At 73.7% G+C, this 56,237-nt stretch carries 51 protein-coding genes and 1 riboswitch; of the genes, 24 read left to right on the forward strand and 27 right to left on the reverse strand.

Translation table 11 applies throughout. The annotated features are described in order from the left end of the window. Positions 1–161: 161 nt before the first annotated feature. The gene (locus ACIRQY_RS07825) at positions 162–1,802 is read right to left on the reverse strand and encodes a cation acetate symporter (RefSeq protein WP_351794972.1); all 1,641 of its coding nucleotides are present in this window, start codon (positions 1,800–1,802) and stop codon (positions 162–164) included. Further along, positions 1,799–2,170, reverse strand: coding sequence for a DUF485 domain-containing protein (locus ACIRQY_RS07830; protein WP_351794975.1), 372 nt, complete (start codon positions 2,168–2,170; stop codon positions 1,799–1,801). Before ACIRQY_RS07830 ends, ACIRQY_RS07825 begins: the two co-directional genes overlap by 4 nt. Before the next feature lie 273 nt (positions 2,171–2,443). On the opposite strand from ACIRQY_RS07830, the gene ACIRQY_RS07835 reads away from it, so the two are divergent. Together ACIRQY_RS07835 and ACIRQY_RS07840 are read left to right on the forward strand one after the other, a co-directional pair. Next, positions 2,444–3,985: a S8 family peptidase gene (locus tag ACIRQY_RS07835; RefSeq protein WP_403922890.1), complete on the forward strand. Its 1,542-nt coding sequence runs from the start codon at positions 2,444–2,446 to the stop codon at positions 3,983–3,985. 215 nt (positions 3,986–4,200) lie between these two features. Then, positions 4,201–5,562, forward strand: coding sequence for a CoA transferase (locus ACIRQY_RS07840; RefSeq protein ID WP_403922892.1), 1,362 nt, complete (start codon positions 4,201–4,203; stop codon positions 5,560–5,562). On the opposite strand, the gene ACIRQY_RS07845 is transcribed toward ACIRQY_RS07840, so the two are convergent. The 8 genes from ACIRQY_RS07845 to ACIRQY_RS07880 all read right to left on the reverse strand — a co-directional run bounded on the left by ACIRQY_RS07845 (position 5,552) and on the right by ACIRQY_RS07880 (position 13,525). Continuing rightward, positions 5,552–6,595: a zinc-dependent alcohol dehydrogenase family protein gene (locus ACIRQY_RS07845; protein ID WP_351794984.1), complete on the reverse strand. Its 1,044-nt coding sequence runs from the start codon at positions 6,593–6,595 to the stop codon at positions 5,552–5,554. The two genes, ACIRQY_RS07840 and ACIRQY_RS07845, sit on opposite strands and share 11 nt — an antisense overlap. 18 nt (positions 6,596–6,613) lie before the next feature. Next, positions 6,614–7,285 carry a lysoplasmalogenase gene (locus ACIRQY_RS07850; protein ID WP_403922894.1) on the reverse strand — a complete coding sequence of 224 codons (672 nt, stop codon included), beginning with the start codon at positions 7,283–7,285 and terminating at the stop codon, positions 6,614–6,616. Beyond that, on the reverse strand, positions 7,282–8,169 hold the full coding sequence (locus tag ACIRQY_RS07855) for a sterol desaturase family protein (protein WP_403922896.1): 888 nt from the start codon (positions 8,167–8,169) through the stop codon (positions 7,282–7,284). The genes ACIRQY_RS07850 and ACIRQY_RS07855 overlap by 4 nt, the downstream gene beginning before the upstream one ends. A 288-nt stretch (positions 8,170–8,457) precedes the next feature. Next, positions 8,458–9,177 carry a VIT family protein gene (locus tag ACIRQY_RS07860; RefSeq protein ID WP_351794993.1) on the reverse strand — a complete coding sequence of 240 codons (720 nt, stop codon included), beginning with the start codon at positions 9,175–9,177 and terminating at the stop codon, positions 8,458–8,460. A gap of 24 nt (positions 9,178–9,201) precedes the next feature. After that, positions 9,202–10,431, reverse strand: a complete 1,230-nt coding sequence (locus ACIRQY_RS07865) for an amidohydrolase family protein (protein ID WP_403922898.1) — start codon at positions 10,429–10,431, stop codon at positions 9,202–9,204. Further along, positions 10,428–11,729 (reverse strand): amidohydrolase family protein, encoded by a 1,302-nt coding sequence (locus tag ACIRQY_RS07870; protein WP_403922900.1) that lies wholly within the window; start codon positions 11,727–11,729, stop codon positions 10,428–10,430. The genes ACIRQY_RS07865 and ACIRQY_RS07870 overlap by 4 nt, the downstream gene beginning before the upstream one ends. Positions 11,730–11,819: 90 nt before the next feature. Then, positions 11,820–12,728: an SDR family NAD(P)-dependent oxidoreductase gene (locus ACIRQY_RS07875; protein ID WP_403922902.1), complete on the reverse strand. Its 909-nt coding sequence runs from the start codon at positions 12,726–12,728 to the stop codon at positions 11,820–11,822. Next, positions 12,728–13,525 carry an acetoacetate decarboxylase family protein gene (locus tag ACIRQY_RS07880; RefSeq protein WP_351795005.1) on the reverse strand — a complete coding sequence of 266 codons (798 nt, stop codon included), beginning with the start codon at positions 13,523–13,525 and terminating at the stop codon, positions 12,728–12,730. Before ACIRQY_RS07880 ends, ACIRQY_RS07875 begins: the two co-directional genes overlap by 1 nt. 97 nt (positions 13,526–13,622) lie before the next feature. Between ACIRQY_RS07880 and ACIRQY_RS07885 the strand changes: the two genes are divergently transcribed. The 6 genes from ACIRQY_RS07885 (at position 13,623) to ACIRQY_RS07910 (ending at position 19,347) form a co-directional block, all read left to right on the forward strand. Beyond that, complete coding sequence (locus ACIRQY_RS07885; protein ID WP_351795008.1) at positions 13,623–14,327, forward strand: TetR family transcriptional regulator; 705 nt, start codon at positions 13,623–13,625, stop codon at positions 14,325–14,327. Continuing rightward, positions 14,324–15,316, forward strand: coding sequence for a DEDDh family exonuclease (locus tag ACIRQY_RS07890; RefSeq protein ID WP_351795009.1), 993 nt, complete (start codon positions 14,324–14,326; stop codon positions 15,314–15,316). Before ACIRQY_RS07885 ends, ACIRQY_RS07890 begins: the two co-directional genes overlap by 4 nt. 63 nt (positions 15,317–15,379) lie before the next feature. Then, positions 15,380–15,613, forward strand: a complete 234-nt coding sequence (locus ACIRQY_RS07895) for a hypothetical protein (RefSeq protein WP_351795012.1) — start codon at positions 15,380–15,382, stop codon at positions 15,611–15,613. Positions 15,614–15,948: 335 nt separating this feature from the next. After that, on the forward strand, positions 15,949–16,764 hold the full coding sequence (locus ACIRQY_RS07900; RefSeq protein ID WP_351795015.1) for an SURF1 family protein: 816 nt from the start codon (positions 15,949–15,951) through the stop codon (positions 16,762–16,764). Positions 16,765–16,798: 34 nt separating this feature from the next. Then, the gene (locus ACIRQY_RS07905; protein WP_351795017.1) at positions 16,799–18,586 is read left to right on the forward strand and encodes a glycoside hydrolase family 15 protein; all 1,788 of its coding nucleotides are present in this window, start codon (positions 16,799–16,801) and stop codon (positions 18,584–18,586) included. Between the two features lie 5 nt (positions 18,587–18,591). After that, positions 18,592–19,347: an SDR family oxidoreductase gene (locus ACIRQY_RS07910; RefSeq protein WP_366443097.1), complete on the forward strand. Its 756-nt coding sequence runs from the start codon at positions 18,592–18,594 to the stop codon at positions 19,345–19,347. 278 nt (positions 19,348–19,625) lie between these two features. Here ACIRQY_RS07910 and amaP read toward each other — a convergent pair whose 3' ends face one another. The 5 genes from amaP to ACIRQY_RS07935 are packed head-to-tail and all read right to left on the reverse strand — an operon-like array spanning position 19,626 to position 22,010. Next, complete coding sequence (amaP, locus tag ACIRQY_RS07915; RefSeq protein ID WP_403922906.1) at positions 19,626–20,213, reverse strand: alkaline shock response membrane anchor protein AmaP; 588 nt, start codon at positions 20,211–20,213, stop codon at positions 19,626–19,628. A gap of 4 nt (positions 20,214–20,217) precedes the next feature. Next, positions 20,218–20,931, reverse strand: coding sequence for a DUF6286 domain-containing protein (locus ACIRQY_RS07920; RefSeq protein WP_403922908.1), 714 nt, complete (start codon positions 20,929–20,931; stop codon positions 20,218–20,220). Continuing rightward, positions 20,928–21,284: an Asp23/Gls24 family envelope stress response protein gene (locus ACIRQY_RS07925; protein ID WP_351795029.1), complete on the reverse strand. Its 357-nt coding sequence runs from the start codon at positions 21,282–21,284 to the stop codon at positions 20,928–20,930. Before ACIRQY_RS07925 ends, ACIRQY_RS07920 begins: the two co-directional genes overlap by 4 nt. 7 nt (positions 21,285–21,291) lie before the next feature. Then, positions 21,292–21,483, reverse strand: a complete 192-nt coding sequence (locus tag ACIRQY_RS07930) for a hypothetical protein (RefSeq protein WP_351795032.1) — start codon at positions 21,481–21,483, stop codon at positions 21,292–21,294. 50 nt (positions 21,484–21,533) lie between these two features. Then, on the reverse strand, positions 21,534–22,010 hold the full coding sequence (locus ACIRQY_RS07935) for an Asp23/Gls24 family envelope stress response protein (protein WP_351795035.1): 477 nt from the start codon (positions 22,008–22,010) through the stop codon (positions 21,534–21,536). A 93-nt stretch (positions 22,011–22,103) separates the two neighbouring features. Between ACIRQY_RS07935 and ACIRQY_RS07940 the strand changes: the two genes are divergently transcribed. Further along, positions 22,104–22,742 (forward strand): hypothetical protein, encoded by a 639-nt coding sequence (locus tag ACIRQY_RS07940; RefSeq protein WP_351795038.1) that lies wholly within the window; start codon positions 22,104–22,106, stop codon positions 22,740–22,742. Positions 22,743–23,159: 417 nt separating this feature from the next. Here the strand turns inward: ACIRQY_RS07940 and ACIRQY_RS07945 are convergent, their stop codons facing one another. The 3 genes from ACIRQY_RS07945 to ACIRQY_RS07955 all read right to left on the reverse strand — a co-directional run bounded on the left by ACIRQY_RS07945 (position 23,160) and on the right by ACIRQY_RS07955 (position 26,343). Continuing rightward, positions 23,160–23,960: an enoyl-CoA hydratase/isomerase family protein gene (locus ACIRQY_RS07945; protein ID WP_403922911.1), complete on the reverse strand. Its 801-nt coding sequence runs from the start codon at positions 23,958–23,960 to the stop codon at positions 23,160–23,162. Between the two features lie 129 nt (positions 23,961–24,089). Next, entirely contained in the window at positions 24,090–24,311 is a 222-nt protein-coding gene (locus tag ACIRQY_RS07950; RefSeq protein WP_006123601.1) for a helix-turn-helix domain-containing protein, read from the reverse strand. A gap of 433 nt (positions 24,312–24,744) precedes the next feature. Continuing rightward, complete coding sequence (locus ACIRQY_RS07955; protein ID WP_351795044.1) at positions 24,745–26,343, reverse strand: ABC-F family ATP-binding cassette domain-containing protein; 1,599 nt, start codon at positions 26,341–26,343, stop codon at positions 24,745–24,747. Positions 26,344–26,624: 281 nt separating this feature from the next. Here ACIRQY_RS07955 and ACIRQY_RS07960 point away from each other — a divergent pair, with 281 nt between their 5' ends. Both ACIRQY_RS07960 and ACIRQY_RS07965 read left to right on the forward strand, forming a co-directional pair. Further along, positions 26,625–27,515, forward strand: a complete 891-nt coding sequence (locus ACIRQY_RS07960; RefSeq protein WP_351795047.1) for a neutral zinc metallopeptidase — start codon at positions 26,625–26,627, stop codon at positions 27,513–27,515. A 68-nt stretch (positions 27,516–27,583) separates the two neighbouring features. Further along, a complete protein-coding gene (locus ACIRQY_RS07965) occupies positions 27,584–27,985 on the forward strand; it encodes a VOC family protein (RefSeq protein WP_403922914.1) in 402 nt (133 codons plus the stop codon). Between the two features lie 43 nt (positions 27,986–28,028). Here ACIRQY_RS07965 and ACIRQY_RS07970 read toward each other — a convergent pair whose 3' ends face one another. Continuing rightward, positions 28,029–29,399, reverse strand: coding sequence for a hypothetical protein (locus tag ACIRQY_RS07970; protein ID WP_403923841.1), 1,371 nt, complete (start codon positions 29,397–29,399; stop codon positions 28,029–28,031). A gap of 142 nt (positions 29,400–29,541) precedes the next feature. Then, a complete protein-coding gene (locus ACIRQY_RS07975; protein WP_403922916.1) occupies positions 29,542–30,669 on the reverse strand; it encodes an alpha/beta hydrolase in 1,128 nt (375 codons plus the stop codon). Positions 30,670–31,042: 373 nt separating this feature from the next. Here ACIRQY_RS07975 and ACIRQY_RS07980 point away from each other — a divergent pair, with 373 nt between their 5' ends. The 7 genes from ACIRQY_RS07980 to ACIRQY_RS08010 all read left to right on the forward strand — a co-directional run bounded on the left by ACIRQY_RS07980 (position 31,043) and on the right by ACIRQY_RS08010 (position 39,715). Further along, positions 31,043–32,317, forward strand: a complete 1,275-nt coding sequence (locus tag ACIRQY_RS07980; protein WP_403922918.1) for an anion permease — start codon at positions 31,043–31,045, stop codon at positions 32,315–32,317. A gap of 12 nt (positions 32,318–32,329) precedes the next feature. Next, on the forward strand, positions 32,330–32,551 hold the full coding sequence (locus tag ACIRQY_RS07985) for a hypothetical protein (protein WP_351795060.1): 222 nt from the start codon (positions 32,330–32,332) through the stop codon (positions 32,549–32,551). A 127-nt stretch (positions 32,552–32,678) separates the two neighbouring features. Next, positions 32,679–32,822: riboswitch (cobalamin riboswitch) on the forward strand. A 31-nt stretch (positions 32,823–32,853) separates the two neighbouring features. Next, complete coding sequence (locus tag ACIRQY_RS07990; RefSeq protein ID WP_403922920.1) at positions 32,854–33,816, forward strand: cobalamin biosynthesis protein; 963 nt, start codon at positions 32,854–32,856, stop codon at positions 33,814–33,816. Next, on the forward strand, positions 33,813–35,321 hold the full coding sequence (locus tag ACIRQY_RS07995; protein WP_403922922.1) for a cobyric acid synthase: 1,509 nt from the start codon (positions 33,813–33,815) through the stop codon (positions 35,319–35,321). Before ACIRQY_RS07990 ends, ACIRQY_RS07995 begins: the two co-directional genes overlap by 4 nt. Positions 35,322–35,433: 112 nt before the next feature. Continuing rightward, entirely contained in the window at positions 35,434–37,593 is a 2,160-nt protein-coding gene (locus ACIRQY_RS08000) for a putative cobaltochelatase (protein ID WP_403922924.1), read from the forward strand. Next, entirely contained in the window at positions 37,593–38,201 is a 609-nt protein-coding gene (cobO, locus tag ACIRQY_RS08005; protein WP_351795072.1) for a cob(I)yrinic acid a,c-diamide adenosyltransferase, read from the forward strand. Before ACIRQY_RS08000 ends, cobO begins: the two co-directional genes overlap by 1 nt. Further along, the gene (locus tag ACIRQY_RS08010) at positions 38,195–39,715 is read left to right on the forward strand and encodes a cobyrinate a,c-diamide synthase (RefSeq protein WP_403922927.1); all 1,521 of its coding nucleotides are present in this window, start codon (positions 38,195–38,197) and stop codon (positions 39,713–39,715) included. Before cobO ends, ACIRQY_RS08010 begins: the two co-directional genes overlap by 7 nt. Positions 39,716–39,717: 2 nt before the next feature. Here the strand turns inward: ACIRQY_RS08010 and ACIRQY_RS08015 are convergent, their stop codons facing one another. Then, on the reverse strand, positions 39,718–40,479 hold the full coding sequence (locus tag ACIRQY_RS08015) for a ZIP family metal transporter (RefSeq protein ID WP_403922929.1): 762 nt from the start codon (positions 40,477–40,479) through the stop codon (positions 39,718–39,720). Here ACIRQY_RS08015 and cobC point away from each other — a divergent pair. Then, entirely contained in the window at positions 40,396–42,291 is a 1,896-nt protein-coding gene (cobC, locus tag ACIRQY_RS08020) for an Rv2231c family pyridoxal phosphate-dependent protein CobC (RefSeq protein WP_403922931.1), read from the forward strand. The two genes, ACIRQY_RS08015 and cobC, sit on opposite strands and share 84 nt — an antisense overlap. An 87-nt stretch (positions 42,292–42,378) precedes the next feature. Here the strand turns inward: cobC and ACIRQY_RS08025 are convergent, their stop codons facing one another. Next, positions 42,379–43,452: an SCO1860 family LAETG-anchored protein gene (locus ACIRQY_RS08025; protein WP_403922933.1), complete on the reverse strand. Its 1,074-nt coding sequence runs from the start codon at positions 43,450–43,452 to the stop codon at positions 42,379–42,381. 328 nt (positions 43,453–43,780) lie between these two features. Next, a complete protein-coding gene (locus tag ACIRQY_RS08030; RefSeq protein ID WP_403922935.1) occupies positions 43,781–44,500 on the reverse strand; it encodes a siderophore-interacting protein in 720 nt (239 codons plus the stop codon). A 113-nt stretch (positions 44,501–44,613) separates the two neighbouring features. On the opposite strand from ACIRQY_RS08030, the gene ACIRQY_RS08035 reads away from it, so the two are divergent. Both ACIRQY_RS08035 and ACIRQY_RS08040 read left to right on the forward strand, forming a co-directional pair. Then, positions 44,614–46,776, forward strand: coding sequence for a penicillin acylase family protein (locus ACIRQY_RS08035; protein ID WP_403922937.1), 2,163 nt, complete (start codon positions 44,614–44,616; stop codon positions 46,774–46,776). Beyond that, positions 46,773–47,336: a GNAT family N-acetyltransferase gene (locus ACIRQY_RS08040; RefSeq protein ID WP_403922939.1), complete on the forward strand. Its 564-nt coding sequence runs from the start codon at positions 46,773–46,775 to the stop codon at positions 47,334–47,336. Before ACIRQY_RS08035 ends, ACIRQY_RS08040 begins: the two co-directional genes overlap by 4 nt. 487 nt (positions 47,337–47,823) lie before the next feature. Here the strand turns inward: ACIRQY_RS08040 and ACIRQY_RS08045 are convergent, their stop codons facing one another. Then, positions 47,824–48,909 (reverse strand): amidohydrolase family protein, encoded by a 1,086-nt coding sequence (locus tag ACIRQY_RS08045; protein ID WP_403922941.1) that lies wholly within the window; start codon positions 48,907–48,909, stop codon positions 47,824–47,826. 222 nt (positions 48,910–49,131) lie between these two features. Between ACIRQY_RS08045 and ACIRQY_RS08050 the strand changes: the two genes are divergently transcribed. Beyond that, on the forward strand, positions 49,132–50,229 hold the full coding sequence (locus ACIRQY_RS08050) for a pyridoxal-phosphate-dependent aminotransferase family protein (RefSeq protein WP_403923844.1): 1,098 nt from the start codon (positions 49,132–49,134) through the stop codon (positions 50,227–50,229). Positions 50,230–50,321: 92 nt separating this feature from the next. Here the strand turns inward: ACIRQY_RS08050 and ACIRQY_RS08055 are convergent, their stop codons facing one another. Continuing rightward, positions 50,322–51,389, reverse strand: a complete 1,068-nt coding sequence (locus tag ACIRQY_RS08055; protein ID WP_403922943.1) for an alkene reductase — start codon at positions 51,387–51,389, stop codon at positions 50,322–50,324. Between the two features lie 114 nt (positions 51,390–51,503). On the opposite strand from ACIRQY_RS08055, the gene ACIRQY_RS08060 reads away from it, so the two are divergent. Beyond that, positions 51,504–52,013: a MarR family winged helix-turn-helix transcriptional regulator gene (locus ACIRQY_RS08060; RefSeq protein WP_403922945.1), complete on the forward strand. Its 510-nt coding sequence runs from the start codon at positions 51,504–51,506 to the stop codon at positions 52,011–52,013. Positions 52,014–52,166: 153 nt separating this feature from the next. Here the strand turns inward: ACIRQY_RS08060 and ACIRQY_RS08065 are convergent, their stop codons facing one another. Together ACIRQY_RS08065 and ACIRQY_RS08070 are read right to left on the reverse strand one after the other, a co-directional pair. Further along, the gene (locus ACIRQY_RS08065) at positions 52,167–53,225 is read right to left on the reverse strand and encodes an aminotransferase class V-fold PLP-dependent enzyme (RefSeq protein ID WP_403922947.1); all 1,059 of its coding nucleotides are present in this window, start codon (positions 53,223–53,225) and stop codon (positions 52,167–52,169) included. Positions 53,226–53,398: 173 nt separating this feature from the next. Next, positions 53,399–54,088 (reverse strand): DsbA family oxidoreductase, encoded by a 690-nt coding sequence (locus ACIRQY_RS08070; protein WP_403922949.1) that lies wholly within the window; start codon positions 54,086–54,088, stop codon positions 53,399–53,401. Between the two features lie 99 nt (positions 54,089–54,187). Here ACIRQY_RS08070 and ACIRQY_RS08075 point away from each other — a divergent pair, with 99 nt between their 5' ends. Then, on the forward strand, positions 54,188–55,867 hold the full coding sequence (locus ACIRQY_RS08075) for a recombinase family protein (RefSeq protein WP_403922951.1): 1,680 nt from the start codon (positions 54,188–54,190) through the stop codon (positions 55,865–55,867). Positions 55,868–56,237 lie beyond the last annotated feature (370 nt).

The following is a 56,237-nucleotide window of genomic DNA, read 5'->3' on the forward strand; positions in this document are numbered from 1 at the left end:
GGCCCCCTGCCCGGTGGTGGGATTGGGTGTGTTGTTCCACTCGGGGCCCCCCCGGCCCGGGTGGGGGCCAGTTGCCCCGGGCCCGGGGGCGGCGGCGGGTGCCCCCCCCCCCCCCCGCCCTCCCCGTGGTCGCGGACCGTGTGCGGACCGTCGCGCTCCGGTCAGTGCTTCACCGCCTCGCCGACCCCGACGCCGGTGAGGGACTTGACCTCCAGTTCGGCGTACTTGCCCGCGTCCGGCTCCTCCTTGGAGAGGAGCGAGCCGAGCCAGCCGAGGAGGAAGCCGAGCGGGATCGAGACGAGGCCGGGGTTCTCCAGCGGGAACCAGTGGAAGTCCACGCCCTTGAACATCGAGGCCGGGCCGCCGGAGACGACCGGGGAGAAGAGGACGAGGACGACGGAGGAGACGAGGCCGCCGTAGATCGACCAGAGCGCGCCCTGGGTGGTGAAGCGCTTCCAGAACAGCGAGTAGAGGATCGTCGGCAGGTTGGCGGAGGCGGCGACGGCGAAGGCCAGGGCCACCAGACCGGCGACGTTGAGGTCGCGGGCGAGGGCGCCGAGCGCGATGGAGACGACGCCGATGAGGACGGTCGCCCAGCGGGCGGCCCGCATCTCCTCCTTCTCGGTGGCCTGTCCGCGCCGGATCACATTGGCGTAGATGTCGTGGGCGAACGACGAGGAGGAGGCCAGGGTCAGTCCGGCGACGACCGCGAGGATGGTCGCGAAGGCGACGGCCGAGATGACGGCCAGCAGGATCGCGCCGCCGGTCGAGCCCGCGCCGCCGCCGACCTCCAGGGCGGTGAGCGGGGCGGCGGTGTTGCCCGCCTTGTTGGAGGCGATGATGTCGCTGTTCTTCAGCAGGGCGGCGGCGCCGAAGCCGAGGACGATCGTCATCAGGTAGAACCCGCCGATGATGCCGATGGCCCAGTTGACCGACTTACGGGCGGCCTTGGCGGTCGGCACCGTGTAGAAGCGGATCAGGATGTGCGGCAGGCCGGCGGTGCCGAGGACCAGCGCGATGCCGAGCGAGAGGAAGTCCAGCTTCGACAGGGCGCTGGCGCCGTACTTGAGGCCGGGCTCCAGGAAGGCGTCGCCCTTGCCGCTGTTGGTGGCGGCGGCGCCGAGCAGCTGGGAGAGGTTGAAGTCGAACTTGAGGAGGATGAGGAAGGTGATGAGGAGCGTGCCCGCGATGAGCAGGACGGCCTTCACCATCTGCACCCAGGTGGTGCCCTTCATGCCGCCGATGGTCACGTAGACGATCATCAGGATGCCGACCAGGGCGACGATCGCGATCTTGCCGCCGTCGCTGGTGATGCCGAGCAGCAGTGAGACGAGGACGCCGGCGCCGGCCATCTGGGCGAGCAGGTAGAAGATCGAGACGACGATGGTGGAGGTGCCCGCGGCGGTGCGGACCGGGCGCTGGCGCATCCGGTAGGCGAGGACGTCGCCCATGGTGAAGCGGCCGGAGTTGCGCAGGGGTTCGGCGACCAGGAGCAGGGCGACGAGCCAGGCGACGAGGAAGCCGATGGAGTAGAGGAAGCCGTCGTAGCCGTAGAGGGCGATGGCGCCGCTGATGCCGAGGAAGGACGCGGCGGACATGTAGTCGCCGGAGATGGCGAGGCCGTTCTGGAAGCCGGTGAACTGGCCGCCGCCCGCGTAGAAGTCGGCGGCGCTGCGGGTCTGGCGGCCCGCCCGGACGGTGATGATCAGGGTCGCGATGACGAAGGCCCCGAAGAGGGCGATGATCAGCGGCCGGTGCTCGCTGGTGGCGTTGCCCGCCGCGAGCAGGACGGGGGTGCTCATGCGTCGCCCTCCATACGGGTTCTGATGGCCTCGGCCTTGGGGTCGAGGCGGCGTGCCGCGTGCCGCGAGTAGAGCCAGGCGATGAGGAAGGTCGTGGCGAACTGGCCGAGGCCCATCAGGAGGGCCACGTTGATGTTGCCGAAGACCTTGGTGCCCATGAAGCCGCCCGCGTAGTTGGAGAGCAGCACGTACAGCAGGTACCAGGCGATGAAGGCCAGGGTCAGCGGGAAGGCGAACGAGCGGTAGGTGGCCCGCAGTTCGCCGAACTCCGCGCTCCGCTGCACCTCGACGAACTCCTCCGTCGTGGGCTGTGCGGGACCGGCTGCGGTCTCCGTGCCGCTTCTGGGCGGCGGTGCTTCGGTAGCCACGGAATCTCCTCGTGACGCGGGAACGGACGGCGTGGTCAAGGGGGCCTCACCCGAAGTGCGGACGACGGGGTTCCGGTCGGAACCCCTCCCCTGCACAACGGCACGGAGCGGGAAGCGAAGCGGTTCACCGGGAGATTTTCTTGCGCAGATCTTCATGAAGTCTTCTCAACTCATTGAAGGCTGAGGAAGATCAGCGATAGCTTCACTCGTCATACACCTGTTCGTGCGTAAACCCGCGCGCGGACGGACACGTACGGATGATGTGGAGAACCCATGGCTCATCTGGGATCGAGGCGCGGCCGAGCTCTCGCTCTGCCGGTTGGTCTCGCGCTCACGGCCTCGCTCGGCTTCCTTCCCTCCGGCGCCGCCTCCGCCGCGGAACTGAGTGACGCTCCGGCGGCCGCGGTCGCGGCGACGAACGGCCCGAAGCTGTCGTACGTCGTGAACGTCGGGGACGGCCGCAAGACCGCCGCCTCCGTGAAGAAGGCCATAGCCGCCGCGGGTGGCGAGGTGGTCATCTCGTACGACCAGATAGGTGTCATAGTCGTCCACTCGCAGAACCCCGAGTTCGCGAAGACGATCCGCAAGGCCCGTGGTGTGGTGTCGGCCGGTTCGACCCGTACCGCTCCGCTCTCCGTGCAGAGCGACAACGCGATCGGCGGCGGCACGCAGGTCCTGACCGAGGCCGAGGCCAAGGCCGCCGCGGCCCGCGCCACGGACGAGCAGGACGCGCTGGAGCCCCTGCAGTGGGACCTCCCCGCGATCAAGGCCGACAAGGCCCACAAGAAGACCCTGGGCAGCAAGCGTGTCACCGTCGGTGTCATCGACACCGGTGTCGACGACACCCACCCGGACCTGGCCCCGAACTTCAACGCCAAGGCCTCGGCCAACTGCGTGTCCGGCAAGCCCGACACCACGGCCGGATCCTGGCGTCCGCAGACGGGCGAGAGCGACCACGGCACCCACGTCGCCGGTACGATCGCCGCCGCGAAGAACGGCATCGGCATCACCGGTGTCGCCCCCGGCGTGAAGGTCGCGGGCATCAAGGTGTCCACGCCGGACGGCTTCTTCTACACCGAGGCAGTGGTCTGCGGCTTCGTCTGGGCGGCCGAGAACGGCATCGCCATCACGAACAACAGCTACTACACCGACCCGTGGATGTTCGCGTGCAAGAACGACGCGGACCAGGGGGCCCTCATCGAGGCCGTCACCCGCGCCTCCCGCTACGCGGAGCGCAAGGGCACGGTCAACGTCGCCGCGGCCGGCAACTCGAACTTCGACCTGGCCGCCGACTCGATCGTCGACAACAGCAGCCCGAACGACAGCACCCCGGGCGGCCGTGTCATCGACCCGAAGGAGTGCCTGGACTACCCGGCGATGCTCCCGGGCGTCGTCACGGTCTCCGCGACCGGAGCGAAGGGCCTGAAGGCCTCGTACTCCAACTACGGCAAGGGCGTCATCGACATCGCCGCCCCCGGTGGTGACCGCACCGCGTACCAGACCCCGGACGCCCCGGCGACCAACGGTCTGATCCTGTCGACCACGGTCAACGGCGGCTACAACTACAAGGCCGGTACGTCGATGGCCTCGCCGCACGCGGCGGGCGTCCTCGCGCTCCTGAAGTCGACGTTCCCGAAGGCGGGCCCGGCGACCCTGAAGGCGCTGCTGTACGCGCAGGCCGACAAGCGCGCGTGCACCAACCCGTACGACATCAACGGTGACGGCAAGATCGACGCCGTCTGCGAGGGTGGCAAGAACAAGAACGGCTTCTACGGAGTCGGTCTGATCGACGCGCTGGACGCCGTCCGCCCCTGATGGCGGTAGCTCCACAGGTCACCGCACTCCGGTGACCACCGGGCGCCTGTGGACGCCGACCCGTCGGTGACGGCGGGCCGGTGGACGAAGCCCGTCGGCCACGGCGGGTGTGTGAACGAGAACCCGTCGGCCACGGCGGGGGCTCGAAGAAGGGCCCTGGTGCGGCAGTTTCGCGCCAGGGCCCTTCGCATGGCACCCGGTGCCACACTGGCCCCATGAACAACACGGTACGCGGGGGTACGGAGTCGCTGTGGTCGGCCCTGGGCGGCGATCCCGCCCTGCTCGACCGGGTGGAGTACGGCGGGCCCGCCGGGGTGCTGCCCGCCCGGCTGCCGGTGCGGGACCTGGCCCGCGCCACGGTCGCGGTGGCCGGGCTCGCCGCCGTCGAACGGGCCGGACTGCCGGGCCCGGTGCGGGTGGACGAGGGGGCCGTCGCCACCGCCTTCGTCAGCGAGCGTCATCTGCGGATCGACGGACGGGCCCCGGTGAGCTTCGCCCCGCTGTCCCGGTTCTGGCGGGCCCGCGACGGCTGGGTCCGCACCCATGCCAACTACCCGCACCACCGGGCGGCGCTGCTGTCCGCGCTCGGCGTGCGCGACGAGACGGCGGGGGTCACGGAGACCGTGGCGGCGGTGGCGGCGGCGATCGGTGAGCGCACGGCCGTCGGGACCGAGACGGCGGTGTACGCGGCCGGGGGCCTGGCCGTGGCCCTGCGCACGCCCGGGGAGTGGGCGGCGCACGAACAGGGCCGGGAGGTGGCGGCGCGCCCGGTGCTGACCCGGGAGCGGCTCGACGAGGCGCCGCCCCGGCGGCGCCAAGGACCCCTGCGGGTGCTCGACCTGACCCGGGTGATCGCCGGACCGGTGGCGACCAGGACGCTCGCGCTGCTCGGCGCGGACGTGCTGAGGATCGACCCGCCGGGCAATCCGGAGCTTCCCGACCAGCACGCGGACACCGACGTCGGCAAGCGGACCTCGGCGCTCGACCTGAACCGCCGGTCCGACCTGCGCGCCTTCGGGGAACTCCTCGACGCCGCCGACGTGCTCGTCACCGGCTACCGGCCGGGCGCCCTCGACCGTTTCCTCACCGGCACCGGCCGCCCGGGCCTGGTCACCGCGCGGCTCTCCGCCTGGGGCGACTTCGGGCCGTGGGGCGGGCGGCGGGGTTTCGACAGCCTGGTGCAGGCGGCGACCGGGATCGCGGTCACGGAGGGGTCGGCGGACGCGCCGGGCGCACTGCCCGCGCAGGCCCTGGACCACGGCACCGGCTACCTCCTGGCGGCGGCGGTGCTGCGCTCGCTGACCGAGCAGGACCGGGACGGCGGGAGCAGGCTGGTCCGGCTGGGTCTGGCGCGGACGGGCCACTGGCTGACGCACGCGCTGCCCCTCCCCCGTGTCCCCGGTGACACGGGCGGGGAGGACCCCGTCCGGCCCGAGCGCCACCTCGCGGAGTCGGACGGGCCGCTCGGCAGGCTGCGGTACGCGCGGTCGCCGGTGGCGTACGAGGGCGGACCGGCGGACTGGTCGCGTCCGCCGGGGGTCGCGGGGGCCGACGCCCCCCGCTGGCTCACGGCCTGACGAGCACCTTGAGCGCGGTCCTCTCGTCCATGGCCCGGTAGCCGCCGGGGACGCCGTCGAGGCCGACGGTCAGGTCGAAGACCGGGGAGGGGTCGATCGTGCCGTCGAGGACGTCCGGGAGCAGCTCCGGGATGTAGGCGCGGACGGGGGCGACGCCGCCGCGCAGGGCGATGTTCCGGTCGAACATGACGGAGAGGTCGAGGCCGGTGCCGCTGCCGTGCGGGACGCCGACGTAGCCGACGGAGCCGCCGTCGCGGGCGATGGCGACGGCGGTGCGCATGGACTGTTCGGTGCCGACGGCCTCGATGACGCCGTGGGCGCCTTGGCCGCCGGTGAGTTCGCGGACGGCGGCCTCGGCGGCCTCGCCGCGTTCGGCGACGACGTCGGTGGCGCCGAAGAGGCGGGCGATGTCGGTGCGGGCGGTGTGGCGGCCGAGGGCGATGATCCGTTCGGCGCCGAGGCGCTTGGCGGCGAGGACACCGCAGAGGCCGACGGCTCCGTCACCGACGACGGCGACGGTGGCGCCGGGCCGGGCGCCCGCGCCGAGGGCGGCGTGGTGGCCGGTGCCGAGGACGTCGGAGAGGGCGAGCAGGGCGGTCAGGAGCCGGTCGTCGGAGGCGGCGTCGGCGGGGAGCTTGACCAGGGTGCCGTCGGCGAAGGGCACCCGGACGGCCTCGCCCTGGCCGCCGTCGGAGCCGACCGAGCCCCAGAAGCCGCCGCGCGGGCAGGAGGTCTGGAGGCCCTCGGCGCAGTGGTCGCAGGTGCCGTCGGACCAGACGAAGGGGGCGACGACGAGGTCGCCGGTGGTGAAGCCGGTGACGTCGGGGCCGGCCGCCTCCACGACGCCGAGGAACTCGTGGCCGATGCGCTGGCCGGGGCGGCGGGCCGACTCGCCCCGGTAGGCCCACAGGTCGCTGCCGCAGACGCAGGCGCGCAGGACGCGGACGACGACGTCGGTGGGGTCCTGGAGCACCGGGTCGGGCACGTCCTCCACGCGCAGGTCGAACGGGGCGTGGATGGTGGTGGCGCGCATGACGGACGGTCCTTGCTGTCAGACGTTTGTACGACTTTCACGGTACAGCGCACGGAGGACGCCCGAGGTCAGCAGGTACTGGGCGGCGAGGTAGGTCAGCATGACCCAGAAGTCGGGCGCGGGCAGCTGGGGCCAGTCGGCGATCCCGGCGGCGATGAGGGTGTCCGAGAGCAGGAAGAGGGCGCCGCCGACGCCCGCCGCGAGCCCGAGGGAGCTGGCCCGGTAGGCCATGGCGGTGAGCAGCAGGGAGTAGCAGGCGACCGGGAGGCGCAGCTCGGCGGGGAGGTCGGGCCAGAGGAGGAGGACGGTGCCGACGAGGGCGGCGGCGTAGAGGGCGCCGAGTGCCGGGGAGGTGCGGCGGCGGCCGAAGAGGACCAGGTAGCAGACGTGTCCCAGGGCGAAGGAGCCCATGCCGACGAGGAAGGCCCAGTCGGCGTCGAGGAGCAGGAAGACATCGCCGCCCCAGCCGAAGAGGAGCGCGGTGGTCAGCAGCCGGGGGGCGCCCCGGGTGACGGCGTACGCGGCGAGCAGCGGCAGCAGGAGGGGCTTGGCGATCCGGTGGCCGAGGTCGGCCCCGGCGAGCAGCGAGACCAGGTCGGCGGCCGCGGCGAGCAGGAAGGCCGCGAGCAGGACGCGGGAGACGGTACGGGGGGTGGTGCGGGCGGTGTCGGCGGGGGTGGCGGTGTTCACGCGGTCGCCTCCGGGGCGGTGGGGGCGGTCGGTCGGGTGTCGGGGCGGGTGGCGGGGGCGGGCTGCCAGCCGGGGCCGCGGAAGAGGTGTCCGGCTCGTTCCCGCCAGCCGTGCGCGGTGCGCAGGTCGCGGGCGATGGCGGCGTACTCGTGGGTGGCGACGCGCAGCGGGTTGTGGGTCTCGATGTTCTTGGTGAGTCCGTAGACGGGCCGTTCGGTCTCGCCCACCCAGGAGCCGAACATCCGGTCCCAGACGATGAGGATGCCGCCGAAGTTCCGGTCCAGGTAGCCGCCCTGGGAGGCGTGGTGGACGCGGTGGTGGGAGGGGGTGTTGAGAACGTACTCGAAGGGGCGGGGCAGTCTGCCGACGCGTTCGGTGTGGACCCAGAACTGGTAGACCAGGTTGACCGAGTAGCAGAAGGCGACGGCCGCCGGGTGGACCCCGAGGGCGATCATCGGCAGGTAGAACGGCCAGCTGGTGATGCTGGTCCACGGCTGGCGCAGGGCGGTGGTGAGGTTGAACCTGCGGCTGCTGTGGTGGACGACGTGGCAGGCCCACAGGACGCGGACGACGTGGTGGCCGCGGTGCTGCCAGTAGTAGAGGAAGTCCTGCGCGAGCAGCATGAGCGGGATCGTCCACCACAGGACGGGGACGCGGAGCGGGGTCAGCTCGTGGACGGCGGTGTAGACCGCGACGACGGGGATCTTCCACAAGGCGTCGAAGAAGAGGCTCCCCAGGCCCATGCCGAGGCTGGTGGCGGCGTCCTTGGCCTCGTACCCGGCGGCGTCCTCGTCGGGACGGATCCGGTGGCTCACCATCTCCACGACGGTGAGCAGGACGAACGCCGGTATGGACCAGAGCACGACATCGGGCAGGTTCGGCATGCCGACGACGGTAGAGGCGGGGGCGGGGGCGCGGCTAGACGTGGTTACCAACAAGTATGCGAGACGGCTTGTCAGCAAGCTTTGGAGCCTTCCGACAAGGGGCGGGGCGGGGCTGCCCGGTGGCCGGGCTGCGGCCCTGGTACGTGGCCGGGCGGCGGTCCTCTCCCGTGGCCGGGCCGTGGTCCTCTCCGGTGGCCGGGCGGAGGCCGGGCGCCCCACACCGGGGGCTGGGTCCCACCCCCGTCCCCTCCCCCGCCCCCGCCCCCGCCCCCGTCCCCGGGTCCGGGCTCAGACCCCCGCGACTCCCAGCAGTGACCCGGTCGCGTAGGTGACCGCCATCGCCAGGGCGCCGCCCGCCACGTTGCGGAGGATCGCGCGGGTCGTGGGGGCCTCGCCGAGGCGGGCGCTCCACCAGCCGGTGAAGACGAGGGCGACGAGGACGCAGGCGACGGTGACCCAGAGGCGGGCCGAGGCCGGAGGGAGGACGATCGCCAGGAGCGGGAGCAGGGCGCCGACGGTGAAGGCGAGGAAGCTGGCCGCGGCCGCGTGCCAGGGGACGGTGAGCCGGTCGGGGTCGATGCCCAGCTCCACGCGCGCGTGGGCGCGCAGCGCGTCGCGGGCGGTGAGCTGTTCGGCGGCCTCGCGGGCCACCTCGGCGGAGAGGCCGTGTCCGCCGAGCAGCCCGGTCAGCTCGCGGAGTTCGGCCTCCGGGTCCTCCTTCAGTTCGCGCTTCTCCTGGGCTAGCGCGGCCTTCTCCGAGTCGCGCTGGGTGGAGACGGAGACGTACTCCCCCGCCGCCATCGACATCGATCCGGCGACGAGCCCGGCGAGTCCCGCGGTGAGCAGGGCGTCGTGGGACTCGGTGGCGCCCGCGACACCGACGACGAGGCCCGCGGTGGAGACGATGCCGTCGTTGGCTCCGAGCACGGCGGCCCGGAGCCAGTTGAGACGGGGCCCGAGGCTGCCGCCGTGGGCCTCGTCATGGACGGGAAGGGACGAATCGGTCACGTCAGGAGGGTCGCACCCGGTGGTTCACCAGACGCGGACCGACCCGCCCGGGGCGAAGGCCGGGCTGGTGGCGCCCGCCGGGACCTCCTTGAGGGGTCGGGCGATCTCCTCGACGGCCGGGCCGTGGACGGCGGCCAGGGCGTCGAGGAGGGTGAGGTCGAAGCCGTAGACGCGGGCCGCGTTGCCGCCGACCATGGCCGCGACCTCGTCCCTCGGCAGACCCGCGTAGGCGATCCGCAGCGCTTCGCGGGAGTGCGGGGCGGTGCCCTCGTCGTGCGGGTAGTCGCTGCCCCACATGATCTTGTCGAGGCCGATCCGGTCGCGCATCGGGACCTCGTGGGGGCGCATGAAGCTCGCTCCGACGAAGCAGTGGTCGCGCCAGACCTCGCTGGGGCCCTTCCCCATTCCGGCGGCGAGCCCGGCGCCGAACTTCGACTCGGCGGTGCCCGCCCCGGCGGCCGAGGCGGCGACCAGCCGCCCGTGGTAGTAGTCCAGCATGGCGAGCACGCCCGGGATCCAGCCCGAGCCCTGTTCGGTGAGGACGAGCCTGAGGCCGGGGTGGCGCCGGAAGGCACCGCCGAAGACCAGGTGCCACAGGGCCCGGTGGGAGAACCAGGTGGTCTCCACCATGAAGACCGCGCGGGCGGCCGGTTCGTCGCCGAGCGGCGGGGACGCCGAACCGCCGTGGTGGTTGACGGGCAGGGCCAGCTCGGCGCAGACGGCCCAGATCGGGTCGTACGCCCGCGCGTACAGCTCGGGCACGGGCGAGCCGGGCGGGACCCCGGGCAGCAGGACGCCCCCGGTGAGCCCGGCCTCGCGGGCGCGGCGGATCTCGGCGACGGCCTCGTCCACGTCGTTGAGGAGGATCTGCGCCACGCCCGCCCGGCGCCCCGGTGCCTGGGCGCAGAAGTCGGCGAGCCAGCGGTTGTGGGCGCGGAGCCCGGCCCAGCGGTGCTCGAACTCGGCCCGGGTGGGCGGCTGGGCCGTCAGCGAGGCCGTGGGGAAGAACGGCGGGACGGTGTTGGGGAAGACGACCTCGGCGACGATGCCGTCGGCCTCCAGTTCGGCCAGTCGGCGCGCCGAGTTCCAGTTGCGGTCGGCGGTGTCGGCGAGCAGGTCCGCGTAGGGGTTGACGTAGGAGGCGGCCCAGGCGTCGAAGTCCTCGTGGTGCTTCTTCTCCAGGTAGGGGCGGTAGTCGAGGAGGTCGGCGCCCGCGTGGCAGTCGGCGGAGATCACCGTGTACCGGTCGGTCACGGCGTCACCCCCAGGACCGGGAAGTCGTGGTCGGTGAGCCAGTGCCGGCCGACGTCGCGGGAGCGGGCCCAGGAGGCCTCCACGGCGGCCTGGTCGGGGCTCTGGCCGAGGTCGGCGGGGGTCGGGCCGATGCGGCGGGCGAGCGGGGCGAGCGCCTCGGTGTCGAAGCCGAAGACCTCCGCCGCCGCCAGGCCCAGCATCCGGCGGGTCTCGGCGACCGGGATGTCGTGGAAGGTGCGGCGGAGCCAGCCACGGGTGTCGGGCCAGGTGCCCTCGGGGTGCGGGAAGTCGGAGCCCCAGAGGATGTTGTCGACGCCGATCTCGTACCGCTGGGCGAGTTCGCGCCGTTTGGTGTTGGTGGCGCAGACGAAGACCTGGCGGTCCAGGTACTCGCTGGGCGGCCGTTTCAGCTCGGCGAACGGGGAGAGTTTCTTGCCGCCGTGCGCGCCGAGGTAGAGCCGGTCCATGAACCACAGCAGGTTCGGCAGCCACCAGCAGCCCGACTCCGCGATCCCGAAGCGCAGTCCGGGGTGGCGTTCGAAGACGCCGGACCAGAGCAGGAACCAGAGCGGCCGGGCGGGCCACCAGGTGACCTCGGAGACGTAGATGCCGAGGTGGTCGCCGTACTCCTCGCGCGGCGCGGCCCCGGAGTGGGTGAGCAGCGGCATCCCGGTCTCGGCGGCGGCGGCCCAGACGGGGTCGTAACGCCGGTCGTGGTAGGGGGCCTTGTCGACCCACATGGACGGGATCATCAGGGCGCCGAGCCCGGACTCCCTGGCACGGTGGATCTCGGCGACGACCTCCACCGGGTCGGCGGTGACCGGGAGCAGCGCGACCCCCCGGTGCCGTGCCGGGTTCTCCCCGACGAACTCGGCGAGCCAGCGGTTGTGCGCCCGCGCGCCCGCCATGCCGAGCTCGGGGTCCTGGTCGCCGGAGAGGCCGAGTCCGACGCCGAAGGGGGCGGCGGTGCCGCTGTCGACGGCGTCCGCGTCGGGGAAGACGACCTCGGCGGCGATCCCGTCGCCGTCGAGTTCCCTGAGCCGTTGTACGGGGTCCCAGCCGCCGCGCAGTCCTTCCGCGTGGTCGTGGAACCAGCGGTCGGCGAAGGCCTCGTTGCGCACCCCGAGCCGGGTCATGGCCTCCCGGCGGGCGTCCCGTCCGGCGAGGAAGCCGTCGAAGGCACGGTGGAATCGGGGGTCGAGGTAGGGCCGGTACTCCTCGGTGGGCAGTCCGGCGTGGCAGTCGGAGGAGATGATCAGATAGGGGTCCTCGTACGGCGTGTCGGCGTCCTCGGTCATATGGGTGCCCTCGGTCTCGGTCGGTGCGGACAGTCCCTGTCAGTCCCGGTCGGGTCTCGGTCAGTCCCGGTCAGCCCTGGTCGGCCCCGGTCACTCCCGGTCGGCGGGGTCGGCGGGGTCGAGGATGAAGCTCTCCAGGTACGTGGGGGCGGCGCGGTCGAGCATGGAGCGGGCGCGGGCCCGGATCTGCCGGTCGCTGTGCGCGCTCTCCGGCAGCATCCAGAAGCGGTCGGCGCGGATGCCGTCCACGACGTGTTCCGCGACCTCCTCCACCGGGGTGAAGGCGACCTCGTGACCGGCCTCCCTCATGGCGGCCTCCCACTGGTCGAGGGTGCGGTACGGGGTGCGGCGGGGGCGCTGTTTGGCGTACCGCCCGGGCCGGTTGCGGTGCGACTCCCACAGACCGGTGCGGAGCATGTGGGGCCCGGGGAAGAGCACGGAGGCGCCCACGCGCGCGTGCTCGGCCCTGAGGTGGGCGTAGAGCGACTCGGTCATGGTGACGACGGCCGCCTTGGTGACCGCGTACACGGAGGCGGTGGGCAGCGGGGCGATGCCGCCGTCGCCGGAGGAGGTGTTGACGACATGGCCCGGCGCGCCGCCCGCGATCATCCGCGGGACGAAGGCCTGGATGCCGTGGAAGACGCCCCAGACGTTGACGGAGAAGGCCCATCTCCAGTCGTTGGGCTCGTGCTCCCACATGCGGCCCTCGGCGCCGGAGCCGACGCCCGCGTTGTTGCAGAGGACGTGGACGGCTCCGAAGGTGTCGTAGGCGGCGTCCGCGAACGCCCGTACCGCCTCCGGGTCGGAGACGTCCACCGTCCGGGCGAGGACCTGCGCCCCGCCCGCCATCAGCTCGTCGGCCGCCGCCGCGAGGGGCGCCTCCTCGACGTCCCCGAGGACGACGGCCAGGCCCTCGGCGGCGAACCGGCGGGCCAGGGCGAGCCCGACGCCGCTCGCCGCCCCGGTGACGACGGCGACCTGTCCCTCGCGCAGTTCCATCAGGCGCTCCCTTCCGGAGGTCCGTCGAGGAGGTGCAGCGGGTCGTCGTAGCGCTGGTGGACGTAGGGCAGCAGGGCGCTCGCGGACACCCGTTCGACGACCCTGCCCCGCTGGGCGGTGGTCTTCTCGCCGAGGGTGATCTCCAGGAGCCTGCGGACGGGGAGGTCGGCGACCGGGTCGTACACGGACTCGCGGAGCACGACGTCACCGGTGACCCGCTCCAGCCTCCGCACCCGTTCGTCGCGGACGCAGTGGACGAGGACGGGGTCGGCGTCGAAGCCGGTGCCGTCCACGCCGGGCAGGAACTTGAAGTAGAAGTCGGTCTTCTCGACGGGGTCCGGCAGCGGCAGCGGCCCGGAGACCGCGCCGCGCACCTCCAGGAACGCGATGCCGTGCCGGGCCAGGGCGGCGCGGACCACCGGGCCGTCGCGCTCGACGGTGACCTCGCCCAGCTTCTTGGGCTCGCCGAAGACCTCGCGGCCGCCGGTCAGGGCCCGTTCGTGGGTCATCGGCATGACCAGCGGGTACCAGCCCGGCCGGTCGCCGTGGGCGGCGGCGACCGCCACGGAACCGGCGCCGAGCGGATAGCCGGACAGTTCGACCCTGCTGACCGTGGCGCGGACGAGGGGCCGGGCGGTGGGTCTCAGCGGGGGCGGCAGGACCGCCGCGACGACCTCCGGGTCGGTCTCCCAGAGGGCGACCACTCCGGTGGACCAGATGTCGGGGAGCTTCGCGCTCCGTTCGCGGGCCGCCGCCGCCTCGGCGTCGGTGCGCGCCCCGTACCGTACTCGTGCCATGAGGTACCGCCTTTCGGGACCGTCAGCCTGTAACACAGTTACACCGCTGGCCGTGAAGGGTAAAGGGCCGTGCACACGGGGGACTCGGAGGATTCGGATGGCACGCTCGGCGCTGACCCGGGACGAGGTCCTGGACACCGCGGCCGCCCTGGTGCGGGAGCACGGCCCGGACGCCCTGACCATGCGCGGGCTCGCCGCCGCGCTCTCCACCGCGGTCACGTCCATCTACTGGCACGTCGGCAACCGCGAGTCGCTCCTGGACGCGCTGGTCGCCCGTACGGTCGCCGATCTGGGCACGATCCGGCCGCGCGGCGGAACCCCCGCCGAGCGGATCGTCTCGGTCGCCCGCGCGCTGCGCCGCGCCCTGCTCGAACGCCCGCACCTGGTGGCGATGGTCCACGAACGGGGGCTGACCGAGCGCATGTTCCTGCCCTCCCGGCGGGCCCTGGTCCACGAGGTCCACGCGGCGGGGCTGCGCGGGGCACGGGCGGCGGGAGTCGTCCGCGCGGTGCAGTTCCAGGTGGTCGGACACGTGCTGGTGGAGCGCGCCCGGGAGCGCGCGCCGGTCCGGGAGCCGGGGGAGGATCCGGCGGAAGTACCTGGTGGGGAGCCGGACGGGGGCGAGCCCTGGGACGTCGGAGGGGTGGAGCCCGACGGGGCCCTCGCGCGCGCCCTGGCCGCCCCGGTCGACACCGAGCGGCTGTTCGTGGACGCGGTGCGGGCGCTGGTCGACGGACTGCTCCGGGGGGCCGCCGGGGACACCGGGGACGGGGATGTCGGTGGCGGGCCGTATTCTCAGTGACCGTGCTTGACGACCGTACGACTGCAGCGACGTGGCCGGCCGCCTACCCGGAGGGGTACGCGGTGGTCGACGTGGAGACCACCGGACTCGCCCGCGACGACCGGATAGTGTCGGCCGCCGTCTACCGGCTCGACGCCCAGGGGAACGTCGAGGACCACTGGTACACGCTGGTCAACCCGGAGCGCGATCCCGGCCCGGTCTGGATCCACGGGCTGACCAGTGACGTCCTGGCGGACGCGCCGCTCTTCCCGGAGGTGGCGGCGGAGTTCGCGGCACGCCTCGACGGCCGGGTGCTGGTCGCGCACAACGCGATGTTCGACTGGCAGATGATCGCCCGGGAGTACGCGCGGGCCGAGTCCGCGGCCCCGGTGCGCCAGCGGCTGTGCACGATCGCGCTCGCCAAGGAACTGGCGCTGCCGCTGCCGAACCACAAGCTGGAGTCGCTCGCCGCGCACTTCGGCGTGGTGCAGCAGCGCGCGCACCACGCGCTGGACGACGCCCGGGTGCTCGCCGAGGCGTTCCGGCCGAGCCTGCACGCGGCGGCGGAGCGGGGGGTGAGGCTGCCGCTCCTGGAGTGCCGGCCGCTGACCGAGTGGGCGGCGTCCCCGGCGGAGCCGCGGATCGGCCGTCAGGGCGGGTACGCGTCCTCCTCGTCGTACCGGGCGGGCAGCTGGCGCCCCGCGCGGAAGCGTCCGGCGTGCCCGCACCCCAACCCCGGCCGGTACCGGTCGGACAGACCGCTCAAGCAGGGCATGAGAATCGCCTTCTCCGGTGACACCTCCGTCGACCGCGAGCTCCTGGAGGACCGCACCGTCGACGCCGGGCTGCACGTGGCGAGCAGCGTCTCCCGGCTGACCAGCCTGCTGGTCACCAACGACCCGGACGCCGCCACCTCCAAGACCGTCAAGGCCAAGTCCTTCGGCACGCCGATCGTGGACGAGGCCGCCTACACACAGCTCCTGCGGGACGTGGCCCCGGCAGACGGGTGACGCCCCCGGCACGGCGGGCGCGGCGCCCCGCGCGCGCCCGCCGTGCGCCCCACCCTGTGGCGCATGGCACGTTGTGAGGTCTGCGGAAACGAATACGGCATGTCCTTCGAGGTGCACGCGCAGGGCGCGGTGCACGTCTTCGACTGCTTCGCCTGCGCCATCCACCGCATGGCGCCCCTCTGCGAGCACTGCCGGGTCCAGATCATCGGACAGGGCGTGGAAGTGGACGGCAGCTGGTACTGCGGCGGCCACTGCGCCCGCGCGGAGGGGAAGGTGGGCATCGTCGACCGCGTGTGAGGAAACGATTCGCGGCACGCGCCGGACTCCGGGCGCACTCTCCGACATGAGCCGGACCACCGGCGCACTCGTCGGCACGAGTCGGCCCCCGGCGCCCGCGCCGACACGAGCCGGACCCCCGGCGCCGACGCCGACGCCGGTACGAGCCCGCTCCCGGCGCCCGCGCCAGTGCGAGCCCGGCGCGCGCCCCGGCCCGGGGCGAACCGCCGCTCCCGCCGGGGCTCCACCACCCGCGTGAGCGCCCTCCGGGCCGGGCGGCCCCGCCGCCCGCGCCGACGGCGGCCGAGCCGAACCCCCCTGCGTGCGCCCCGGGACCCCCGCTGTACGGTCATGGGGTGTACCGCTTCCTGTTGTCCCGGCAGTGGGTGATCCTCACCCTCATCGCCCTCGTCCTCATCCCCACGATGATCGAGCTGGGCTTCTGGCAGTTCCACCGGCACGAACGGCGGGTCGCCCAGAACGCCCTGATCGCGGACAGCGTCGCGGCGGAGCCGGTGCCCGTCGAGCGGCTCACCTCCCCCGGTCACACCGTCCCCCGCGAGGACTACTGGCGGCCCGTCACCGTCACCGGCACCTTCGACACCACCCACGAGGTGGTGGTCCGCCGCCGGACCTCCGCCGACGACCGGGTCGGCGTGCACGTCCTCACCCCGCTGGTCCTCCGGGACGGCAAGGTCGTCCTGATCAACCGCGGCTGGATCCCGGCCGCCTCCGACCAGCACTCCTTCCCGCCCGTGCCGCCCGCCCCCAAGGGCGAGGTCACGCTCACCGGCCGCCTCAAGGCCGACGAGACCACCGGCGCCAGCGGCATCAAGGACCTCAAGGGCCTGCCCGACCGTCAGGTCATGCTCATCAACAGCCGGCAGCAGGCCGAGCTGATCGGCCGCGAGGTGCTCGGCGGCTATGTCGAGCAGACCGCGCCGAACCCCGCCGGGAACACCCCCGAGCAGATCCCCGAACCCGACCACGAGTCCATCGGCGCCCATATGGCCTACGCCGTCCAGTGGTGGCTCTTCGCCGCCGGAGTGCCCGTCGGCTGGGTGATCCTGGTCCGCCGGGAGAAGCGTGACCGGCAGACCTCCGCCGTCTCCGGCCCGGCCGGGACCCCGGAACCGGACCCCGAGACCGCCGTGGCCGTCCCGACCCGCTGATTGGCCGTCGCCGCTTCCGGGAACAGCCCAGAGCGTGACACAACGTATCGACGACTACGCCCTCATCGGCGACCTCCAGACCGCCGCCCTCGTCGGCCGTGACGGATCGGTCGACTGGCTGTGTCTGCCCCGCTTCGACTCCGCCGCCTGCTTCACCGCCCTCCTCGGCGACGAGGACAACGGCCACTGGCGGATCGCCCCCAAGGGCGCCACGACCTGCACCGACCGGCGCTACGCCGAGGACTCCCTGATCCTGGAGACCTACTGGGAGACCCGTACCGGCACCGTCAAGGTCGTCGACTTCATGCCCCAGCGGGACAGGGCCCCTGATCTGATGCGGATCGTGGAGGGCGTCAGCGGCACCGTCGAGATGAGCGCCGTCCTGCGGCTGCGCTTCGACTACGGCTCGATCGTGCCCTGGATGCGCCGCTCCGAAGGACACCGGGTCGCCGTCGCGGGCCCCGACGCCGTGTGGCTGCGCAGCGATCCCCCCGTGAAGACCTGGGGCCAGCAGTTCTCCACCTGCTCCTCCTTCACCGTGTCCGCCGGGGAGAAGGTCGCCTGGGTCCTCACCTGGCACCCCTCGCACGAGCCGAGGCCCGAGCTCGTCGACCCCCACCAAGCCCTCGAACAGTCCCTCGCGGACTGGCGCGAGTGGGCCGCCCGCTGCACCTACCGGGGCCCGTACCGCGAGGCCGTGATGCGCTCCCTGATCACCCTCAAGGCGCTCACCTACGCCCCGACCGGCGGGATCGTGGCCGCCCCCACCACCTCCCTGCCCGAGGAGATCGGCGGCGTCCGCAACTGGGACTACCGCGCCTGCTGGCTCCGCGACTCCTCCCTCACGCTCGGCGCGCTGCTCGCCGCCGGATACGTCGAGGAGGCCTCCGCCTGGCGGGACTGGCTGCTGCGCTCCGTCGCCGGGGACCCCGCCGACCTCCAGATCATGTACGGGCCCGCCGGGGAGCGCAGACTGCCCGAGACGAACCTGCCGTGGCTGCGGGGGTACGGCGACTCCGCCCCGGTCAGGACCGGGAACGCGGCCGTCGACCAGTTCCAGCTCGACGTCTACGGCGAGGTCATGGACTCCCTCGACCGGGCCCGGCTGGCGGGCATCCCGGCCGAGCGGCACGCCTGGAACCTCCAGCTGAGCCTGCTCGGCTTCCTGGAGTCGACCTGGCGGGAACCCGACGAGGGCCTGTGGGAGGTGCGCGGGCCGCGCCGCCACTTCACCCACTCCAAGGTGATGGCCTGGGTGGCCGCCGACCGGGCCGTCCGCACCCTGGAGGCCGACCCCTCGCTGCCCGGTGACGCGGGACGGTGGCGGGCCATGCGGGACGAGATCCACGAGCAGGTGTGCGCCCGGGGGTACGACCCCGTCCGCAACACCTTCACCCAGTCGTACGGCTCCGCCGAACTCGACGCCGCGACCCTGCTCATCCCCCAGGTCGGCTTCCTGCCGCCGGACGACCCCCGGGTGGTCGGGACGGTCGACGCGGTACGGGCCGAGCTGACGCACGGCGGCTTCGTCCGCCGCTACACGCCCTCGGGCGCGGTCGACGGACTGCCGGGCCAGGAGGGCACCTTCCTGGTCTGCTCGTTCTGGCTCGCGGACGCGCTCCGGCTGACCGGCAGGACCGAGGAGGCCCGGACGCTCTTCGAGCGGCTCGTCGCCCTCCGCAACGACGTGGGCCTCCTCGCCGAGGAGTACGACCCGGTGGCGGGGCGCCAGCTGGGCAACTTCCCGCAGGCGTTCAGCCACATCGGCCTGGTGGGCACCGCGTTCGCACTGGCCCGGGACGATTCCGAACCGGCAGGATAGGCCCCATGGATCTGGGACTGAAGGACCGTGTGTACGTGGTGACCGGGGCGACGCGGGGACTCGGGCGGGCCTCCGCCGAGGCGCTGCTCGCCGAGGGCGCCAAGGTGCTGATCACCGGGCGCGAGGAGAAGACCGTCGCCGAGGCGGTGGCGGAACTCGGTCCGGACGCGGCGGGCGTCGCCGCCGACAACACCGACCCGGCGACCCCCGCCCGGCTGATCGCCGAGGCCAGGTCCCGGTTCGGCGGCTTCGACGGCGTCCTGATCAGCGTCGGCGGCCCGGCCCCCGGCTTCGCCGCGGACAACACCGACGAGCAGTGGACGGCCGCCTTCGACACGGTCTTCCTCGGGGCGGTACGGCTCGCCCGCGCCGCCGCGGAGACCCTCACCGAGGGCGGGGTCATCGGCTTCGTGCTGTCCGCGTCCGTCCACGAGCCGATCCCCGGCCTCACGATCTCCAACGGGCTGCGCCCCGGCCTGGCGGGCTTCGCGAAGTCCCTCGCCAACGATCTGGGCCCGCGCGGGGTACGGGTCGTCGGACTGCTGCCTCACCGGATCGACACCGACCGGGTGCGCTCCCTCGACGCGCTCTCTGGCGACGCGGACGCGGCCCGCGCCGCCAACCAGGCCGGGATTCCGCTGCGCCGCTACGGCACCCCCGAGGAGTTCGGCAGGACCGCCGCCTTCCTCCTCTCCCCCGCCGCCTCCTACCTCACGGGCGTGATGCTCCCGGTGGACGGCGGGGCGCGGGGCGGCTTCTGAGCCGCCACCGGGTGGTCCCCGGCCGGTTCCGAACCCGCACCGGTGGGCCCTCGGCTGCTCCCTAGGGCGTGTTTCGAAAGTGGCGCCGTCTGCCCGGAGGGCAGGCCTGGCGGCGTCTGGTGCGTGCGATCGCAAGGCGGAGGGTCGCCCCGATACTGGATGTATCGGGGTGATCCCGACAACGCGGCGAGCGCGCGTGCCAGACGCCGCCAGGCAGGCGGGACTTTCGAAACACGCCCTAGTCACCACCGGCCCGCCCGGTGGGGCCCGTCCCGCCGTCAGGTCACCCGGCGGGCCCGGTGCTTCACGGCCCGCAGCCGCGCCTCGGTGGGCAGTGCGGGCAGCCCCGTGGACGTACGGGCGTGGGCGAGGGCCTCGGAGCTGAGGGCGGTCAGGGCGTCGCCCGGGGCGGCGTACGGCTCCAGATGGAGCGCGACCCGGCTGCGGGGCGCGGCCCGGCGGCCGGTGAGGGCGACCTTGGCCCGGGCCACCCCCTCCTGGGCGGTGGCGTCCGCCTCCATGACGTCCTCCAGGGCCCGGCCGCGCACCAGGGCCGCCTCTCCGTCCCCGGTGTCGACGAGGACCTCGGCGAGCCGGGCCCGCCGGAACTGGGCGACCAGCCACCACAGGGCGAGCAGGACGACGATCCCGAGGGCCGCGATGACCGCGGGCCACCACCAGCCCTCGTCCCGCCACCGCTGCCGGTCGGCGGTGGAGAGCAGCACGTCGGAGCGGCCCGACCAGGGCCACCAGGACGGCACGGAGGACCCGAGGGCGGCGGCGAGGACGGCCCCGCCGACGACGAGGAGCAGCAGCCCGGCGAGGGCGAGCAGGACGCGGTTGACGCGCCGGAGGACGACCGTCACCGGGTCACCCCTTCCTGGGCGGGCGGGCCACCCGTACCGTCAGCGCGGGTGTGCGGGCGAGGCCCAGTTCACCGATGCCGGTGGTGAGGACCCGTTCCAGGTCGGCGCGGACCTCGTCCAGCGGGCGGAAGTGCGAGAGCGCGCGGACCGAGACCTTGGCGCGGCCCGCGCGGACCCGTACGGACTGCACTCCGGAGACCTCCATGGCCCGGTCCCGCAGGGTGAGGGCCGCCGCCTCCCGGTCGAGGCCGGCGCGCACGTCGGCGTGTTCGTGGCGCATCGGGAGGACGGCGCGGAGGCCGGGGGTGAGCGCGAGGACGAGCAGCCAGAGGCCGAGGGCGCACGCGAGGGCGGCGCCGAGGACGACCCAGGTGTCGTCGAGCGGACGGGTGGCCAGTCCGTCGGCGAGTTCACGCCGCCAGGCCATGGCCCGGCGGTCGGCGCGGACGGCGGCCACGTCGTAGAGGAGCAGCCCGGCCCCGCCGAGGACGACGGCCGCGAGGAGTGCGGCGGGGACCCGCCGGACGGCCCAGAAGCGCCGGACGCGGCGGACGGGTTCCCCGGAGAGCACGGGCACGCCCGCGCCACCGGGGCCGTCGGGGCGGCCGGGACCACCGGGGTCACCAGGACCACCGGGACCACCGGAAGTCCCCGGGCCGCCGGGGCCGGTACTTCCGGTGGGCCCTGTGCTTCCGGGGTCTTCCGGGGTGGTCGTCATGAGACGCGGTCCCGTCGGCCGGTCTGCCGGGTGAGCGGGGAGTGGAGCCGTTCCACCTGGACGGTGACCTCGTGGACGTCCATGCCCACCAGTTCCTCCACGCGGCTGCGGACCCGGCTCCGCACGGCCCCGCACCGGCGCCCGACGTCGGTCGGGTAGTCCAGTTCGAGGCTGACCGCGACCTTCGCGGCGTCCCGGTGGACGACGACCGAGGCGTGCGGCTTCGAGGCTCCCTCGGGGACGGGCCCCGCGGCCTCACGGGCCGCCTGGGCCGCGATCTTCGCGACGACCCGGTCGGCGATCCGGGTGGCCCCCCGGTCACGGACCGGGCCCGGGGCGAGGTCGGCTGTCACCCCGCGCTCACCGCCGCCGTTCGCCGCGGTCGCGGCTCCGGAACAGATCGCCGGGTTCGAGGTCGCCGTCGAGGAAGCGCCCGGCCACGAAGCCGATCGCCCCCAAGGCGGCGACCAGTACGAACGCCCCGAAGCCGCCGAAGTATCCGGCGAATCCGAGAGCCATGCCGGCCAGCAGGCCGACCACCGACATGCTCATTCCTGACCCCTTTCTGAGTCTTCCTGAGCCCCCCGTACGTGCCCGTCGGGCTACTGGAGCCGCTGTTCGGGCTCCTCGTCCTCCTCGTCGGGCAGCTTCACGTCGCTGACCGCGATGTTGACCTCGACGACTTCGAGGCCGGTCATCCGCTCGACGGCGGCGATGACGTTCTCGCGGACGTCGCCCGCCACATCGGCGATGGAGACGCCGTAGTCGACGACGATCTCCAGGTCGAGCGCGGTCTGCACCTCGCCGACCTCGGCCTTGACCCCTCGGGTGGCGTTGGCCTTGGCGCCGCCTCCGCCGGGGACCCGGTCGCGCACGGCGCCGAAGGTGCGGGAGAGCCCGCTGCCCATCGCGTGGACGCCGACGACGTCCCGGGCGGCGAGGCCGGCGATCTTCTCGACGACGCCGTCGGCGATCGTCGTACGGCCCCGGGACGCGGCCGCGCCGCCACCCCGCTTGGTGACCGAGGTCCGGCGCTGCTCGCCGCCGGTGGAGCCACTGGACTGTGTGGTGTCCGTCATTGCGTTTCGCCCCTTCTGGGATATTTCGGGGTTCTTTGCCCACACTAAGGGCGCTTACCCGGTCCCGCCCCGGGGATACGGCAGGCTGGGGCAATGACGACGGCTGAGGGTTGGACGGCGGCGGTCCGCGAACGCCTGGCCCCGGGCAGGCTGCTGCCGCTCGGGACGGCGGCGGACGGCGCCCTGATCACCGAACGGGCGGCGCGCTCGGTACTCGACGGCGCCGGGGCGGCCGTCCGGGGGGTGGTACCCGGAGAACTGCGGATCGGCCCGGCACCGGAGGGCGAGGAACCGGAGGGACTGCGGATCACGGCCTCGTTCGGGGCGGTGGCCGGACGGCCGCTGCCCGAGCTGGCCGGGGAACTGCGGGCGGCCCTCCTGGCGGCGGCCGTGGACGGGCTCGGGCTCGTGGTGGCGGCCGTGGACCTGCGGGTGACGGAGCTGTTCGAGGCGGGACCCCCGGAGCCGGAGCCCGCCGCCCCACGGCCCGGCCCGACCTCCCCGGCGACGGACGACCCGGCGGCGCTGCTCGCCCTCGGAGTGCCGGGGGTCGCGGGGATCACGGACACCCTGGGCCCGCCGGTGCGACGGGACGCGTCCGGGGTACGGGTCGAGGTCGCGGTGACGGCGGGCGGCCACCCGCTGGACGTGGCCCGCGCCGTCCGCGCCGCGGTGGCGGAGAAGTCCCCGAAGGGCACCACGGTCACGGTGGTGGTGTCGGGCTTCCGCTAGGGCGTGTTTCGAAAGTAGCGTCGTCTGCCCGGAGGGCAGGTCTGGCGGCGTCTGGTGCGTGCGATCGCAAGGCGGAGGGTCGCCCCGATACTGGATGTATCGGGGTGATCCCGACAACGCGGCGAGCGTGCGTGCCAGACGCCGCCAGGCAGGCGGGACTTTCGAAACACGCCCCAGGAGGCCCCACCGCCGGGAAGCGGGAGGTAGGAGGCCTCACGGCCGGGAAGGCGGGAGGAAGCACCGCCGGAAGGATCACGGCATACGGTTCCGGGGGCACGGCACACCCCCGGAAGGCCCACCACGACACCCCCACCCCGGCTTCCACCCCGCACCGCCTCCCACCCGGGAGGCGGTACCGGTGCCGGGCGGGCACCGTCGCCGCCCGGAGGCGGGGCGCCGGGGGCGCGGCCGGTGGTGTCAGTCGCCGATGCCCGCGAGATCGCGCAGGCGCCGGGCCTGGGCGGCGCGCTCGGCGGCGCGCTGCTCCTCGTACGAGCGGCCCTGGACGCCCCGCAGGAGCGCCTTGGTCTCGGTGACCGCGTCGCGGGGTGCCGCGAGCAGGGCGGCGGTGAGGTCCCGTACCGCCGCGTCGAGGTCCTCGGCGGGCACGGAGAGGTTGGCGAGGCCGATGCGCTCGGCCTCCTCGGCGTGCACGAAGCGGCCGGTGGCGCAGATCTCCAGCGCGCGGGCGTACCCCACGAGCGAGACGAGCGGGTGCGTCCCGGTCAGGTCCGGGACGAGACCCAGGCTGGTCTCGCGCATGGCGAACCGCACGTCCTCGGCGACGACCCTCAGGTCGCAGGCGAGGGCGAGTTGGAAGCCCGCGCCGATGGCGTGCCCCTGGACCGCCGCGATCGACACGAGGTCGCTGCGGCGCCACCAGGTGAACGCCTCCTGGTACTCGCCGATGACCGCGTCGAGTTCCTCGTCGGAACCGCGCGCGAGATCGAGGAAGGACGGCTCTCCGTCGAAGCCCTCGGGCGTGAACGCCTGCCGGTCGAGTCCGGCGGAGAAGGACTTGCCCTCACCGCGCAGCACGACGACCCGCACGCTGCCGGGCAACGACCGGCCGGCTTCCGTCAACGCCCGCCACAGAGCGGGAGACTGGGCGTTGCGCTTCGCCGGATGGGTCAGGGTCACCGTGGCAACGGCGTCCTCGACGGTGAGCCGTACACCGTCCTTGTCGATGACGGGTTCAGAGTCGTCGAGCGTGGTCATGGGGCGCCTCCGGTTCCGGTGCAGCACTCTGTCCGATGCTAAGTGACTGCACAGTAACCACCCGGGCCGGTCCGGGGACCGACCGGGTGGCCACCGGGAGACCCGGTGGCCGGTCGAGGCGCCCCGGCGTCAGGCCGAGGCCGCCTTCTTGCCCCGGGTCGCTCCGCCGCGTCCACGCAGCGTGACTCCGGATTCGCTGAGCATCCGGTGGACGAATCCGTAGGAGCGGCCGGTTTCCTCGGCCAGCGCCCGGATGCTCGCACCGGAGTCGTACTTCTTCTTCAGGTCTGCCGCGAGCTTGTCGCGCGCGGCGCCGGTCACCCGGCTGCCCTTCTTCAGAGTCTCGGCCACCCGTGCCTCCTCATGGGAAGTGCGCTCTGGACTTCTCATGATCACCCCTTCCGTCCATCCTGGCCACCCATTCGACAAGGTCCGTGCCGCCGGGTTTGTGGACGAGTGCCGCGTCACCACGATCGGAACCCCTGATTCCAGTGGCGGGAAAACCGGACCCTCGCCCCTCGGGGGCGGGAAGTGCCAGGTCAGCGGCGCGGCGGAGGAAAGCGAGCGGCGCGGGTCCGCCGGAAGGATTCGGCAGAGCTCCGCGCCGGAAGGTACGAGACGTCCTCACTCAGATGATGGATCACCCATGGGCCGAATGATCCAGCCGGTCATGATCACTCCCCTTGGCCACGGACCGCGTCCGGGGCGTCACGGGGTGCTCCCGGGGCCGCCACCGGGTGTCGTCGGGACGTCACGGTGTGCGCCCGGGGGGGGGCTCCCCGCGTCAGGCGAGGGTCACCAGGTCCGCGTAGTCCGGGCCCCACAGGTCCTCGACGCCGTCCGGGAGCAGGATGATCCGCTCCGGCTCCAGCGCCTCCACCGCGCCCTCGTCGTGGGTGACGAGGACGACGGCGCCCTTGTAGGTGCGCAGGGCCCCGAGGATCTCCTCGCGGCTCGCCGGGTCGAGGTTGTTGGTGGGCTCGTCGAGGAGGAGGACGTTCGCCGAGGAGACGACCAGGGTGGCCAGCGCGAGACGGGTCTTCTCACCGCCGGAGAGCACTCCGGCGGGCTTGTCGACGTCGTCGCCGGAGAACAGGAAGGAGCCGAGCGTCTTGCGCACGTCGACGAGGTCGAGGTCGGGCGCGGCGGAGCGCATGTTCTCCAGGACGCTGCGCTCGGGGTCGAGCGTCTCGTGCTCCTGGGCGTAGTAGCCGAGCTTGAGGCCGTGGCCGGGGGTCACCTCGCCCGTGTCGGGCTTCTCGGCACCGGCGAGCAGCCGCAGCAGCGTGGTCTTGCCCGCGCCGTTGAGGCCGAGGATGACGACGCGGGAGCCCTTGTCGATGGCGAGGTCGACATCGGTGAAGATCTCCAGCGAGCCGTAGGACTTGGAGAGCCCCTCGGCCGTGAGCGGGGTCTTGCCGCAGGGCGCGGGCTCCGGGAAGCGGAGCTTGGCGACCTTGTCGGAGGCGCGGACCGCCTCGAGGCCGGAGAGCAGCCGCTCGGCGCGCTTGGCCATGTTCTGCGCGGCGACGGTCTTGGTCGCCTTGGCGCGCATCTTGTCGGCCTGCGAGTTGAGGGCGGCGGCCTTCTTCTCGGCGTTCTGGCGCTCGCGCTTGCGGCGCTTCTCGTCGGCCTCGCGCTGCTGCTGGTAGAGCTTCCAGCCCATGTTGTAGACGTCGATCGTGGAGCGGTTGGCGTCCAGGTAGAAGACCTTGTTGACCACGGTCTCGACGAGGTCGACGTCGTGGGAGATGACGATGAAGCCGCCCCGGTAGCTCTTCAGGTAGTCGCGCAGCCAGACGATGGAGTCGGCGTCGAGGTGGTTGGTCGGCTCGTCGAGCAGGAGCGTGTCGGCGTCCGAGAAGAGGATGCGGGCCAGCTCGACCCGGCGGCGCTGACCGCCGGAGAGGGTGTGCAGCGGCTGGGCCATGACCCGGTCGGGCAGGCCCAGGGCGGCGGCGATGGTGGAGGCCTCGGCCTCGGCCGCGTATCCGCCCTTGGTGAGGAACTCGGTCTCCTGGCGCTCGTACTGCTTCATCGCCTTGTCGCGGGTGCCGCCGGAGCCGGTGGCGATGCGCTCCTCGTTCATCCGCATCTTCTTGATGAGGGTGTCGAGGCCGCGGGCGGAGAGGATGCGGTCGCGGGCCAGCACGTCGAGGTCGCCGGTGCGCGGGTCCTGCGGGAGGTAGCCGACCTCGCCGGAGCGGGTGATGGTGCCCCCGGCGGGCACGCCCTGGCCCGCGAGGCACTTGGTGAGGGTGGTCTTGCCCGCTCCGTTGCGGCCGACGAGGCCGATGCGGTCGCCCTTGGCGATGCGGAAGGAAGCGGACTCGATGAGGACACGGGCGCCGGCGCGCAGCTCGATGCCGGATGCGGTGATCACGGACAGACTCCAGGACGATGGGAAGGGCGGAAGGAACTGCTGGGGAGGGCTTCGACGCCGCTAACCCACGAGGAGAATGGCCATGCGGCCAGTCTAACGGGCACCTGCAACTGCTTTTCGGCCGCGCGGGCGGCGGGACGGACGGCCGCCCCTTTCCGCACCTCACCGCCACCGCCATCACCGCCATCGCTGCCGAAAAGGGGCGATCATCCAGAGATCATCCGATACTCGGCGCAGGGCGGCGGCCTCTGCCGCGGCGGCGACGCGGAGGAGGATGGACCGTGCAGTTCGACGACGACGCCGACCTGGACACCTCGGAGGTCAAGGACGTCCGGGGCAGCCGCGTCCCCGGCGGGAGGGCGACCATCGGCGGCGGCATCGCCGGGGTCGTCGCCCTGCTCCTCGGACTGTTCTTCGGGATCGGCCCCGAGCAGCTCGGGCTCTCCTCCGGCGGTGACGAACCGGCGGCGACCGCGTCCTCCGTCGCCCAGGTCGACCAGAGCTGCAGGAAGGGCTCCGACGCCAACACGCGCGAGGACTGCCGGATCGTCGCCGTCGTCAACAGCGTGCAGGACTACTGGCGGGCCGAGTACGCGCGCCGGGGCGGTACGTACGCGAACGCGCGGACCGTGCTGTTCAGCGGCCGGGTCGACACCGCGTGCGGCTCCGCGACCTCGGCCGTCGGACCCTTCTACTGCCCCGGCGACCGGCAGGTCTATCTGGACCTGGGCTTCTTCGACGAGCTGCGCACGAAGTTCGGGTCGAGCGGCGGACCCTTCGCCCAGGCGTACGTGGTGGCGCACGAGTACGGCCACCACGTCCAGAACCTGATGGGGACGCTGAGCCGCGCCCAGGACGGGCGGACCGGCGCGAACTCCAACGCCGTGAAGGTCGAGCTCCAGGCCGACTGCTACGCGGGGGTGTGGGCGCGGCACGCGACCACCAGCCCCGACGACCGGACGGGCCGGCCGCTGCTCACCCGGCTCACCGACGCGGACATCAGGGACGGCCTGGACGCGGCGGCGGCGGTCGGGGACGACCGCGTCCAGCAGCGCTTCCAGGGCCGGGTGACACCGGAGAACTGGACGCACGGCTCGGCGGCGCAGCGCCAGCGGTGGTTCCAGGAGGGCTACCGGACCGGCGACATGGCCCGGTGCGACACGTTCCGCTGAGCTGTCGGAGGCGGCTGCGAGAATGAGACCCGGGTCACACGGGAACGGATCGAGAGGAAGTGATCGGGATGACCGGGGCACCCCAGGTCTGTCCGACCCTGCTGTACGCGGACGCGAAGGCGGCGATCGCGCAGCTCACGGACGCGTTCGGGTTCACCGCGACGGCGGTGTACGAGGGCGAGGACGGGCGGATCGCGCACGCCGAGCTGTCGTACGGGAACGGGATGGTGATGCTGGGCAGCAGGGGCACCGGAAGCGAGTTCGACCGGCTGATGGCCGGTGCGGGCCCGGTCGGGGTCTATGTGCACGTGGACGACGCCGACGCGCACCACGCGCGCGCGGTCGCCCGCGGCGCCGAGATCGTGCTGCCGCTCCGGGACCAGGACTACGGCTCGCGGGAGTACGCGGCCCGGGACGCCGAGGGGAACGTCTGGAGCTTCGGGACGTACCTGCCCGGCGCCGCCGAGTAGCGGGGCGCCGGGCTGAGGACGTGACGCGCCGGGCCGGGGCCCGTCACTCTCCCCCGGTGTGGACCTGGAAGGCGGCCCTGCGGACCGCCTTCGCGAGGGCCGGGTCCGGGTGGGCGGCGGCGAGGGCGACCAGGACCTGGACCGTACGGGGGTGACCGACGGCGCGGACCTCGTCGAGCAGCGCCGGGACGGTGCCCTGCACGGCGGAGTCGAGGTGCCGGACGAGCAGCGCGCTCTCGCCGTGGTCCGCGACGGCCGCCGCCGTGTCCACCCAGAGCCAGGTGGCCTCCTCGCGGGTCAGCACCTCCTGGGCGTCGTCGGGGTCGGCGCCCTCGTACTCGGCGAGCCAGAGCAGGGCGTACGGGCGCAGTGACGGCTCGGCGACGGTGGCGCGGACCTCGGCCTCGGCGGGGGCGCCGACGACCCGGAGCGCCTCGAAGGCGAGCCCGCGCAGCAGGGCGTCCTCGCCCCGGGCGACGGTGAGGAGTTCGGTCACCGCGCTGGAGAGGGTGCGGGCGGCGAGCCAGGCGCGGTACTCGGCGCGGGCGGGTCCGGGGGTGAGCCGGGCGCAGCCCCTGAGCATGTCCTCGGCGGACTGCTCGATGTTGCCCGCGGGGCTCTGCGCGGCGACGCAGATCTGCTCCAGCTTGACCCAGACAGCCCAGTTGCCGAGCGGGGTGAGGGTGGCGTGCCGCGCCTCGGGGCCGGGGCCGAGGGTGAGCGCGCCGACGGCCGCGAGGCCTTCGAGGGCCCAGTCGAGGAGGGCGGGGAGCCCGTCGGTGCCGGGGGTGTCCTGGGTCTCGGGGGCGGGTTCCGCGGGCGGGACCTCGCAGCGCTCCTCGCGCAGTTCCTCGACGCGCTGGCCGAGGAGGTCGAGGAGGACGGGGACGTCGACCGGGCCGTGGGAGAGCTGGAGCAGGGTGAGGACCTGCGGGAGGGCCTCGACGACCTCGGCGACGGCGCCCGGCGCGACGTCCTCGGGGGACGGGTGCACCAGGGACCAGGCGTCGAGGAGCGCGACCCAGCCGCGCAGCACGGCGGAGTCGTCGCGGTCCCAGGCGTGGAGGCGCCAGCCGGGGCGGGCGGTGCCGCCGTGGAGTTCGACGAGTCCGGCGAGCCGGGCCCGGTCCCAGCCGGCCCGGATCTGGCCGGGTGTCAGGTCCAGTGCGGCGGCGGCCCGTTCCCGGGCGGGGCCGGTGCCGGGGGCCGCGCCCGCGCCGCGCTCGACGGCGGCCCAGCGGGCGATCCGTACGGCGTCGGCGAGGACGTGCCGGGCCTGGCGGGCGAGTTCCGCGCGGGGCGGAGTGCCCTCGGGCGGCCTCGGCGCCGGCCGGGTGCGCCGGGTCGTCACGGCCCGTCGGGCAGTGGCCAGCGCCCGCGGGCGGACGAGTCGGAGTCTGGAGTTGCGCGCCAATGGTTCATCGGGCTTTCGAGACGTCACGGGGGCAGTCTTCCCGCTGACGGCCCGAAAGCCCAATCGGAATCGGCCACCCCGTCGTGGCGGGTGCGGGCGGAGGGGTCCGGGGACCCGTCCGGCCCGGGCCGTCCGGCCCTCCTCAGAGGAGGGGGGTGAGGAAGCGGCGGAGGCCCTCCTCGTAACGGACGGGGTCGGCGTTCCACAGACAGGCGTGGGGGGCGTGCCGGACGGTCTGGAGGGTGACGAGGTCGGGGCGGCGGGCGGCCAGCTCGACGGAGGGTTCCCAGGAGGCGAGGGTGTCGTCGGGCCCGTGCAGGAGGAGGACGGGGACGCGCAGGGCGTCGGGCGCGGAGGCGGCTTCGAGGAGGTCGCCGTGCGGGCCGGTCCTGCCCTGGGCGGCGCGGACGGCGAGCGGGATCAGCGGTCCGGGGACGTGCCGGGCGGCGGCGAGGTTGCGCAGGGTGGCTTCCCAGTCGAGGACCGGGGAGTCGAGGACGAGTCCGGCGATCCGGTCGCGGACGCCGGATTCGGCGGCGGCGCGCAGGGCCATCGTGGCGCCGGTCCCCCAGCCGTGCAGGACGACCTGGCCGGCGCCCCGGCGGAGGGCGTAGCGGATGGCGGCGTCGACGTCGCGCCATTCGGAGGCGCCGAGGTGGGCGAGTCCGTCGGGGGAGGGCGGCGCGCCCTCGTCGCCCCGGTAGGCGGGGATCAGGACGGGGACCTTGCTCCGGTGGAAGAAGGGGAGGACGTTCAGCGGGTGCTCGCGGGTGGTGCCGAGGCCGTGCAGGGCGATGACCCAGGTGCTGCGGGGGGCGGCGGCCAGCCAGGCGGGCAGGGGGCCGAGTTCGCCGGGGATCTCGGTGTCCTCGTGGGGGATGCCGAGGGCGGAGGTCGGGGTGCCCCGGTGGAGCTGGGGGGTGAGGCGGACGCGGACGCCGGGGGCGACGACGCCGAGCTCGACCCGTTCGAGGCGCCGGACGACGGTGTCGGCGGTGTGCGGGACGCGGTCGAGGACGGGGCCGACGACGGCGTGCAGGCCGTGGCCCTCGATGCCGTAGGTGCCGGGGCGCAGTGAGGCGAGGCCCCGGGTGAGGGTGATCCGTTCGGGGCCGGTGGCGTGCACGGTCAGTCGGGGTTCCCCGGGCAGGGGACGTCCGGACGGCGCCTTGAGGGCGGCGTCGCTGGCGTACCGGCCGGCCGCGACCGCGGCCGCGCCGACACCGAGCAGGGTGGTGACGGCCGCTGCCGTCGCTGTAGCGGGGCGCACGTTCCCAGTCTCGGCAGGGTGGCGGCGGGCTGCCACCGGACGGGGCCGCCCGGGGGGCGGGGAGCGGGCCGCGGGGTCCCCCGGGGGAGTGACATGAGTCTCCTCAGGGGGGTCCCCCGGTCGGATGGTCCGGTCCGGGGAGCGGAACCGGGTGGCGGGGGCGGAACCGGGACAGGTCGTACGTGCCCGGTGTCGTCCGGGATTACCCGGGGTTGCGGGGTGACCGCATCGTGGACAGCGGGTGCCCGGGAGCCGTAAGCGGAATCTGTTGACACCGGATAGAGACACCGTCGCGCCCTACCCAGTTCACCTTCCGTTCACCCAGGTTGCTTACGTTCGGCTGGCCACTGACGTCAAACGATTGCCTGGGTAAATGGAACACATCACGCTGCTGCTCGCCATTGTGGTCGTGACAGCTCTCGTGTTCGATTTCACGAACGGTTTCCACGACACCGCGAACGCGATGGCCACGACCATCTCGACCGGTGCGCTCAAGCCCAAGACGGCGGTGGCCATGTCCGCCGTGCTCAACCTCGTCGGCGCGTTCCTGTCCGTGGAGGTCGCCAAGACGATCTCCGGCGGGATCATCAACGAAGAGGGCATCCGAACAGAGGTGATCTTCGCCGCGCTGGTCGGCGCGATCCTGTGGAACCTGCTGACCTGGCTCCTGGGCCTGCCGTCCAGCTCGTCCCACGCCCTCTTCGGCGGCCTCATCGGCGCCGCGGTCATGTCGGCCGGCTGGTCGGCCGTGAACGGCCCGACGATCATCACCAAGGTGCTGATCCCGGCCATCGCCGCCCCGCTCGTCGCCGGTCTCGCCGCGATGCTGGCGACCCGCCTGACGTACAAGATCGGCGCGAAGACCGAGGAGAAGCACACCGCCAAGGGCTACCGGGTCGGCCAGATCGCCTCCGCCGGTCTCGTCTCCCTGGCCCACGGCACCAACGACGCGCAGAAGACGATGGGCATCATCACCCTCGCGCTGGTCACCCAGGGCGTCGTCGCCCCTGGTGCCAACCCGCCCTTCTGGGTCATCGTCTCCGCCGGTGTCGCCATCGCCCTCGGTACCTACCTCGGCGGCTGGCGCATCATCCGCACCATGGGCAAGGGCCTCACCGACCTCCAGCCGCAGCAGGGCTTCACCGCCCAGACCAGCGCCGCGACGGTCATCCTGGCCTCCTCGCACCTCGGCTTCTCCCTCTCCACCACCCAGTCCTGCTCGGGTGCCGTGATGGGTGCCGGTCTCGGCCGCAAGGGCGGTGTCGTCCGCTGGTCGACCGCGACCCGGATGTTCGTCGCCTGGGGCCTGACCCTGCCCGCCGCGGGTCTGGTCGGCGCCGGTGCCGAGTTCCTCACCAAGCAGGGCCCCTGGGGCATCGCCGCCACCGCGGCCGTCCTGGTCGGCGGCTCGGCCTACATCTGGGTGCTGTCCCGCCGCAAGCCGGTCGACCACCACAACGTCAACGAGGTCGAGACCGACGCCCCGGCGGAGCCCGCGGGCGTGGTGACCACCGCGATGGCCGCCGTCACCCCGCCGCCGCCGGCCGGCTCCTTCGGCACCGTCACGGACGCGGACCTGAAGACGACCATCCCGGCCCCGGCCCCCATCGACCCGTCCGCTCCCCCGGCCTCCGCCGCAGCGGTGTAAGGAACGAACGACATGAAGATCGACTGGGCGGCCCTCGGCTCCGTGTTCGGAGTCAGCCTCGTGGCCACTCTCGCCCTCGTGGGCCTCTTCACCCTCGGCATCGTCGGCCTCTCCAAGCAGGAGCAGGCCGCCGCGCGGGGCGGCTCCGCCGTCCTGGCCCGTACCGGCGCCTACGCCTGCTTCGCCCTGTGCGTCGCGGCCGTGTCGTACGGCATCTACCTGATCGTCGTCTGACGGTCCACGCTCCCCGGAGGCCGGGTGGCCGCACCTCGTGTGCGGCCACCCGGCCTCCGTGCGCGTCCGGGCCGTGTCTGTGGTGCTCCGCACAGTGACCCGTCGCAGGTCAAGGGTGAGTTGACGGCTGTTCTCGGGGCGTGGTGGACTGCCGGGGCCAAGACGGCGGCAGAAGAGGAAGTCCGGTGCGAATCCGGCGCGGTCCCGCCACTGTGACCGGACCCCAGGGGTCCGGGAGCCAGGAACTCTCGCCGCCGGTGACGTCGATCCAGGGCGCGGACCCTGAGTGAGGACAGAGCGCCATGCCCGGCCTCCCCCGTACCACCGGTGTGTTCGCGTGCGGCACCGCCGCCGGTCTCGCCGTGGACCTGCTCGTCGGCGACCCCCGGAGGGGGCATCCCGTCGCCGCGTTCGGCCGGGCCGCCGCCGCCGTCGAGGACCGCCTCCACCACGACCACCGGGGCTGGGGCGCCCTGCACACCGCCGTCTGCGCCGGAACCGCCGTGGCCCTGGGCGCCCTCGCCGCACGGACCGTGCGCGACCGGCCGTCCGCCGCCGTCGCCCTCACCGCCGTCTCCGTCTGGGCCGTCGTCGGCGGGACGACCCTGGGCCGGGAGGCCCGCGCGATCGGCGGGGCGCTGGCCGCCGGGGACCTGGAGGTGGCCCGGGAGCGGCTGCCGCACCTGTGCGGGCGCGACCCGCACTCCCTGGACGGGCCCGCGATGGCCCGCGCCGTCGTCGAGTCCGTCGCCGAGAACACCTCCGACGCCGTGGTCGGCGCCCTGTTCTGGGGCGCGGTCGCGGGCGTGCCCGGGCTGCTCGGCTTCCGGGCCGTGAACACCCTGGACGCGATGGTCGGCCACAAGTCCGCGCGGCACCGCCGCTTCGGCTGGGCCTCGGCCCGGCTCGACGACCTCGCGGGCTGGCCCGGCGCCCGGCTGACGGCCGTCCTCGCCACCGTCGCGGGCGGGGACCCGCGCGGGTCCGTACGGGCCTGGCGGGCGGACGCGGCACACCACCCCAGCCCCAACGCGGGCCCCGTCGAGGCGTCCTTCGCGGGCGCGCTCGGCGTACGGCTCGGCGGCACCCTCGCGTACGGCGGCCGGGTCGAGCACCGGCCGGTGCTCAACACGACGGGCCGGGCCGTCGAGGTGCCCGACATCGAACGGGCGGTCCGGCTGTCCCGCCGGGTCACCGCGCTCACCCTGGCCGTCTGCGTGGGCGGCCGGATGCTGACCGACACCGTGAAGCGGAGGACGAAGTGAGGGGTGGGGGGCTGCTGGTCGCCGGTACGACGTCCGATGCCGGGAAGAGCGTCGTGACGGCCGGGATCTGCCGCTGGCTGGTCCGAAAGGGCCTGAAGGTGGCGCCGTTCAAGGGACAGAACATGTCCCTGAACTCCTTCGTGACCCGCGAGGGCGCCGAGATAGGCCGGGCCCAGGCCATGCAGGCGCAGGCCGCCCGGGTGGAGCCGACGGCGCTGATGAACCCGGTGCTCCTCAAGCCGGGCGGCGACCGCTCCAGCCAGGTCGTCCTGATGGGCCGGCCGGTCGGCGAGATGAGCGCCCGGGGCTACCACGGCGGACGGCAGAAGGAGCTGTTCGAGCCGGTGATGGCCTGCCTGGAGGAGCTGCGGAGCAGCTACGACGCGGTGATCTGCGAGGGCGCGGGCAGCCCCGCCGAGATCAACCTGCGGCGCACCGACATCGTCAACATGGGGGTCGCGCGGGCCGCGCGGCTGCCCGTCGTGGTGGTCGGCGACATCGACCGGGGCGGGGTCTTCGCCCAGTTCTTCGGCACGACGGCGCTGCTGGCCCCCGAGGACCAGGAGCTGGTCGCCGGATACCTGGTGAACAAGTTCCGGGGCGATGTGAGCCTCCTCGAACCGGGCCTCGACATGCTGCACGGGCTGACCGGCCGCCGCACCTTCGGCGTCCTGCCGTACGCGCACGGCCTCGGCATCGACGAGGAGGACGGGCTGCGCGTCTCGCTGCGCGGCACGGTCCGCGAGTCGGTCGTCGCCCCGCCGGTCGGCGCGGACGTGCTGCGGGTCGCCGTCTGCGCCGTACCGCTGATGTCCAACTTCACGGACGTGGACGCGCTGGCGGCCGAGCCGGGCGTCGTCGTCCGCTTCGTCGACCGGCCCGAGGAACTCGTCGACGCGGACCTCGTCGTCGTGCCCGGCACCCGGGGCACGGTCCGGGCGCTGGCCTGGCTGCGCGAGCGGGGACTCGCCGACGCCCTCGTCCGGCGCGCGGCCGAGGGCCGTCCGGTGCTGGGGATCTGCGGCGGCTTCCAGGTCCTCGGCGAGCACATCGACGACGAGGTCGAGTCGAGGGCGGGGGCCGTCGCCGGGCTGGGGCTGCTGCCCGTACGGGTCCGCTTCGCCCGCGAGAAGACCCTCGCCCGGCCGACGGGCGAGGCCCTCGGGGAACGCGTCGAGGGGTACGAGATCCACCACGGCGTCGCCGAGGTCCTGGGCGGCGAGACGTTCCTCGACGGATGCCAGGTGGGGTCCGTGTGGGGCACCCACTGGCACGGCTCGCTGGAGAGCGACGGTTTCCGGCGCGCGTTCCTGCGGGAGGTCGCCTCGGCGGCCGGGCGCCGCTTCGTCCCGGCGCCGGACACCTCGTTCGGGGCGCTCCGCGAGGAGCAGCTCGACCGGCTCGGCGACCTGATCGAGGAACACGCGGACACCGACGCGCTGCTGCGGCTGATCGAGGACGGTCCGCCGCCCGGCCTGCCGTTCGTGCCGCCGGGAGCGCCGTGAGCGCGGGCGGGGCCCCGGGCGCGGACGCCCGGACGGCCGTCCCCGCCGGCACCGGAAGCACGGGGTCCCGGACGGGACGCCCGTGGAGCGAACTCGACGAAAGGACCGGCCGATGAACGCCCGGTATCCGTTCACCGCCGTCGTCGGCATGGACGACCTGCGGCTCGCGCTGCTGCTCAACGCCGTCAGCCCGGCCGTGGGCGGGGTGCTGGTCCGGGGCGAGAAGGGGACCGCGAAGTCCACCGCCGTCCGGGCGCTCGCCGAACTGCTGCCGCAGGTGCCGGTCGTCGCGGGCTGCCGGTTCAGCTGCGACCCGGCCTCGCCCGACCCGGGCTGCCCCGACGGCCCGCACGACGCCGCCCCGGCGGCGGAGCGGCCCGCCCGGATGGTCGAACTGCCGGTCGGCGCCTCCGAGGACCGGCTCGTCGGCGCCCTCGACTTCGAGAAGGCGCTCGCCGAGGGCGTGAAGGCCTTCGAGCCGGGCCTGCTCGCCGCCGCGCACCGGGGCATCCTGTACGTCGACGAGGTCAACCTGCTGAGCGACCACCTGATCGACCATCTGCTCGACGCCGCCGCCATGGGCTCCTCGCACGTGGAGCGCGAGGGCGTCTCGGTGCGGCACGCCGCCCGCTTCCTGCTCGTCGGGACGATGAACCCCGAGGAGGGCGAGCTGCGGCCGCAGCTGCTCGACCGGTTCGGCCTCACCGTGGAGGTCGCGGCCTCCCGGGAGCCCGCGCAGCGGGTGGAGGTGGTCCGGCGGCGGCTCGCGTTCGAGGACGACCCGGCCGCGTTCGCCGCGCGCTGGGCCGGTGAGGAGTCCGCGCTGCGGGCCCGGATCTCCGCCGCCCGCGAACGGCTGCCGCAGGTGGTCCTCGGGGACGCGGCGCTGCTCCAGATCGCCGCGACCTGCGCCGCGTTCGAGGTGGACGGGATGCGCGCCGACATCGTGATGGCCCGGACCGCGACCGCGCTCGCCGCGTGGGCGGACCGGACCGAGGTGGACTCGGAGGACGTGCGGCAGGCCGCGCTCCTCGCGCTGCCCCACCGCCGCCGCCGCAACCCCTTCGACGCGCCCGGACTCGACGAGGACAAGCTCGACGAGACCCTGGAGCGCTTCAAGGGCGAGGAGCCCCAGGGGGACCCGGACGACGAGCCCGAGCCGGACGGTCCGGGCGACGGCGGCCCGGACGGCGGCCCCGGCGGGGGCGTACCGCCGCAGGGCGAGGGGCCGGACGCGGTGCCGGACGGCCCGGCGGACGGCCCGGCGCCGGAGGCCCCCGGGCCCGACGCACCCGACGCGCCCGCTCCCGACTCCCCCGCGTCCGCTCCGGCGCCCGCCGCGCAGGACACCGGCGCGGGCTCGGATGCGGGCTCGGGTGCGGGCTCGGGCTCCGGTGAGCGCGCCGCCGTCGCCGCCGCCGAGCCGTTCCGTACGAAGGTGCTCAGCGTGCCCGGTCTCGGCGAGGGCGCGGCCGGGCGCCGGTCCCGGGCGCGGACCGAACAGGGCCGCACCACCGGCTCCGTACGGCCCCGGGGGGCGCTGACCAAGCTGCATCTGACGGCGACCGTACGGGCCGCCGCGCCGCACCAGCGGGCGCGCGGCCGGAGCGGGCCCGGACTCGTGCTGCGCCGGGACGACCTGCGGCAGGCGACACGGGAGGGGCGGGAGGGGAACCTGGTGCTGTTCGCCGTGGACGCCTCCGGTTCGATGGCGGCGAGGCGGCGGATGAGCGCGGTCAAGGGCGCCGTCCTCTCCCTGCTGCTCGACGCCTACCAGCGGCGCGACAAGGTCGGTCTGGTCACCTTCCGGGGCCGGGACGCCGAGGTCGCGCTGCCGCCGACCTCGTCCGTGGACGCCGCCGCCGCCCGGCTCGAACAGCTGCCGACGGGCGGCAGGACCCCGCTGTCGGCGGGGCTCCTCAAGGCCCACGACGTGCTGCGGATCGAGCGGCTGCGGGATCCCTCGCGCCGCCCGCTGCTCGTCGTCGTGACCGACGGCCGGGCGACCGGCGGCGGCGCCGACCCGGTGGCGCTCGCCGCCCGCGCGGCCCGGCTGCACGCCGCCGAGGGCATCGCGTCGGTCGTCGTGGACTGCGAGACGGGGCCGGTGCGGCTCGGGCTCGCCCGGGAACTCGCCCGCGAACTCGGCGGCACCGCCGTCACCCTGGAGGAGCTGCGCGCCGAAGCGATCGCCGGGCTCGTCAGGGACGTACAGGCGGCACGTCCGGGGCACCCAGGACAGACCGCACACACCACCAGGAGGGCCGCTTAATGCCGCAGGGACAGCCGACCGTCGTTCCCGACGACGGTCTCACCACCCGTCAGCGCCGCAACCGGGCCCTGGTGATGGTGCACACCGGCGTCGGCAAGGGGAAGTCGACCGCCGCGTTCGGCATGGCGCTGCGCGCCTGGAACCAGGGCTGGCCGGTCGGGGTGTTCCAGTTCGTGAAGTCCGCCAAGTGGAAGGTCGGCGAGGAGAACGCCCTCAAGGCGCTCGGCGAGACCGGCAAGGGCGGCACGGTCACCTGGAACAAGATGGGCGAGGGCTGGTCCTGGATCCAGCGGGAGACCGCCGAGGGCGAGCAGACCCACGAGGAGAAGGCCCGCGAGGGCTGGGAGCAGGTCAAGCGGGACCTCGCCGAGGAGACGTACAAGTTCTACGTCCTCGACGAGTTCGCCTATCTGCTGCACTGGGGCTGGATCGACGTCCAGGAGGTCGTCGAGGTGCTGCGGGACCGTCCCGGGCAGCAGTACGTCGTCATCACCGGCCGCAACGCCCCGGCGGAGCTGGTGGAGTTCGCGGACCTCGTCACCGACATGTCCAAGGTCAAGCACCCGATGGACGCCGGGCAGAAGGGCCAGCGGGGCATCGAGTGGTAGCACGTCTCGTCATCGCCGCGCCCTCCTCGGGCGCGGGCAAGACCACGGTCGCGACCGGCCTGATGGCCGCGTTCGCCGGCCGTGGCCTGGCCGTGTCCCCGCACAAGGTCGGCCCCGACTACATCGATCCCGGCTACCACGCCCTGGCGACCGGCCGTCCCGGACGCAACCTCGACTCCTACATGTGCGGTACGGGGCTCGTCGCGCCGCTCTTCGCGCACGGCTCGCGCGGCTGCGACCTGGCCGTGGTCGAAGGGGTCATGGGCCTCTACGACGGGGCTGCCGACCAGGGCGAACTGGCCTCCACCGCGCAGGTGTCGAAGCTTCTCAAGGCGCCCGTGGTGCTGGTCGTCGACGCCTCCTCGCAGTCGCGGTCGGTGGCGGCGCTGGTCCACGGGTTCGCGTCCTGGGACCCGGAGGTGCGGATCGGCGGTGTGATCCTCAACAAGGTGGCCACCGACCGGCACGAGCACCTGCTGCGGGAGGCGCTCGGGGAGTCCGGGGTGCCGGTGCTCGGCGTGCTGCGGCGGGCGCCCGCCGTGGCCACGCCGTCACGGCACCTGGGGCTCGTACCGGTCGCCGAGCGGCAGGCGGCGGCCGTCGCGGCGGTGGCCGCGCAGGCGGAGCAGGTACGGGCCGGGTGCGACCTGGAGGCCCTGCTCGCGCTGGCGCGCAGCGCGCCGGAACTGTCCGCCGAGCCGTGGTCGGCCGGGGCCGCCGAGGCCGGGGCTCCCGGTGGAGCGGCGGGGTCGCGGTCCGGGTCCGAGGCCGGGATCGGGGTCGGGATCGGATCCGAGACCGGGATCGGGATCGGGATCGGGATCGGGATCGGGATCGGGGTCGGGATCGGGGTCGGGGTCGGGGTCGGGGTCGGGGTCGGGGTCGGGGTCGCCGGGGTGCGGCGGCCGGTCGTCGCCGTCGCCGGAGGGGCCGCGTTCACCTTCTCGTACGCCGAGCACACCGAGCTGCTGACGGCGGCCGGGGCGGAGGTCGTGACCTTTGACCCGCTGCGGGACGAGGAACTGCCGGAGGGCACCTCGGGACTGGTGATCGGCGGCGGGTTCCCCGAGATGTACGGGGAGGCGCTGTCCGCCAACGAGCGGCTGCGCAAGGCCGTCGCCGAGCTGGCCGCGTCGGGGGCGCCGGTCGCCGCCGAGTGCGCCGGACTGCTGTATCTGGCGCGGTCGCTCGACGGCAGCCCGATGTGCGGGGTGCTCGACGCCGACGCCCGGATGTCGGAGCGGCTCACGCTCGGGTACCGGGACGCCGTCGCCGTCAACGACAGCGTCCTCGCACCCGCCGGGGCGCGGATGCGGGGCCACGAGTTCCACCGGACCGTGATCGAGCCGGGCGCCGGTGAGCTGCCCGCGTGGGGCCTGCGGCAGCCCGAGCGCCGGGTCGAGGGCTTCGTGCGCCGGGGAGTGCACGCCAGTTATGTGCACACCCACTGGGCGGGCGCGCCGGGGGTGGCCGCGCGGTTCGTCCAGCACTGCGCGGGCGGCCCGGTCGCGTGAGGTCAGCCGCCGGAGATCCCCACCACGCACCAGATGAAGCCGACGCCCGCCACCGTGCACAGCAGGGTGGAGAGGGCGGGGTGGTCGTGGTGGGCCTCCGGCAGGATCTCGGCGGCGGCCAGGTAGAGCAGGACTCCGCCGAAGAAGCCGAGATAGGCGCCGAGCAGTTCCTCCGGAAGGGTGAACAGCAGGGTGGAGGCCGCGCCGACCAGGGGGGCGAGGGCGTCCGCGACGAGCATCCCGAGGGCCTTGCGGCGGTCGTTCCCGTAGAGGCTCGTGATCGTGTACGTGTTGAAGCCGTCGGCGAAGTCATGGGTGATGACGGCGAGCGCGACGGTGGCGCCCATGCCGCCGCCGACCTGGAAGGCGGCGCCGAGGGCGATGCCGTCCATGAGGCTGTGGCCGACCATCGCGGCGGCGGCCGTGAGGCCGACCTGCGGGACCCGCTCCTTCCCCTTCGCCGGTCCGCCGGGCTCCGCGCCCCAGTCGGCGGCGCCGTGGGCGGCCCGGCGCACGGCGAGGAGCCGTTCCACCGCATGGGCGAAGAGGAAGCCGCCGACGAAGAGCAGCAGGGCCTCGGGGACGCCGAAGAGGTCGTCACCCGCCGCCGACAGGGCCTCCGGCAGCAGGTCGAGCCCGACCACGCCGAGCATCAGGCCCCCGGCGAGCCCCAGGACCAGATGGCGCCGGTCGGTGACGCGCTGCGCGACCCAGCCGCCGAAGAGCGTCATGAGGAACGCGCCGAGCGCGACGACTACAGCCATGGGCCTTTGGTAACGGATGGGGTGCCCTGCGCGCACCTCGGCGTCGGGGCGCGGCCCGGGGTCCCCGCCGACGAGGTCATGGCCCTGATCGGGGCGGTGCTGCGGGAGGCGGGACTGACGCGCGGGGACGTCCGCGCGCTGGCCACGCTGGACGCGCGGGCGGCGGATCCGGGCATCAGGGCGGTGGCGGAGGCGCTCGGCGTACCGGTGCGGGGGTATCCGGCCGAGGACCTCGCGGGGGTACGCGTACCGCATCCGTCGGCGCTCCCGCTGGCCGCCACGGGCACCCCGTCGGTGGCGGAGGCGGCGGCCCTGCTGTCGGCCACGGGCGCCGTTCCGCGTGCGCGGGCCGGGGCGGAAGCGGGGCCCGGGGGCGAAGGGACGCCCGGGGGCAGAGCGGGACCCAGGGCTGGGGCGAAGCCCGGGGCTGGGGCGGGACCTGAGGGAGACGGGGAGCCCGAGGCTGGGGCGGAGCCTGAGGCCGGAGGGCAGCCCGGGGCGGACATGGAGGGTGGGGAGGACGTGGGGGGCGGGGACGGAGGGTGCCTCGGGGACGGAGGGATCGCGGGCCGGGGCTTACTCGTCGTACCGAAACGGAAGTCGCGGAGTGCAACGTGCGCTCTCGCCGCTTTCATACCGGTTCGTCCGAACGAAGTTGCCTCAGGCGTACGGTTGTTGCCCGTGACGCACGGGTACATCGCTGGCGAGCCCGGCTCACCCCCCACCCTCCCCACCCCCCACACGACGGCGGTCATGGATCTGTACCCCGACACCGACGCCCACGACCTGCGCCACCACGGTGACGCCGAGGTCCGGGACGAGAAGCTCACCGACCTGGCGGTCAACGTCCGGACGAACACCCCGCCGGACTGGCTGCGCGAGCGCATCGCCGCCTCCCTGACCTCGCTGGCCTCCTATCCCGACGGCCGGGCCGCCCGGGCGGCCGTCGCCGAACGGCACGACCTGCCCCCGAACCGGGTGCTGCTCACGGCGGGCGCGGCGGAGGCGTTCGTGCTGCTGGCGCGGGCGCTGCCGGTGCGGCGGCCCGTGGTGGTGCATCCGCAGTTCACCGAGCCGGAGGCGGCGCTGCGCGACGCGGGCCACACGGTGGGCCGGGTGGTGCTGCGCGCGGCGGACGGATTCCGGCTGGACCCGGCGGCGGTCCCGGAGGAGGCGGACCTGGTGGTGGTCGGGAACCCCACGAACCCGACCTCCGTCCTGCACCCCGCCGACCGGATCGCCGCGCTGGCCCGCCCCGGGCGGATCCTGGTGGTCGACGAGGCCTTCATGGACGCGGTGCCGGGCGAGCGCGAGTCGCTGGCCGGGCGGACCGATGTGCCGGGGCTCGTGGTGCTGCGCAGCCTCACCAAGACGTGGGGGCTCGCCGGGCTGCGGATCGGGTACGCGCTGGCCGCGCCGGAGACGCTGGCGCTCCTGGAGCGGGCGCAGCCGCTGTGGCCGGTGTCGACGCCCGCGCTCGTGGCGGCGGAGGCCTGTGTGTCGCGCGGTGCGCTGGCGGAGGCGGAGCACGCGGCGCACCGGATCGAGGTGGAGCGGGCCCATCTGCTGGCCGGTCTCGCGGAGTTCGAGGAGGTGCGGACGGTGCCGGCGGCGGCGGGGCCGTTCGTGCTGGTGCGGATCGAGGGGGCGGACGCGGTGCGGGAGCGGCTGCGGGCCCTGGGGTTCGCGGCCCGCCGGGGCGACACGTTCCCGGGGCTCGACCGGAACTGGCTGCGGCTCGCGGTCCGGGACCGGGTGACGACGAACCGGTTCCTCCAGGCCCTGGACCAGGCCCTGTTGATGGGCGGGTGAGCGGCGGGGCCGGGGAGGGCGGTGTCGTCACCTCCCTCCCCGGCCCCGGTCGCTCCTCGGCGCCCCCCGGCGCGTCCCCTCGGGCCGTCAGCCCCGCGAGCGGGCGCGCGAGCGGGTCAGCGCGAGGGCGCCGCCGCCCGCCACGAGGAGGGCGAGCGCCCCGCCCGCGAGGTACGGGGTGGTGGAGCTGCCGCCGGTCTCGGCGAGGTTCTCGGTGGGCGTGGTGCCGCCGTTGTGCGGCTCGGTGCCGCCGGTACCACCGGAACCGCCCGTACCACCGGTGCCACCCGTACCGCCGGTGCCGCCGGAACCGCCGGTGCCGCCCGGCTGGCCGGTGGGCTGGGTGGTCGGCTTCTCGGTCGGCTTCTCCGTGGGCTTCTGGGTGGGCTTCTCGGTGGGCTTCTGGGTCGGCTTCTCCGTGGGCTTCTCCGTCGGGGCCGTGCCCTTGGGCGTCTCGCAGGTGGCCTCGACGAGCGTCACGGTGCCGTTGACCTCGGCCACGCCGAGCTTCAACGGGTCGACCGCCACCTTCAGTTCGAGTGCGGTCGCCGCCGCCGTGCGGGAGGTGGTCGAGGTACGGGAGAGGTCGAGGGTGACCTCACCGACACCGGGGACGGAGACGTGCGTCCGGCCACCGGTGGACAGGGTGGTCTTCTTGCCGAGCACGGTGACGTGCCCGAGCAGGTTGGATTCGGCGACCGGCTTCCGGCCGACCTCGCACAGCGCCCTGGAGGTGACCTGCTCGACCTCGATCAGGGAGAGCAGCGGGAGACCGGGCACGTGGACGCGGGCCTTGACGAGGTTCACGTACCCCTCGGACTTCCGCTTGTCGACGGTGGCCTTCGAGGTGGCGACGTCGGCGGCGAGGACGTCGACCGGCTTTCCGTTCTCGGCGCCCTGGACCCGCACGGAGAGGGCGGTCTCGCTCTCGGTCTTCGGCGCCCTGACCTCGTTGAGGGAGGCCCGCAGCGGCACGTTCACCGCCTTGCCGAGGAGGGAGACGTCGAGACCGGCCCGCAGGACGACGGCGGTGGCGCTCCCTTCACCGTCCGCGGCCTGGGCCGCCGGTGCCCCGAGGAGGACGGGACCGACGGCCAGGGCGGCGACGGTCGCGGCGGCGGCGGAACGGCGCACGGACATGCCGAAGGTGTTGCTGTTCAAGATGGTGGAACCCCCACAAGAGACATGGCGTCGCCTGCCGCTCACCACGGGGACAGTGGGTCGGTGCGGCCTCGGCGACTTGAGACACCGGAATCTTTACGCACGGAGAGTGAACCGGCAGTCGCCTGGCGTGAGTTCACTCCAAAGGGGGGTTTCCGTGTTCATTTTCGATTTTTTTCGACACAACCGTTACCGGTTGTCACGCGTCTTTCGCACGCGGGAGCGGACCGGCGAGCGCGCGGGAAGAGTGAGAACGACCGCCCCCGTGCGGGGGTAACGGATCGTCAACCCGACGCGTCCCGTCTCCGGCGGCCCGGGGCCCGGCCGTTCAGCTCGCGCGCCAGTACCCGAGCGCGTGGACGCGCTCCTTCGGCAGGGCCAGTTCCTTGCGCGCGTACGTGGCGAGGGTGCGGGTGGTGGCGGTGTCGCAGGCGATCCAGACGTACGGGTCGGCGTCGGCGAGCTCCGGGAGTTCGGCCTTCACGCGGGCGACCAGGTCCGCGCCGCCGCCCTTGCGGGGCACCATGCGCAGCTCGTGGTGGTCGGGGTCGAGCCGGACCGGCAGCTCCTCGTCGGAGGCGTGCTGGGTCTCGAACCAGACGGTGGCCGGGATGCCGGGGAGCGCGTCCAGCAGGGAGTTGACGGCGGGCAGGGAGGCCGGGTCGCCGATCACCAGAAGCCGTCCGGGGCGCGGCTCCGGGCTCTCGAAGCCGGTCCCCTGGAGGGTCGCCTCCAGCGTGTCGCTGGGGGCGCAGGCGCGGGCCCAGTGGCTGGCGGGACCGTCGTGGAGGGCGAACTCCAGACTGAAGGTGCCCGCGTCGACGTCCGGGTCGACCAGGGTGTAGCCGCGCTGGTGCGGCTTGCCCCCGCTCTCGAACCAGGCGCGCACCCACATCGTCGGGTGGGTCCCGGCCGCCGCGAGGAGCCCGCCGTCCGTGAAGTGCACCCGGCGGTAGTCCTCGGTGACCTGCTCGGCTCCCGTCACGGTGAACGTGAAGTCCTTGCCGCGCATCAGCTTGAGAACGGCACCCTGCCAGCCGTGACCCACCGTGATCCCCTGTCCTGGAGTCCTGTAGATTAATTTAGGCCAGCCTAACCTAAGAAGTGCGGGAAGAACATGGCGTCGGCCATGGCGGAATCAGGGACGGGAACGGGGTCTGCGTGAGCATCGAGGTCTACCGGGACGCCTGGGGCGTCCCCCATCTGCGCGCCGCCGATCCGGACGAACTGGCCTTCGCCCAGGGCCGGACCACCGCCCACGACCGGGCGTGGCAGCTGGAGGTCGAACGGCACCGGGCCCAGGGCACCAGCGCCGCGTTCCTCGGCGCCGCCGAACTCGACTGGGACGTCTTCGCCCGGCGCACCCGGCTCGCCGACACCGCCCGGCGCTGCTACGAGCGGCTCGCCCGCGAGGACGCCCCGACGGCCGCCTGGGTCCGCGCCTACGTGGCCGGGGTCAACGACGGTCTCGCCGAAGGGGCCCGGCGCGCGCCGGAGTTCGCCACGACCGGACTCGTGCCCGGCCGCTGGGAGCCGTGGACACCGCTCGCGGTCTGGCTCTCCACCCACATCCTCTTCGCCGGTCTCCCCACCAAGCTGTGGCGCGAGGAGGTCGCCCTGCGGCTCGGCGAGGAGTGGGCCGAACTCTTCGCCACGGACGGCCCCGGCACCTCGGGCTCCAACGGCTGGCTGGTCACGGGCGACCGTACGGAGAGCGGGGCGGCCCTGGTGGCCGGGGACCCGCACCGGTTCATCGAGGCGCCCGGCGTCTACCAGCAGATCCGGCTCGCCTGCTCCTCGTACGACGTGGTGGGGCTCGCCGTGCCCGGTGTCCCCGGGCTCGCCCACTTCGGCCACACCGGCCCGGTGGCCTGGGCGATCACCAACGCGATGGCCGACTACCAGGACCTCTACCGGGAGCGGCTGCGACGGCTCCCGGACGGCGGCATCGAGGCGTACGGTCCCGACGGCTGGAGCCCGGCGACGGTCCACACGGAGACCGTCGAGGTCGCGGGCGCGGAACCGGTCGTCATCGAGGTGATCGAGACGGACCGGGGCCCGGTGATCTTCGACGCGGTGGCCGGTGCGGGCGTCTCCGCCGCGATGACGGGTCCGGGGGCCTCCGGCACGGTGGCGCCGGCGGAGACATCCGGCGCCGGGGGCGGGCCGGTGGGCGACGGGGTCCTCCACGCCGTCAGCCTGCGGCACCCGCCCCGCGTCACCGGCGACCTCGGCTTCGGGACGCTGCCCGCGCTGCTGCGCGCCCGGACCGTCGCCGACGTGGACTCCGCCCTCGACGGCTGGGTCGAGCCCGTCAACGTGGTCCTCGCCGCCGACACCGGGGGCGGCACCCTGCACCGGACCGCCGGACACGTACCCGTACGGCACCGGGCCAACTCCCTGCGGACCGTGCCCGCCTGGGACCCGGCGCACGCCTGGGGGCCCGCGCCCGCGCCGCTGCCGCGCGCCGAGGTGACCGGGCACGCCGTGATGGCGAACGCCCGGGGCCTGGCCGCACCCCTCGGCATCGAGTTCGCCCCGCCGCACCGGGCCGACCGGATCGACGCGCTCCTCGGCGCCCACGACCGGTGGACCCCGGAGACCACCGCGACCGTCCACACCGACACCGACAACCCCTCGGCGGCACGGCTCCTCGCGGCCGTGGACCGCGCCGTGAGCGGCCTCTCCCCCGCCGCGTCCGCCGTCCGCGACCGGCTCCTCGCCTGGGACCGGCGGATGGACGCGGAGAGCACCGGGGCCGGGCTCTACGCGGCCGTGCGCGGGGCGGTGGTGCGCCGCCTCGCCGCCCACGAGGCCTTCGCCGCGCTGCGCGACGCCCACACCCCGTACCCCGCGCTCCTGCGGCCCTGGCTGGTCCTCGGCCCCCGGGTGGCCTTCGCCCTGGAGACGCTGCTCGTGGCCGGTCCGGTGCCCGCCGGGGACGTCGACCGGATCGTGCGGGAGGCGCTCGACGAGACCGGGTCCGGCGAACCGCCCGCCGCCTGGGGCGTGACCCACCGGCTCGCGCCCTGGCAGGCGCTGCCCGACCCGGACGACGAGCACTGGCCGGGTCTCGGCGGGGACCACGACTGCGTGCTCTCCACGTCCAGCGTGCCCGGCTGGACCGACCGCAGCGGCCGGGCCTCCGCCGCCCGCTACGTCTGGGACCTCGCCGACCGGGAGCGGAGCCGCTGGATCGTGCCCCTCGGCGCGTCCGGCGTGCCCGGCGACCCGCACCACCGGGACCAGCTCCCGCTGTGGCTGCGGGGCGACCTCGCCCCCGTCACCACCGACTGGCACCACCTCACCAAGGAGCAGGGATGACCACCGCCGTTCACGTCCAGCACGTCGAGGGCTTCGGCACCGTCACGGTCCGGCCCGTGGACCCCGACCGGGACGCCCCCCTCCTGCACGGCTGGGTCAACGAGGAACGGTCCCGCTTCTGGGGCATGGTCGGCACCACCGTCGAGCAGGTCCGCGAGATCTACGCCCACCTCGACTCGCTCACCACCCACCACGGCTTCCTGGTCAGCAGGGACGACGAGCCGGTCGCGCTCTTCCAGACGTACGACCCGGCGGCCGACCGCGTCGGCGAGTGCTACGAGGTGCTGCCCGGGGACGTCGGCGTGCACCTGCTGATCGCCCCCGGCACGGCCCCCCGGCCAGGCTGGACGGGACAGCTGCTCACCGCGCTGATCGCGTTCTCGCTGCGGGACCACGACCGGGTGGTCGTCGACCCGGACGCCTCCAACGAGAAGGCCGTCGCCCGCATGGTCCGCGCGGGCTTCGTCCTCGGCCCGCTGGTCGTGCTCCCCGAGGTGGACCTGCCGGAGGTCTTCATCCCGGAGAAGAAGGCCCAGCTCGCCTTCCTGACGAAGCGCTGAGGCCGGGGCCCTCCGGGGGGGGGCGGGCTGCCTCCGGGGCCGGGTGCGCCTGAGGCCGGGGGCCCTGGGCGTGAGCGTCCCCGAGGCCGGTGTGAATGGTCCCGGGCCCCTCGGGAAGGGCCCCGGGACCATTCACCGCAGGGCCCGCCACGGGAAGGCCCTGCGGCCGGGTCCAGGCCCGGGGACCCGAGGCCGAGGCCTTCGGCAGGGGTACGGCCCCGCTTCGGCGGGAGTCCGGCCCCAGGGCCGTACCGAGCAGGCTCCGGAGCCGGTCCGGTACGGGGCCGAGGCCCTCTGGCGGGGCGCACGACAGATACCGGGCGGTCCCGCCAGGACCCCGTACCGGGTCCAGACGCGGGGCCGGGGCCCGAAGCCGAGACCGCGACCGACGGGGCCCGGCCGGAGGGACGGGCGGCCACAGGGCCACCGGAAGCATCCGGCCACCCCGGCGCCCGCCGTATCCGGCCTCCATGAGGCCGTCCAGCCGTCACGCCACCGCGCGGCCGTTGACGATGATCCGGCGCGGGGCCGCGAGGGCGCGGACGTCCTCGCGCGGGTCCTCTCCGTAGACGACGAGGTCGGCGGGGGCGCCCTCCTCCAGGGACGGGCGGCCCAGCCAGGCCCTGGCCCCCCAGGTGGTGGCCGACAGCGCGTCGAGCGGCGGGATGCCCGCCCGGGTCAGTTCCTCCACCTCCTCGGCGACGAGACCGTGCGCCAGGGAGCCGCCCGCGTCGGTGCCCACGAAGACCGGGACGCCCGCGTCGAAGGCGGCGCGGACGGTGTCGTACCGGCGCTCGTACAGCCGTCGCATATGTGCCGACCAGCGGGGGAACTTCGCCTCCCCGCCGTCCGCGAGGTGCGGGAAGGTCGCGATGTTGACCAGCGTCGGGACGATCGCGACGCCCCGCTCCGCGAAGAGCGGGATGGTGTCCTCGGTGAGCCCGGTCGCGTGCTCGACACAGTCGATGCCCGCCTCGACGAGGTCCCTGAGCGAGTCCTCGGCGAAGCAGTGCGCGGTGACGCGGGCGCCGAGCCGGTGGGCCTCCGCGATGGCCGCCCCGACCTCCGCGCGCGGCCAGCAGGCGGTCAGGTCCCCGGCCTCCCGGTCGATCCAGTCGCCGACGAGCTTGACCCAGCCGTCCCCGCGCCGGGCTTCCCGGCCCACGTACGCGACGAGGTCGGCGGGCTCGATCTCATGGGCGTAGTTGCGGATGTAGCGGCGGGGCCTCGCGATGTGCCGACCGGCCCGGATGAGCTTCGGCAGGTCCTCGCGCGCGTCGATCCAGCGCGTGTCGGCGGCCGAACCGGCGTCCCGGATGAGCAGCGTCCCCGCGTCCCGGTCGGTGAGGGCCTGCTTCTCGCTGGTGGCCTCGTCGACGGGACCGTGCCGGTCCAGGCCGACGTGGCAGTGGGCGTCGACGAGTCCGGGCAGCGCCCAGCCCTCGACGGTGACCGCCTCGGCGGCCGGCCGGTCGAAGGTGATCCGCCCCCCGACGCACCACAGTTCGTCCCGTACGTCCTCGGGTCCGACGAGCACCCGCCCCTTCACGTGCAGCACCGTGTGATCGCTCATGCCCGCACTGTACGAGGACGGGCCCCCGCGCCGCCGCCCCCGTCCTCCCTCCCCCTTCCCGGCGGCCCGCACCCAACCCGCCGGAAGCCCCGGAAGTGCCGGAAGCCCCGGCACGAAGAACCCTTTTTGTACAGGTGGGCCAAGGGGCGCGGGACCGCGCCTCGGTACCCTGATGCCCAGTTCCGCCCACCGAACCGAGTCGAAGAAGGCACCGCCGTGACCGTGACACATCCGCTCCTGGACCTGGCCCCGCTGACCGCCGCGCACTTCGCGTCGATCGAGCGCCGGGTGGCCGCGCTGCTCTCCACGGAGCAGGACGTGGTGATCACCCAGGGCGAGGCGCTGCTCCCCCTGGAGGGCTGCATCCGCAGCGGGGCGCGGGCGGGTTCGACCGCGCTGAACGTGGTCACCGGCCCGTACGGGCAGACCTTCGGCAACTGGCTGCGGGACTGCGGCGCGACCGTGGTGGACCTGGTGGTGCCCTTCCACACGGCGGTCACCGCCGCGCAGGTGGAGCGGGCCCTCGCCGAGCACCCGGAGATCGACTTCGTGTCGCTCGTGCACGCGGAGGCGGCGACCGGCAACACCAACCCGGTGGCGGAGATCGGTGAGGTCGTCCGGGCGCACGGCGCGCTGTTCTACCTGGACGCGGTGGCCTCGATCGGCGCCGAGCCGGTGCTGCCGGACGCCTGGGGCGTGGACATGTGCATCATCGGCGCGCAGAAGGCGATGGGCGGCCCCGCCGGTGTGTCGGCGGTGTCGGTGAGCGCGCGCGCCTGGGAGCGTTTCGCGGCGAACCCGGCGGCGCCGCGCCGCTCGTACCTCTCCCTCCTGGACTGGAAGGAGCGCTGGATCGACGGCGGGCGGAAGACGCTGCTGCACGCGCCCGCCCAGCTGGAGATGCTGGCCCTGGAGGCGTGTGTGGAGCGGATCGAGGCCGAGGGTCTGGACGCCCTGATGGCGCGGCACGCCTCGGCGGCGGCGGCGACCCGGGCGGGTGCGCTGGCGCTGGGCGGCGGTCTGGAGCCGTACGTGTACGAGGCGGCCGACGCGGCCCCGGTGGCGACGACGCTGCGCGTCCCGGCCGGTACGGACGCCTCGGAGCTGGTGGCGAAGGCGCTGGCCGCCGATCCGTCGCTGCCGCTGATCGCGGGTGGCGGGGCGCTGGCCCAGGAGATGATCCGGGTCAACCACTACGGGGTGGACGCGACTCCGGGCGCGGTGCAGTCCTCGCTGGCCGCGCTGGGCGCGGCGCTCGGCGAGACGGGCCGCGCGGTGGACCTGGAGGGCGCGCGCCGGGCGGTCACCGAGGCCTGGTGAGACACGCCCCCGGAATCTGCCGGGGGGCGGTACGTCGTCGTACGGCGGAGGGCGGGATCCGGTCGCGGGTCCCGCCCTCCGGCGTGTCCGGGCTACAGGGCCGGGTAGTCGACGTATCCGCGCGCGTCGCCGCCGTACATGGTGCTGGGGTCCAGCGGGTTGTAGGGGCCGTCGGTGCGCAGCCGGGCGGGCAGGTCGGGGTTGGCGACGAAGAGCCTGCCGAAGGCGACGAGGTCGGTGGTGCCGTCCTCGACCAGGGCGAGGGAATCGGCGCCGGTCGGGCCCTCGGTGGCCGGGTTGAGGATGAAGGTGCCGGTGAACCGCTTGCGCAGGTCGAGGACGAGGGGGCGGCGCTCGGGGGCGGTCTCCAGGACGTGGAGGTAGGCGATGCCGACCGGTTCGACGGCGTCGAGCAGGGCCGTGTACAGCTCCTCGGTCTCCGTCTCGGAGATGTCGTTGAGGGTGTTGGCCGGGGAGATGCGCAGACCGGTGCGCTCGGGGCCGATCTCGGCGGCGACGGCCCGGACGACCTCGGCGGCGAAGCGGATGCGGTGGGCGACCGGGCCGCCCCACTCGTCGGTGCGGTGGTTGGAGCCGGTGGCCAGGAACTGGTGGATGAGGTAGCCGTTGGCGCCGTGGACCTCGACGCCGTCGAAGCCCGCCTCGACGGCGTTGCGGGCGGCGGTGGCGAAGCCTTCGACGGCCTCGCGGATCTGGTCTGCGGTGAGTTCGCGCGGGACCGGGTAGTCCTTGGGTCCCTCGGGGGTGAAGACCTGTCCGGCGGCGGCGACCGGGGAGGGGGCGACGGGGTGCAGGTCGCCGTCGAGGAGGTCGGGGTGGCCGATCCGTCCGGCGTGCATCAGCTGGGCGAAGATCCGGCCGCCGCGCGCGTGGACGGCGTCGGTGACCTCGCGCCAGGCGGCGATCTGCGCGCGGCTGTGCAGTCCGGGGGTGAAGGGGTACCCCTGGCCTCCGGGGACCGGCTGGACGCCCTCGGTGATGATCAGTCCGGCGGTGGCGCGCTGGGCGTAGTACTCGGCGACGAGCGCGGTGGGGGTGCGGCTCGTGGCGTCGGCGCGGCTGCGGGTCATGGGTGCCATGGCGATGCGGTTGGCGAGCCGGGTGCCGGCGAGGTCGACGGGGTCGAAGGCGGTGGTCATGGCTGTCCCCTTCACAATTTATGTGGTCGGCCAACTATCTGGCCCGGATGCCACTGTAACCCATTGCTTGGCCGACCAAGGTAATCTGGGGAGAAGCCGTCCCGAGGAGTCCGCATGTCTGGAAACGACCCCGTCTGTACCGAACCGGCGCCGTCCGCCGCCCGTGGCGGGCCCGTCGGCGTCGCCCTGGCCCGGGTCGCCCGGATGCACCGGATCGCCGCCGGACGCGGACTGCGGGAGCTCGGCCTCTACCCCGGCCAGGAGATGATGATGATGCGGCTCTGGGACTGCGGGCCCGTCCGCCAGTCCGAGCTGATCCAGTCCCTCGGCCTCGACGCCTCCACGGTCACCAAGATGCTCCAGCGCCTGGAGCAGTGCGGCCATGTCCGGCGCGGCCCCGACCCGGCCGACCGGCGCGCGGTCCTGGTCGAGGCGACGGAGGAGGGCCGGGCGCTGCGGGCCGGGGTCGAGGGCGTCTGGACGGACCTGGAGGCGCTCTCCCTGCGCGGCCTGCCCCCGGAGGAGCGCGCGGAACTGGCCCGGCTGCTCGGCCTCGTGGCGGAGAACCTGCGCGAGGAGGCGGGCGAGGCGGGCGAGTGCCCGACGGGGCCGGGGAACTGCTGAGGACGTGCCGGGGGGGGGGGGGGGGGGGGGGGGGGGGCCCCCCCCCCCCCCCCCCCCCCCCCCCCCCACCCGGACATCGGGCCGGACACCGGGCCGGGTCGGACTCGGCGCCGGGTCGGGCCCGGGCGGGCCGGGTCGCGGGAATCCGGTCGGTCAGCCCGCGAGGACGTCCAGGACGCGGTCGACCTCCGCCGCCGTGTTGTACAGGTGGAACGAGGCGCGCAGGTTGCCCGCGCGGTCCGAGAGCAGGATGTCCGCCGCACGCAGCGCGTCCGCGCGGTGGCCGAGGCCGGGGACCGCGACGACCGTGGAGTCGTCCGCGACCGGCTCGTGCCCCAGGGTGCGCAGACCCGCGCGGAAGCGGGCCGCGAGCCCCTTGTCGTGGGCCTCGATCCGCTCGATGCCGACCTCTTCGAGGAGCGCGAGCGAACGGGCGGCGCCGTGGTAGGCGTGGAAGACCGGCGGCTCGTCGAAGCGGCGGGCGGAGCGGGCGAGTTCACGGACCGGGCCGTAGCTGTTGACCCACATCTCCTCGCCGGTGACCCAGTTGGCGTGGATCGGGAGCAGTGAGTCCTGCGCCTCCTCCGTGACGGTGAGGAAGGACGCCCCGCGCGGACAGAGCAGGTACTTGTAGCCGCCCGCCACCGTGTAGTCCCACTCCCCCGCGCGCAGCGGCAGCCAGCCGGCCGACTGGGTGGCGTCGAGGAGCGTACGGGCGCCGTGGGCCGCCGCAGCGGCCCGTATCGCCGCCAGGTCGGCCGTGCGCCCGTCCGCGGACTGCACGGCGGAGAAGGCGACCAGCGCGGTCCCGGGACCGATGGACTCGGCGAGGCGTTCCAGTGGGACGAACCGGGTCTTGAGGTCGCCCCGGATCGTGAAGGGGGTGAGGACGGAGGAGAAGTCCCCCTCGGGGAAGAGGATCTCGGCCCCGGCGGGCATGGACTGGGCGATCATCCCGCAGTGCACGCCGACGGAGGTGCCGAGGGCGACCCGGTCGGTCCCGACGCCGACGAGCCGGGCGTACGCGGCGCGGGCCTCGGCCACGACGGAGAAGCTGCCCGCGCCGTCGGGGCGGCCCTCGGCGGTCTCCCGCGCGAGGAGCGTGACGGCCTCGACGGTACGGCGGGGCAGCAGCCCGCAGGCGGAGGTGTTGAGGTAGGTCTTCGTCGGCGCGAACTCGGCGCCGCCGAGCGGCTGGTCCAGGGATTCCATGGGTTCAGCCTGGATTCCCGGCGATCACCCGTCAATCACCCGACGCCTCGGACCGGCCCGGGCCTGCGGAGCTCTGCCCCGTGGGTGCCGGGGGCCCGGGGCCCGAGGCCGGGGGCCCGGGGCCGGGGGCCCGGGGGTTCCGCTCTCTCCCCGGCACCCCGGCCCCCGGTCGTTCAGGCTCCCGGGACCTCGCAGGTGCCGTCCGGGCCGCAGGCCTCCGCGTCCCCGCCGACCGGCTGGAGGGCCCGGCCCTGCCATGCCTGCTCCAGCGCCTGGGTGAAGACCTCGGCGGGCTGGCCGCCGGAGACGCCGTAGCGGCGGTCGAGGACGAAGAACGGGACGCCGTTGGCACCCAGCTCGGCGGCCTCGCGCTCGTCCGCGCGCACGGCGTCGGCGTACGCCGTCGGATCCGCGAGGACCGAGCGGACCTCGGCCTCGTCCAGACCGGCCTCGACGCCGAGCGCCAGCAGGGTGGCGTCGTCGAAGACGGAGCGCTCCTCGGCGAAGTTGGCACGGTAGGCCAGGTCCAGGAGTTCGCTCTGCCGACCGCGCTCCTTCGCCAGGTGCAGCAGACGGTGGATGTCGAAGGTGTTGCCGTGGTCACGGCCGTCGGTCAGGTAGCCGAGGCCCTCGGACCGGGCGTTCGACGCGACGTGCGCCTCCATGGCGCGCGCCTCGTCGAGGGTGCGGCCGTACTTCTCGGCGAGCATCTCCAGGACGGGGCCCTTGTCGTCCTTGGCACGGTTCGGGTCGAGCTCGAAGGAGCGGTGCACCACCTCGACGTCGTCGCGGTGGGCGAAGGCCGCGAGCCCCTGCTCGAACCGGGCCTTCCCGATGTAGCACCAGGGGCAGCCATGGACCAAGGGAACCAGACCGGCCCTGACCTGCGGAAACAAGGGATCTAGCAGTCCACTCCCTAGTCCCGGGCCAGAGCTGGACGGCCTACGGCGAATGGACCCCTGATGGAACGCGAAGACCTCCCCAACCTGCGGGCGCTGGGATTCGAAGACGACGAACTCAAGACCCTCGGACTCTGGGACGTGGTCACTGGCGACCCTGCCGACCTGGCAGAGATGTACGTCCGGCGCAGCAAGAAGAAGGACACCCTTAGCGCACTGCGGGAACAGGTTCGCCGCATGTGCTGGCACGCCGGACAAGAGGGAAAGCGAATCCGGCACGTCTGGTTTGAACAGAAGAGCGCCAGCAAGGCTTACGTCCGGCGCGAGGAATTCGAACAGGCAACGGCCGCAATCACGGGCGCTGGCCTGTCCAAGACTCTCTATGTCTTCAAGACCAGCCGCCTTTCCCGTCGGGGCATGGGTCAGGTCGGTCTCTTGCTCGACAAGTTCGAGGAACGGCAGGCCCGTATCTACGTCGTCGCGGAGAACATTGATTCCCGACGGAGCCGAATAGTGCTGGCCATCCTCAGCGAGCAAGCACGGGAGCAGGCCGCAGATATCAGTGAGTTCGTGAAGATCAGCATTGATGGCAATAAGTCAGACGGACGCTGGACCGGCGGAGTGACGCCATTCGGTCTCTACTCCCCCAAGGGTTCCGGCAAGCTCAAGCGTCATCCTGCCGAGTACCCCACTGCGCGCCGCATCGCTGAATATCTTCTCAACCGCCTGACGCCGGGCTGGATTGCCAACAAGCTGAACAGCGAGGGAATCCTCACACGTCACGGCAAGAAGTGGACAGGGCCAGGAATTATCAGCCTTGCGCACTCCGTCACGTGGGCTGGCCTGGTGGCCAATCGGGAAAGGATGCTGGATGAGAACGGGAAGGACGTAGGCAAGTACCACAGGGGCGGGGTTCCTCTTCTGAACCAGCACGGCCACCCGGTTTCATGCGGCGAAGGGGTTATCACGTTCGCGGAGCACGTGAAGATCAAGGCCATTCTTGCTGAGCGAGCACAGCCGGGAACCAGCATCGGAGATAAGACACGCGGAAAGCGGGAGATCGTTTCTCTTCTCTCCACCACTCTTCGCTGTGGTCTGTGCAATGGACCCATGGGCAACGGAGGCATCAATTACCGGTGCTACGCCCGTCAGGTCGAAGGCCCTACTTCCTGCAAGGGAGTTTCAACGGATCGCAAGCGCGCCGATGCCGCCGTTACGACGATGTGGCTGAATCATATTCTGCGGCTCTCCCCGAACTCCCCGACCATCCTGGCCATTGCGAAAGACTGGCTGGCGTACAACGACCCGGACAAGGAGGCGCGCAAGGGTCACGTCAGCGCCGCTCTTGAGTCGGCAGTGGGCCGGGAAATGAAGCTGGAAAAGGAGTTCTTCGTACTAGGCCGGATGGATGAGCAGAAGTACGACCGACTTCGGGAACAGGTGGCGGCGCAGATTGCGGAACTGAAAGCCGAACTGGCGGAGCTATCCCAGGAAGCCGACCTTACGCCCCTGATGGACCCGCTTTCGCTGGCCGAACTCTGGGAAGACGCCAGAGTTGGCGGGCAGCGCGCGCTACTCAAAGCCGCATTGAAGGGAATTACGCTGGCCTCCGCTAAGTACCGGGGCGACCGGACGCCAATCATGGACCGACTGGAACCCGACTGGCGAGACGACAGCGTCAATCCGGCAGAAGAAGCCGCATGGGACAGGCGGGAAAAGCGGCTCGCTCAAACCGCCGTCTGATCCAGAGCAACGAATTGGCACCAGGCCCGGCCGAACTTTGGCGAGTGAGACCGGGCCTGGTGTCCCTCAAAGGGAAGGCACCAGGATGTGGCACGCGCGGAGTTCGAAGCACAGCGCAAGGCGGAAGAAGCAGCGCGGTTCCGTGAAGTGGAGTGGCGGCACATCACGCGCCACCTCGAAGCCCTGTACGGCGCCGTAAGGGCCGGGGACGACTCCCGAGTACACCCGACAGCGCACCAGACGGCTTGAGGCCCTACAGCAGGCACTCATGGGCTTCCCGGCGGCGCTGGCCGACTAGCGCAAGCCACCCGGCAACAGCCCCCGTTGGCCCTAGTGACCGGCGGGGGCTTTTGCATGTCCACCAGGGCCG

Origin of the sequence: Streptomyces sp. NPDC101490 (assembly GCF_044767145.1) — a bacterium.
Lineage (GTDB): Bacteria > Actinomycetota > Actinomycetes > Streptomycetales > Streptomycetaceae > Streptomyces.

Excerpts from the sequence above, each read along its gene's own strand:
- ACIRQY_RS07825 (WP_351794972.1), bottom strand. The coding sequence starts at position 1,802 with ATGAGCACCCCCGTCCTGCTCGCGGCGGGCAACGCCACCAGCGAGCAC.
- ACIRQY_RS07835 (WP_403922890.1), top strand. The coding sequence starts at position 2,444 with ATGGCTCATCTGGGATCGAGGCGCGGCCGAGCTCTCGCTCTGCCGGTT.
- ACIRQY_RS07840 (WP_403922892.1), top strand. The coding sequence starts at position 4,201 with ATGAACAACACGGTACGCGGGGGTACGGAGTCGCTGTGGTCGGCCCTG.
- ACIRQY_RS07845 (WP_351794984.1), bottom strand. The coding sequence starts at position 6,595 with ATGCGCGCCACCACCATCCACGCCCCGTTCGACCTGCGCGTGGAGGAC.
- ACIRQY_RS07855 (WP_403922896.1), bottom strand. The coding sequence starts at position 8,169 with ATGCCGAACCTGCCCGATGTCGTGCTCTGGTCCATACCGGCGTTCGTC.
- ACIRQY_RS07870 (WP_403922900.1), bottom strand. The coding sequence starts at position 11,729 with ATGACCGAGGACGCCGACACGCCGTACGAGGACCCCTATCTGATCATC.
- ACIRQY_RS07875 (WP_403922902.1), bottom strand. The coding sequence starts at position 12,728 with ATGGAACTGCGCGAGGGACAGGTCGCCGTCGTCACCGGGGCGGCGAGC.
- ACIRQY_RS07880 (WP_351795005.1), bottom strand. The coding sequence starts at position 13,525 with ATGGCACGAGTACGGTACGGGGCGCGCACCGACGCCGAGGCGGCGGCG.
- ACIRQY_RS07885 (WP_351795008.1), top strand. The coding sequence starts at position 13,623 with ATGGCACGCTCGGCGCTGACCCGGGACGAGGTCCTGGACACCGCGGCC.
- ACIRQY_RS07895 (WP_351795012.1), top strand. The coding sequence starts at position 15,380 with ATGGCACGTTGTGAGGTCTGCGGAAACGAATACGGCATGTCCTTCGAG.
- ACIRQY_RS07910 (WP_366443097.1), top strand. The coding sequence starts at position 18,592 with ATGGATCTGGGACTGAAGGACCGTGTGTACGTGGTGACCGGGGCGACG.
- ACIRQY_RS07920 (WP_403922908.1), bottom strand. The coding sequence starts at position 20,931 with ATGACGACCACCCCGGAAGACCCCGGAAGCACAGGGCCCACCGGAAGT.
- ACIRQY_RS07930 (WP_351795032.1), bottom strand. The coding sequence starts at position 21,483 with ATGAGCATGTCGGTGGTCGGCCTGCTGGCCGGCATGGCTCTCGGATTC.
- ACIRQY_RS07935 (WP_351795035.1), bottom strand. The coding sequence starts at position 22,010 with ATGACGGACACCACACAGTCCAGTGGCTCCACCGGCGGCGAGCAGCGC.
- ACIRQY_RS07940 (WP_351795038.1), top strand. The coding sequence starts at position 22,104 with ATGACGACGGCTGAGGGTTGGACGGCGGCGGTCCGCGAACGCCTGGCC.
- ACIRQY_RS07945 (WP_403922911.1), bottom strand. The coding sequence starts at position 23,960 with ATGACCACGCTCGACGACTCTGAACCCGTCATCGACAAGGACGGTGTA.
- ACIRQY_RS07965 (WP_403922914.1), top strand. The coding sequence starts at position 27,584 with ATGACCGGGGCACCCCAGGTCTGTCCGACCCTGCTGTACGCGGACGCG.
- ACIRQY_RS07980 (WP_403922918.1), top strand. The coding sequence starts at position 31,043 with ATGGAACACATCACGCTGCTGCTCGCCATTGTGGTCGTGACAGCTCTC.
- ACIRQY_RS07985 (WP_351795060.1), top strand. The coding sequence starts at position 32,330 with ATGAAGATCGACTGGGCGGCCCTCGGCTCCGTGTTCGGAGTCAGCCTC.
- ACIRQY_RS07990 (WP_403922920.1), top strand. The coding sequence starts at position 32,854 with ATGCCCGGCCTCCCCCGTACCACCGGTGTGTTCGCGTGCGGCACCGCC.
- ACIRQY_RS08000 (WP_403922924.1), top strand. The coding sequence starts at position 35,434 with ATGAACGCCCGGTATCCGTTCACCGCCGTCGTCGGCATGGACGACCTG.
- cobO (WP_351795072.1), top strand. The coding sequence starts at position 37,593 with ATGCCGCAGGGACAGCCGACCGTCGTTCCCGACGACGGTCTCACCACC.
- cobC (WP_403922931.1), top strand. The coding sequence starts at position 40,396 with ATGGCGCCGGTCGGTGACGCGCTGCGCGACCCAGCCGCCGAAGAGCGT.
- ACIRQY_RS08015 (WP_403922929.1), bottom strand. The coding sequence starts at position 40,479 with ATGGCTGTAGTCGTCGCGCTCGGCGCGTTCCTCATGACGCTCTTCGGC.
- ACIRQY_RS08040 (WP_403922939.1), top strand. The coding sequence starts at position 46,773 with ATGACCACCGCCGTTCACGTCCAGCACGTCGAGGGCTTCGGCACCGTC.
- ACIRQY_RS08045 (WP_403922941.1), bottom strand. The coding sequence starts at position 48,909 with ATGAGCGATCACACGGTGCTGCACGTGAAGGGGCGGGTGCTCGTCGGA.
- ACIRQY_RS08055 (WP_403922943.1), bottom strand. The coding sequence starts at position 51,389 with ATGACCACCGCCTTCGACCCCGTCGACCTCGCCGGCACCCGGCTCGCC.
- ACIRQY_RS08060 (WP_403922945.1), top strand. The coding sequence starts at position 51,504 with ATGTCTGGAAACGACCCCGTCTGTACCGAACCGGCGCCGTCCGCCGCC.
- ACIRQY_RS08065 (WP_403922947.1), bottom strand. The coding sequence starts at position 53,225 with ATGGAATCCCTGGACCAGCCGCTCGGCGGCGCCGAGTTCGCGCCGACG.
- ACIRQY_RS08075 (WP_403922951.1), top strand. The coding sequence starts at position 54,188 with ATGGAACGCGAAGACCTCCCCAACCTGCGGGCGCTGGGATTCGAAGAC.